Raw genomic sequence first — 57,017 nt, 5'->3', positions numbered from 1 at the left:
ATGGCTGCGCGGCGCCCTGCTCGTCGGTGGCGTGGTCGGCAACGGCCTCGCCGGCGCCATCTACATCGGTGCCCAGCTGGGTCCCGGTCCGCGTGACGGACTCTGGCTGGGCCTCGTGCGACGCACGGGACGCAGCGTGCGGTTCTGGCGGACCGTCATCGAGGTCAGCGTCCTGGCGATCGGCTTCGTCCTCGGCGGCACCGTGGGCGTCGGCACGGTGCTGTATGCCCTGACGATCGGCCCGATCGTGCAGTTCTTCCTCCCGCTCACGCAGGCCCGGCAGCCGTCAGACGGCTCCGGCCGGCCTCACTGGTCCGGGACGATGCGCAGTCGTGGAGCGCCCCGCACCGAAGGGTGCACGATCACGGGGTCGTCGGTCGGATCCGGCGACGCCGAGTAGAGGCCCTGCGCCGAGTCGCACTCGAGCAGCCGGAGGTCGATGAGCTGTCCGACGTCCTCGACGCCCTCGGCCACCACGAGCAGGCCGGAGCCGTGCGACGCGTTGACCAGCAGCGCCAGCAGGTCGCGAGCCCCGGGTTCCTCGGAGTTGATCAGCGTCGAGTGGATCTTGATGGCGTCAGCGGGCAGGTGCTGGATCTGACCGACCGGCGTCCGGCCGGTGCCGAAGTCGTCGATGCTGACGAACACCCCCGCATGGCGCAACGCGCTCAACGGCAGCATCGCGTTGGGCACGTCGACCAGAGCCATCTCGGTGATGCCGATCGTCAGGCGGTGTGGCGCGAGCCGTGAGGCGTTGAGCGCGTCCACGACGTCCTCGATGAGCGTGGGGGAGGCGAGCGTACGTCCGGAGATGCTGACCGAGATGGTGAGGTCGGCGAACCGCTCGGGATCGGCTGCCGTCAGCTCGGCGAGCTCGCGAGTGGCCTCGCGGATCGTCCAGCGGTCGAGCTCGCAGATCAGGTCCGACGTGGCAGCGATCGGCAGGAACGCCTCGGGGCCGAGCAGGCCGCGTTCGGGGTGGTCCCAACGCAGCTGCGCCTCGTATCCCTCGACGATCTCGGTGTGCACCGCGACAACGGGCTGGTAGTGCAGCGAGATCCGCCCGCCGGTGAGTGCGGCGCACAGGTCGGTCTCGATCGCGGTGCGCTCCTCCAGCTCCGAGCGCAGCCGGTTGTCGAACACCTCGATGCGCCCGCGGCCCGAGATCTTCGCCCGCCTGATCGCGACATTGGCCTCGTGCAGCAGCTGATCGGGCTCGGTGCCGCCGTCCATGCTCGTGGTGGCGCCGATGCTCGCGGTGACGGGGATCAACCGCCCCGCCACGTCCACCGGCTGGTTGATCGTCGGCAACAGGTGGGCCGCGAGGATCATCGCGTCGTGGTCGGAGGCGACCGAGTCGAGCAGGATGACGAACTGGTCACCGCCGAGACGCCCGACGACGTCGACGTCGCGGACGAGGCCGCGCAGCCGCTGGGCCACAGCCCGCAGCACGAGGTCGCCGATGCCGTGCCCGAAGCGGTCGTTGACCTGGTCGAACTCGTCCACGTCGACGACGAGCAGTCCGACCGAGCTGCCGTCGCGGCGGCCACGTCGCAGCGCAGCGCCGATCTGCTGGCGCATGTAGGGGCCGTTGGCCATCCCCGTGAGCGCGTCATGGGACGCCTCGTGGAACAGGTCGGCGCGCAGCTGGTCACGCTGCCGCGCGGTCGACCGGATCTCCTCGATGTTGAACGCCATGCGCGCCACGACGAGTATCGACAGGATGCTCGCGCCGAGCACGATGGTCCAGGTGTCGACGTGCAGGCCGTCCGTGAGCTGCGCGACCAGCAGCACCGGGGCGACGAGCACCGCGGCACCGAGTGCCACCAGCCGTTGGGCGGTGAACGGCGCCGTGCGCACGCCTGACGGCGTCGAGAGCTGCGCCATCGTCGGGTGGAGGGCCGCGGCACCCCACAGGAGGTAGGAGCTGAGCCACAGCACGTCGAGCATGGTGGCGTACGACGTCCCGGCCTCCATCGCGAACACCGTGTCGGCGACGATCAGCGGGATCAGCGCGGCGACCAGCAGCCTGAACGCGGGCGACCTCGATCCCGGGACGGACACCAGGCGCACGACGAGCGCGAGGAGCAGGATGTCGCCCGCCGGATAGGCCGCGGCGATGGCGCGGTCGAGCCACGAGATGCTCGTGTCGTCGACGATCGGGTCCGCGACGAGCACCCACGACAAGAGCCCGAGACCGAGCATGACGATCGCGCTGTCGATCAGGCCGGGGGTGTCGCGCGTGGGCCGCCGGCTGTGCACCAGGAGCGCCAGACCGATGATGAGCAACGGGTACGCGGTCAGGTAGGCCAGGTCGGAGGCCGGTGGGTCGGTGTGGATCAGGTCGGGCAGGTCGTAGAACAGGTCGCCGGCGACCCAAGCGGCCTGTCCGGCCGCCATGAGGTACCACGGCAGCGGCTTGGCCGGCCGGTTGAGCCGGATGCCGAGGAGGATCGCGACGACGCAGGAGGCGCCGATCGCGTCGTACATCGCGGTGGTCGGGCCGAGGAGATAGATCGCCGTCGCGATCGCGCCGGCGACGAGGTAGATCCTGGTCATGGCCCTCCTTCCGCTGTCGGTCGTGCCACGTCAACGGTGCCATGGACGTGGTGGTCCCCATCTTGTCCCAATCGGCGGCGGTTGGCTTGACGTCCGTGAGATCGGCTGCCGATGCGACTGGTTTCACGCCTGCAGACGCGTCGGTCGGCTGACATGTCACCCGTGCGCCGGTACGTTTCTCGCAGTGCGGTCGCCCGATCGGGTGGCCAGGAGGCCTGGGGGGTGTACGTGCATGGCCGATGCTCCGATCGGCAGGGCACGTCGGCTCCCGCCCGAGCTGGCGATGCTGCGGATCAGCAACGCCCGTCACCGGCTGCCCGCGGTGTTCGGCACGGGGCTGCTCATCGTCCTGGCACTGGGGGTGATGATCGGCGGCGGCATCTTCTCGCTCGCGGGCAAGCAGGCGGCGACGATGGCCGGCCCCGCCGTGATCGTGTCGTTCCTGATCGCTGCCGTGGTGTGCCTGCTGGCCGCCCTCTCGTACGCCGAGCTGTCCTCGATCCTGCCGACGGCCGGAAGCGTCTACACGTTCGCCTACGTCGCGTTCGGTGAGCTCTGGGCCTGGGTCGTCGGCTGGGCGCTGGTGCTCGAGCTCGTGGTGGCTGCCGCCGTCGTCTCGCGGGTCTGGGCGGCCTACTTCGACTCGACGCTGCAGGGCTTCGACGTCACGGTTCCGGCGTTCGTCTCGGAGCACTCGTCGGTGGACAAGGGCACCGGCTGGATCGCCGCGATCGTCGTGATCGTGCTGGCCTTGTTGGTGATGGTCGGCTCCAAGCTCTCCGGCCGGGTCCTGGCCACGATCGTGGCGGCCAAGCTCACGGCCGTCATCGTGGTCATCGTCGTCGGTGCCCGCCACGTCGACTCGGCGAACTACACGCCGTTCGTGCCGGCCGTGAAAGCCGGCGCCGACGACCGCGGCACCGTCCTGCAGAGCCTGCTCGGTGGATCCGGCGACGCGTTCGGCGTGACCGGCATCTTCACGGCCGCCGGCATCATCGTGTTCGCGTTCATCGGCTTCGACCTCATCGCCACCGCCGCAGAAGACGCCCGCAACCCCCGCCGATCGGTTCCTCGGGCGATGCTGGCGTCGATCGGCATCGTGACCGCCCTCTACGTCGCGATGGCTGCGGTGCTGGTCGGCGTACGCCCATACGGCGAGCTCAACACTGGCGCACCGGTGTCCGACGCGCTGCGCTCGGTGGGGTCCGGGTGGAGCGCCAACGTGATCAACGTCGGCGCCATGTTCGGGCTGACGACCGTCGTCCTGGTGGTGCTCATCGCCCAGAGCCGGGTGCTGTTCGCGATGGGCCGTGACGGGCTGCTGCCCCGCAGCCTGGCTCGTGTGGGTGTGGGGTCGTCGCCGTCCAGGGCCGCCGCTGTCGCGGGGATCGCCGCCGCAGCGCTCGCCCTCGCGCCCGCTGCGGCCAAGCTGGCCGACCTGCTGGTGCTCGGCACGATGTTCGCCTTCGCGTTCTGCGCCGTCGGAGTCATCAGGCTGCGCCGGTCACAGCCCGACCTCGAGCGTGGCTTCCGCGTGCCGTTCGTGCCGCTCGTGCCGATCCTGTCGCTTCTCGCCACCATCTGGCTGTCGCTCAACCTCACGTGGTCGACCTGGGGCTACTTCGCCGTCTGGATGGTCCTCGGTCTGCTGGTCTACCTGATGTACGGCATCCGGCACAGCGCGCTGGGCAACCGCGAGGAACCGCCACCGGCTCCACCGGAGCCCGAGCCGGCACCGTCCGGCGCACGCCCTCCCGGGGCGCACCGCGCGGGCTATCGGTAGCTAGCGCCGGGTCGCGATGATCAACGAGGCGTCGACGTCGATCAGCATCTCGACCGCGGCGAAGCGCTCGTCGGTGAGCCACTGCTCGCGCACGGTGTCGACGCGACCCTCGACGATCGGCGGCCAGAACGCCGACGGCACGAAGTCGTCGAGGACGGCGATGCCACCCGGCTCCAGCAGGTCGGCGATGACGTCGATGTCCTGCATGACCTCACGGACGTCGACGAACAGCAGGGAGAACGGGGCGTACTGCTCGAGGCTCGACCAGTCACCGGCGATGACGTCGACGTTGTCGATGTCGGCGAAGATCTTCTGCACGTCGCCGGCCAGAGCTGGATCGAGCTCGGCGCTGACGACGCGGGCATCCTTGGGCGCGCCGCTGGAGAGCCAGGCCGACCCGACGCCGCAGCCGGTGCCCAGCTCGGCGAGCGTCCCAGTGCGTGAGGCGGCCAGAGACGCCAGCAGGCGACCGGTCTCGTTGCGGATCGACGTGATGAACCCGCGCTGGCGGGACAGGTCGAGAGTGCTCGAGACGAGCGCGGGGACTTCAGCGGGGGCACTCACCTGGCCAGTCTGTCACGATCCGCTGACAGAGCACGCGCGTCTCGTCTCGGGCCCTGAGACGCGCCCCACGTTTGCCGGACAGGACGGCGTGCGCGTGTCTAGACTGGCTCCACCATGCGGAAGCAGCTCGTAGTAATCGCTTGCCGCGGCAGGGCCTCTTAGGGCTACACCCTGCCGCGGAGTTTCGGCGTTGGCCCGCCGTTCCGCCGCAGGGGTGCTTGATCACGATCTGATCGCACACTTTTCGTACTCTCCTCGGATGATCTCCGGACACGTGTCTGGTGGAACGGCGGACCCGCACCGGACCCGCACCACGTCCGACACCGAAGGAGATCGCCATGGAACCCCGACTGATGGAGTGGGGCCCCGCGCACCTGCGCGACGAGGCCTCGACCCCCGAGCTCGAGTCGTCCGAACGACCCGACGACAACTGACCACATACCAAGACGCAGGTTTCATATCCTGAGACTTGCCTGCCTAGAATGACGCTCATGACTCGCTCGTTTTCCCTCGCAGTGGTGCCCGGAGACGGCATCGGACCCGAAGTGACCGCACAGGCGCTCCAGGTCCTCAACCTCGTCGCCGCCGATCACGACGCCTCGTTCAGCAGCACCGAGTACGACCTCGGTGCCAAGCGCTGGCACGCCACGGGGGAGACCCTGCCCGACTCGGTCCTGGAGGAGATCCGGGGCCATGATGCGATCCTGCTCGGCGCCGTCGGTGACCCGAGCGTGCCCTCCGGCGTCCTCGAGCGCGGCCTGCTCCTCAAGCTGCGGTTCGCCCTCGACCACTACGTCAACCTGCGCCCGTCCAAGCTCTTCCCTGGCGTTGCCACACCGCTCGCCGATCCCGGTGCGATCGACTTCGTCGTCGTCCGCGAGGGCACCGAAGGCCCCTACGTCGGCAACGGCGGTGCGATCCGCGTCGGCACGCCCCATGAGCTCGCGACCGAGGTCAGCATCAACACCGCCTACGGCGTCGAGCGCGTCGTCCGCGACGCCTTCGCCCGCGCTCAGGCCCGTCCGCGCAAGAAGCTGACGCTCGTCCACAAGAACAACGTGCTCGTGCACGCCGGTCACCTCTGGACGCGCACGGTCGACGCCGTCGCGGCCGAGTTCCCGGACGTCGCGGTCGACTACCTCCATGTCGACGCCGCGACGATCTTCCTCGTCACGGATCCGGCGCGGTTCGACGTCATCGTCACCGACAACCTCTTCGGCGACATCCTCACGGACCTCGCCGCGGCGATCACCGGAGGCATCGGCCTGGCCGCCAGCGGCAACGTCAACCCCGACCGTACGGCCCCCAGCATGTTCGAGCCGGTCCACGGCTCGGCCCCCGACATCGCGGGTCAGCACAAGGCCGACCCGACGGCCGCGATCCTGTCCGGCGCCCTCCTGCTCGAGCACCTCGGCCTGCCGGAGGCGGCGGCCCGCATCAGCTCCGCGGTCGAGGCCGACATCGCCGAACGAGGCGCGGCACCGCGCAGCACGGAGGAGGTGGGAGGGGCCATAGCTTCACGTGTGGCCGAGGGCGTAGCGGTCGGTTAATGACCGCTTACCTTTGACCCGAAATAGGACTACCGTGATTACTATGACTTCCAACCATTTCGCGAGCAGGTTCGAGCCGAACCCCGCGGCGAAGACCGACGAGCAGCGCGAGGCCATCCTCGACAACCCCGGTTTCGGCAACCACTTCACCGACCACATGTTCCTGGCCGAGTGGACGCCCGACACCGGCTGGGCCGATGCCCGCGTCGTGCCCTACGGTCCGCTGATGCTCGATCCCGCGACAGCGGTGCTGCACTACGCCCAGGAGATCTTCGAGGGCCTCAAGGCCTACGTCCACGAGGACGGCTCGATCTGGTCGTTCCGGCCCGAGGCCAACGCGGAGCGCATGCAGCGCTCGGCACACCGCCTCGCGCTGCCGGAGTTGCCGACCGACTGGTTCCTCGGCTCGATCCGTGACCTGGTCACGGCCGATCGCGCCTGGGCTCCGTCCGGCGGCGAGAAGAGCCTCTACCTGCGACCGTTCATGTACGCCTCCGAGGTGTTCCTCGGCGTTCGTCCGAGCCAGCACGTGACCTACGCCGTCATCGCGTCACCCGCCGGGGCGTACTTCCCGGGCGGGGTCGAGGCGGTGTCGATCTGGCTGTCCTCGGAGTACTCGCGCGCCGGCACCGGCGGCACGGGCGCCGCCAAGTGCGGCGGCAACTACGCCGCGAGCCTGCTCCCGCAGCAGGAGGCGACGCAGCACGGTTGCGCCCAGGTGGCGTTCCTCGACTCGACCGAGCACAAGTGGGTCGAGGAGCTCGGTGGCATGAACCTGTTCTTCGTCCACTCCGACGGATCGATCGTCACGCCCGAGCTGTCCGGCTCGATCCTCGAGGGCGTCACCCGCGACTCGATCCTGCAGATCGCCCGTGACCTCGGCTATGACGTCGTCGAGCGGCGCGTGAGCATCGACGAGTGGCGCGACGGCACCGCCGACGGCACGATCACCGAGGTGTTCGCCTGTGGCACGGCGGCGGTCGTGACGCCGATCAGCTCGCTCAAGTGGGACGGCGGCGAGGCCGTCAGCGGCGACGGTGAGGCCGGCAAGATCACGACCGACATCCGCTCGGCACTGGTCGACATCCAGTACGGTCGCGCGACGGATCGCCACGGCTGGCTCCACCAGATAGTGCCTGCATAGCAGCGCGCACGAGAAGGGGATGACTGTACTGGCCAGTACAGTCATCCCCTTCCGCACGTGAGCGCCCGATTGCTCTATGGTCGCCATGTGGGGCTCAACGACGCGCCCCGTACTGGAGGCTGCACATGACCATTGCCACGCGTTCCGAACACGATCTGATCGGCGACCGTGACGTCCCCCTCGAGGCCTATTGGGGAGTGCACACACTCCGCGCCCTCGAGAACTTCCCCATCACCGGCATCCCGATCGGCACGAGCCCGTTCCTCGTCGAGGCGCTGGCTGCGGTCAAGGAGGCGGCCGCGGCGGCCAACCACGACCTCGGGCTGCTCGACGACGAGCGCTACGACGCGATCCGCCAGGCCTGCGAGGAGATCCGCAGCGGTGAGCTGCGCGACGAGTTCATCGTCGACGTCATCCAGGGCGGCGCCGGCACGTCGACCAACATGAACGCCAACGAGGTCATCGCCAACCGCGCGCTCGAGCTGATGGGGCACAAGAAGGGCGACTACCACGTCATCCACCCCAACGAGCACGTCAACCTGAGCCAGTCGACCAACGACGTCTACCCGACCGCGGTCAAGATCGCGATCATCCTGGCGACGCACGCGTTGCTCGACGCCATGGCGGTGCTGGAGGCCTCGTTCGCGGCCAAGGCCGACGAGTTCCACGACGTCCTCAAGATGGGCCGTACGCAGCTGCAGGACGCCGTGCCCATGACGTTGGGGCAGGAGTTCCGCACGTACTCCCTGATGATCTCCGAGGACCGGAGCCGGCTCTCCGAGGCGGTGCTGCTGCTGCACGAGATCAACCTCGGCGCGACGGCGATCGGCACTCAGCTCAACGCGCCGGCCGGCTACGTCCCGTCCGCGTGCGACCACCTCTCGCGGATCACCGGCCTGCCGCTCGAGAGCGCGGTGGACCTGATCGAGGCCACGCAGGACTGCGGTGCGTTCGTGCAGCTGTCCGGCACGCTCAAGCGGGTCGCGGTCAAGCTCTCCAAGATCTGCAACGACCTGCGCCTGCTGTCGTCGGGCCCGCGTGCCGGCTTCAACGAGATCAACCTGCCGGCGGTGCAGGCCGGGTCGAGCATCATGCCCGGCAAGGTCAACCCGGTCATCCCCGAGGTGGTCAACCAGGTCGCGTTCCAGGTCATCGGGCACGACGTGACGGTGACGATGGCGGCCGAGGGCGGCCAGCTGCAGCTCAACGCGTTCGAGCCGGTCATCTGCTACTCGCTGTCGGCCGGCATCTCCCGGCTGCGCGAGGCGATCCTGGTGCTGGCGTCGCGCTGCGTCGACGGCATCACCGCCAACGTCGAGCTGCTGCGCAGCGAGGTCGAGAACTCGATCGGCCTGGTCACCGCCCTCAACCCCTACATCGGCTACTCCGCGGCGACCGACGTCGCCCAGGAGGCGCTGGCGACAGGTCGTGGTGTGGCGGAGATCGTCCTCGAACGTGGCCTGCTGCCCCCGGAGAAGCTCGAGGCGATCCTGCGTCCTGAGACGCTGGCGCACCTCGCACCCAAGCGGTCGAAGCGGGACGAACCGGCCGGCTGAGGTCAGGGGGCGAACAGCGACTCGGCGGGGTCGCCGTCGAGCGTGACGAGAAGCAGGTGGTCGTCGGCGTCGTACGCGATGTCGACGTCGATCGACCGGCCCTTGGGCGTCGACGCCGCCTCCGCGTCGCCGAGCCCGTACGCGATGTCGCGCAGGGTCACCGTGGCGCGGCCGACCGGGTCGTTGGCCGGCCACTCCGCGAGGAGCCGGTGGACGAGCCCGGCGAGCACTGCGGTGTACATCGCGTGGGAGGACTCGTCGACGCCGTCGAGCACGATCTCGGGCAAGCCGAACGACGCGAGCCCGACGGTGCGGACCCGGCCCTCGCCGAGCGCCTCGTAGTCGACCGTGTACCACTGGGTGGCGTGTGCGAGGGAGACCTCGTCGGAGCGACCCTCGACGACGCGGGGGATGCCGAGGTCGATGACGACGCCGTCGTGCTCCTCGGCCAGCAGCAACGCGTCGATGCGCGCGTCGCGGATCGTGAAGGCGGCGTCCTCGAGGCTCGTCCGGCGCAGGATGAGCCGCTGGTGGTGGCGTGACCTCAGCCGGCGCATTGCCACCTCTGACGAGCCGTAGTGACGCAGCAGCTCGGGGGAGGGTGGCGGGATCAGGTCCTCGGACTCCAACGGGTCCGGAGTCATCACGGCGTACATGACGGTCGGCTCCACGTCGAGCGGGACGGGTCTGGCGGTCATAGGTCGATCAGTCTAGACTGAGCCGCATGCAGAGCATCTCGATCATTATCGACAGGCGCGCCGGGCACTGACACCAAGCCCCCGACGCGCTGCCTCCCATATCCTGGGGGGCTTTTTTGTTGTCGAGACGAGTGGCCGAGATGCCGACCGGACCGAAGGACAGAGCAGTGAACGCAGGACACCAGAGCGTGAGCGACTTCCACGTCTATGACACGACGATGCGAGACGGCGCCCAGCAGGAGGGCCTCAACCTCTCCGTGCAGGACAAGATGCACATCGCTCGTCACCTCGACGACCTCGGCGTGGGCTACATCGAGGGCGGCTGGCCCGGCTCCAACCCCAAGGACACCGAGTTCTTCGCCCTGGCGGCCAAGGAGCTCGACCTCAAGCACGCGACGCTCGCGGCGTTCGGCGCCACGCGGCGGGCCGGGGTCCAGGCATCGGAGGATCCGCTGATCCAGGCGCTCCGCGACTCGGGTGCGTCGGTCGTGACACTGGTCGCCAAGAGCCACGACCGCCACGTCACCGAGGCGCTGCGCACCACGCTCGAGGAGAACCTCGCGATGGTGCGCGACACCGTGACCTACCTCCGCGAGGAGGGGCAGCGGGTGTTCGTCGACCTCGAGCACTTCTTCGACGGCTACCGCGCCAACCGCGACTACGCACTCGAGGTCGTACGCGCCGCGGGTGACGCCGGCGCCGAGGTCGTCATCCTGTGCGACACCAACGGCGGCATGCTGCCGCACTGGGTCACCGAGATCGTCACGGACGTCGCCACCACGGGCGTACGCCTCGGCATCCACGCACACAACGACACCGGATGCGCCGTCGCCAACTCGATGGCCGCGGTCCAGGCCGGTGTGACGCACGTGCAGGGCTGCGTCAACGGCTACGGCGAACGCACGGGCAACGCCGACCTCATCACGTGCGTCGCCAACCTCGAGCTCAAGCTCGGCATGACCGTGCTGCCTGAGGGCGCCCTCGCCGACGCGTCGCGGATCTCGCACGCGATCGCGGAGATCACGAACTACCCGCCCTCGGCCCGCCAGCCCTACACGGGCGTCTCGGCGTTCGCCCACAAGGCGGGGCTGCACGCCAGCGCGATCCGCGTCGACCCCAACCTCTACCAGCACATCGACCCGGCACTGGTCGGCAACGACATGCGTCTCCTCGTGTCGGAGATGGCCGGTCGCGCCACGATCGAGCTCAAGGGCAAGGAGCTGGGCTTCGACCTGGCCGACGACCCGGCCCGACTCGCCCGGGTCACCGACCGGGTCAAGGCGATGGAGCAGTCCGGCTACACGTTCGAGGCCGCTGACGCGTCGTTCGAGCTACTGCTCGCCGAGGAGATGGACGGGGCGCGGCCTTCGTACTTCGACGTCGAGTCTTGGCGGGTCCTGGCCGAGTCCGCGCGCGGTGACGACGCCGTCGCCGAGGCGACGGTCAAGCTCGTCGCCGGGGGAGTGCGCCTCGCCGTGATCGGCGAGGGCAACGGTCCGGTCAACGCGCTCGACCATGCGCTGCGTCAGGCGATCGAGCAGGTCTATCCCGATGTCGCCCGCTTCCACCTGATCGACTTCCGCGTACGCATCCTCGACCAGGGCCACGGCACCGACGCGGTCACGAGGGTGCTGATCGAGACCTCGGACGGCAAGGACTCGTGGGTCACGGTCGGTGTCGGGGCCAACATCATCGAGGCGTCGTGGGAGGCCCTCGTCGACGCGCTGACGTACGGTCTGCGTCGCCACGGGGTGGCCTCGCGCATCAACGGCTGAGGCATTGACCGGCCGTTGCGGCGCTGGGACGGTGTGGGGGTGAACGCCCCCGCGCGCAGGGTCGTGGTCGCCCTGCCTGTCGTCCTGACGATCATGATCGCGGTCGTCATCGGCGGTCTGGTCATCGTGCAGGACCAGCGCCAGACCCGTCAGGTCGACGAGGCCGAGACGGTCGCGCAGAGCTACCTGCGAGAGGTCGAGGCGTTCCGCTCGTCGATCATCGAGAAGGTCGACCGGGCCGACGCGAGCGATCCCGGTGCGTTGAGCAGGGTGGTCGACCGGGCGATGGCGAAGCCACCGCGGCTGGGGGACGCTCCGGCGTACGGCCGTGAGCACTCCGCGTCGTACGCCGATGCGCTGCAGACGGAGGCCACGGTGCTCCGCCCGTTCCGGCGACTCAGCTCGACCCTGCGCAAGGCGGACACCGCTCTGACGTTCATCCAGGCGGCCCGCAAGGTGCTCGGGCTTCGCGCGACCGACTATGTCGGCTACGGATTCATCACCACCAGCACCCGGGTGCGCTCGGAGCTCATCCCGGCGTTCGTCCGGGCTCGCGACGAGTTCGACCGGGTCCGGGTGCCGAAGGGCCAGGAGGAGCTGGCCCGGAAGGTCCACGACGCCGCGCAGTACGTCGTCGACCAGGCGTCGGTGCTCGCTGCCCGCATCGACAGCCGGCGGAACTTCTCGTTCAGCTACAGCGACGAGTTCCAGGAGGTGGCCGACGCCGTCGACGACTACGCGACCCAGGTCAAGGGTGACGTGGCCGAGGCGGTCGCCGAGGTGACCGCCGCGTCGTAGACACACCGTCTTCGATAGCGTGGAGCCATGGTTACCAGGGGACAGCGCAACGCCATCATCGCCGCCAGCATCGCCTTCACGCTCGTGGTGGTGGCCGCGGTCGGCACCACCGCGTTCTTCCTGATCCGCAAGCAGCACCGCCAGGACGACGTCGCCGAGGCAGCGCGCGTCGCCACGGTCTACAACAAGAAGGTCTCGGCCTACCGGTCAGCGGTGCACACGGCACTGACGAGCGCCGACGCCGACGACGCCCGCAAGGTGAGGGCGGCGTTCAAGGCCGCGGTCGTCAAGACCCCCAAGCTCGGCGACGCGCCGGAGTGGGGCAAGACGCACTCCAAGACGTACATCAAGGCCAAGAAGAGCGTGAAGACGCTGACGAAGCCCTACGACGACGTGTCAGCCGTGCTCGACGAGGCCGTGGTCGGACAGCCGTTCATCAAGGCGGCGCTGAAGGCCCTCAAGACCGACATCGACGACTACGTCGGCAAGGGCAAGTACTTCTACAACGGGTCGGCGTTCCGCGACAAGCTCGTGCCCGGCTACACCAAGATCATGAAGAAGTTCGACAAGGTGCCGGTGCCCAAGGGACGCGAGTCCGTGGCGCGCAAGGTGCATGCCGCACTGGCCGACGTCATCAAGGACGGCAAGCATGCCGCGGCCGAGCTCGACGCCGGCCGCAACACGTCGATCAACGCCCGGGCGAAGTACGTGGAGGCCGCCACTGCGGTCTACGCCTACGAGCGCTCGTTGAAGTCGCGGCTCGCGTCGGCGATCGAGGGCGCCGACCGCGACGTCAGCGGCTCGACGGGTTCCTCGACATAGGCGTGTGCAGGATGCCGGCCTCGTAGTAGTCGTCGCCCGAACGGACGTAGCCGAACGACTCGTACCACCGCTCGAGGTAGGCCTGGGCGTTGAGCTGTAGCTCGCCGTCGCCCCACTGCCGCGTGACCTCGGTCATCAAGCGCCCTGACAGGCCCTGGCCGCGCTGGTCCTTGCGCGTGCAGACCCGGCCGATGTGGCGTACGCCGTCGTCGCCGACGTAGACCCGCAGGTAGCTGGTCGGCCCGTCGGCGTCCTCGAGCCACAGGTGCGTCGTCGTCGGTTGCAGGTCGCGGCCGTCCACGTCCTCCTCGTCGACGTGTTGCTCGACGGCGAACACGGCGTCCCGGATCTTCCAGATGTCGTAGACGTCCTGCGCGGTCAGCGCCTCGCCGGTCACGCAACGCACGGTCATGGGATCAGCCTAGGTGGGTAGTTGACGGGCATGGACACCGCCGAGGCCATGCGTCTGGTGGCGCGCGAGCGATTCCTGCCACGACGTCACCAGGGCGGGGCCGGCCTCGACCAGGCGCTCGAGATCGGCTACGGGCAGACGTGCTCGCAACCCTCGACCGTCGCGGCGATGCTGGAGCTGCTCGAGGTGCGGCCGGGACTGCGCGTGCTGGACATCGGCTCGGGCACGGGCTGGACGACGGCGCTGCTGGGCCGGCTGGTGGGTCCCTGCGGCGAGGTCGTCGGGTGCGAGATCGTCCCGCAGCTCGTCGAGCGCGGACGGGAGAACCTCGCCGCCGAGCAGATGCCCTGGACGCGCATCGAGACCGCCGTGCAGGGTCAGCTGGGTCGGCCCGACGAGCCGCCGTTCGACCGGATCCTGGTGTCGGCGATGAGCGACAGCCTCCCGCACGAGCTCGTCGACCAGCTGGCACCCGGCGGGATCCTGGTCATCCCGGCGGCCGGATCGATGACGAGGGTCGTGCTCGACGGGAAGCGTACGCCGAGTGTGAGCAGGCACGGGTTCTATCGGTTCGTGCCGTTGATCCGCTAGGCGTGCCCTAGGAGCGGGCGCTGGCGCAGCTGTTGCACGTGCCGAAGATCTCCAACGTGTGGGCCACGTCCTGGAAGCCGTTCTCCTCGGCGATCTTGTCGGCCCAACGCTCGACCGTCGGGCCCTCGACCTCGACCGTACGTCCACAGGACCGGCACACGAGGTGGTGATGGTGGCCGGCGCTGCATTGGCGGTAGAGCACCTCACCGTCGTCGTTGCGCAGGGCGTCGACCTCGGCGGCGTCGGCGAGCACCTGGAGACTGCGGTAGACCGTCGACAGGCCGACCGACTCGCCGCGCTTCTTGAGGATGTCGTGGATCTCCTGCGCGCTGGCGAAGCCGTCGAGATCCTCGAGGATCGCGACGACGGCGCGCCGCTGGCGGGTGTTGCGGGGGGCTTCGACCATCAGATGTCTCCTCGTGCGAAATCTACCGGGTGGCGGCGGCCGCGGAGCCGCCTCGTCGCTGCGCCGAACAGGGCTGCGACCGCGAACACCGCGAGGGCGAGCATCACGATCGTGGGTCCGGGCTGCGTGTCGATCTGGTAGCTCGAGACCACGCCCCCGAGAGCAGCGAACAAGCCGATCGCCATGGCGGCCATGTGGGTCGTGCGGAAGCTGCGGGTCAGCTGCTGCGACGCCGCGACGGGCACGACCATGAGCGCCGACACCAGCAACAGCCCGACCGTGCGCATCGCGACGGTGATCGTCACGGCAGCCAGCACCGCGATGAGGATGCTGTAGAGGCGTACGGGGACACCGCTGACCTGCGCGTGCTCCTCGTCCTGGCACACCGCGAACAGCTGGGGCGACAGCCCGACCGCCAGGACGATCACGATCACGGCGAGGATCGCGACGACGACCAGGTCGTGGTGGGAGACCGTGGTGATCGAGCCGAACAGGAAGGTGTTGAGCGTCGCGGCGCTCTCGCCGGCGAGGTTGATCAGGAGGACGCCTCCGGAGATGCCGCCGTAGAACAGCATCGCCAGGGCGACGTCGCCGCTGGTGCGGCCGAACATGCGGAGCAGCTCGATGACGATCGCGCCGATGATGGCGACGATGATCGCGGTCAGCACGGGCGCGACGTGGGTGAGCAGGCCGAGCGCGACACCGGTCAGAGCGACGTGGCCGATGCCGTCGCCGAGCAGGGCGAGGCGGCGCTGCACGAGGAAGGTGCCGATCGCGGGTGCCGCGAGGCCGGTGAACACCGCGGCGATCAGTGCCCGCTGCATGAACTCGTAGCTGAGCATCTCCGTCATGCCATCGCCTCGCAGAAAAGGGCACGGTGGCGCGGCGCCGGCATGACGTTCTGTCGGTTCGCTCCGCAAGCTGCGCTCATCGTCACCTCCAGACCCCTTCGCCGGTGAGTCCCTCGGGGACGGGTGGCTGTCCGGTGTGCATGTGGACGTGCGCGTGGTCCTCGCCGACGAGCCCCTCGCAGGGACCTTCGTACGCGACCTCGCCTGCGTGCAGGACGATCGCGCGGTCGATCAGCGGACGCAGCGGGCCGAGCTCGTGCGCCACGAGCAGGACCGAGGTGCCCTCGTGCACCAGGCCGCCGAGCAGCTCGGCGAGCGACTCCTGGTTGTCGTGGTCGACGCCGGCCGTGGGCTCGTCCATCACGAGCAGCTCAGCCTCGGAGGCGAGCGCCCGCGCGATGAGCACGCGCTGCTGCTGGCCGCCGGAGAGCTCGCTGAGCGACGAGCGCGTACGGTCGGGCAGGCCGACGCGCGAGATCGCAGCCGTCACGGCAGCTGCGTCGGCCTTGGTGCTCCAGCCGAAGAGCCGGCGGTGGGCGAGGCGGCCGCTCATGACGACCTCGTGCACCGTCGCGGGGACGCCGGCGACGGCGCGGGAGCGCTGCGGGACGTACCCGAGCCGGTGCCGGTCGCGGAACCGGTCGAGCGGCGTGCCGAACAGCTCGACCGTGCCGCCGCTCATCGGGATGAGCCCGGTGGCGGCGCGGACGAACGTCGACTTGCCGGAGCCGTTGGCGCCCAGAAGCGCCACGAACTCGCCCGCGGACACGTCGAGGTCGACCTGTCGCAGGACAGGCCGACCATCGAGTGCCACGCTCACGCCGCGTGCCTTCAACGGCTGCGTGGGATCAGTGCTCATGAGCAGGAGTTGGCCTTCCTCAGGGTCTCGAGGTTCTTGCGCATGAGCGTCAGGTACGTCTGGTCCTTGGTCGCGTCGGACAGACCCTCGATGGGATCGAGCGTAGCGGTCTTCACTCCGGCTTCCTTGGCGATCGTGTCGGCGATGGCCGGGCTCACGAGCTCCTCGGTGAAGATCGTGGTGATCTTCTCCTTGCGGACCAGGTCGGTGATGTCGGCGAGCTGCGACGGCGACGGCTCGTTGGCGGGGTCGATGCCGGCGATCGGCACCTGCATCAGGTCGTAGCGGTCGGCGAGGTACTGGAACGCGGCGTGGCTCGTGACGATGGTGCGGTTCTTGCACGTCTTGAGACCGGTCGCGAAGTCGGTGCCGAGGGTCTCCAGCTCACCTTCCAGCTTCGAGGCGTTCGCGGCGTAGTCGGAGGCGTGGTCGGGGTCGACGGCCGAGAGCTTGGCCTCCACGGCCTTGGTCACCGCGATCATGTTCTGGGGGTCGAGCCACGTGTGCGGATCCTCGTCACTGTGGTCGTGCCCCTCCTCGGCAGCCCCGGGCTGGAGCCGCTTGAGCTTGACGACCGTGGCGACGTCGACGGTGTCCTTGGTCGACCGGTCGGCCTGCTTGACGGCGTCGTCGACGGCGGCCTGGAAGTGCTTCTCGTAGATCACGAGATCGGCGTTCTGGACGTCCCCGACCTGCTTGGGCTTGAGCTCGAGGTCGTGCGGCTCGATGCCGGGCGCCGTCAGGTTGGAGACGTTGACATGAGTGCCCCCGACCTGCTCGGCGACGTACGCGAACGGGTAGAACGACGCGACCACGTCGGTCGTGTCGTCATTGCCCTTCGCGGAGCTGCCGCACGCGGCAAGGAGGAGGACGAGGGGCAGCGCGCCGAGCAGGGCGAGGGGCTTCTTCATGAGAACGATTCTCAAGTAGTTGGGAATCATTGTCAAATGACCGGAGCGCCAAGGAGCGTGACCTGGCTCACTGTAGGATGAGCGGGCACCACGTCATCACCCATCACTCGGATCGTCCGGCACGTACCTGCCGGTGAAGGGAAACATCAGCATGTCATCAGTCACGTTCGAGAAGGCCACCAGAGTCTTCCCAGGTCAGGACCGCCCGGCGGTCAACCAGCTCGACCTCCACGTCGAGGACGGTGAGTTCCTCGTTCTCGTCGGCCCCTCCGGCTGCGGCAAGTCCACCTCGCTGCGCATGTTGGCCGGACTCGAAGAGGTCGACGAAGGCCGGCTCCTCATCGGTGAGCAGGACGTCACCGACCTGCCGCCCAAGGCCCGCGACATCGCGATGGTCTTCCAGAACTACGCGCTCTACCCGCACATGACCGTCGCCGAGAACATGGGCTTCGCGCTCAAGATCGCCGGCAACAACAAGGCCGACATCGGCAAGCGGGTCGCCGAGGCCGCCGAGATGCTCGACATCACGGACTACCTCGATCGCAAGCCCAAGGCACTGTCCGGTGGCCAGCGCCAGCGCGTCGCGATGGGCCGGGCGATCGTCCGCTCACCGCGCGTGTTCCTGATGGACGAGCCGCTGTCCAACCTTGACGCCAAGCTGCGAGTGCAGACACGTACGCAGATCGCCCAGCTGCAGCGTCGCCTCGGCACGACCACGGTCTACGTCACGCACGACCAGGTCGAGGCCATGACGATGGGCGACCGCGTCGCGGTGCTCAAGGACGGCGTGCTGCAGCAGTGCGCCGCGCCGCGTGAGATGTACGACCGGCCCGCCAACCTGTTCGTCGCGGGCTTCCTCGGCTCGCCGAGCATGAACCTCATGGAGCTCCCGGTCACCGACGGCGGCGTACGCTTCGGCGACTCCGTCGTGCCCGTCGCCCGCGATGCCCTCGCTGACGCCGACGCCACGACGGTCACGCTGGGCATCCGTCCGGAGAACCTGGTGGTCAGCAGCACCGGCCTAAAGGTCGAGGTCGACGTCGTCGAGGAGCTCGGCGCCGACGCGTACGTCTACGGTCGCGCGGATGTCGACGGCACCGAGCAGACCATCGTGGCGCGCGCCGACTGGCGCAAGCCGCCGGCCAAGGGCGAGACGATCCACCTCGCGCCCGAGGACCCGTCAGGCCTGCACGTGTTCGCCACCGAGTCGGGCCGCCGCCTGAGCTGATGCCCTGTGGTCCTTGAGCTCGTCGAAAGGACGTCCTTTCGACAAGCTCAAGGACCGGGCAGGCTCAGAACCGCTGCCAGTCGGGCTTGTTGTCCCACGCCTCGCGGTAGTAGTCGGCGAGCTGCAGGGTGGCCGCCGCGGCTTCGTCGACCACGACGGTCGCACGCGGGTGCAGCTGCAGGATCGAGGCGGGGCAGAACGCCGAGACCGGTCCCTCGACGGCGCTGGTGACCGCCGCCGCCTTGCCCGCTCCGGTGGCGATCAGCACGAGGTGCCCGGCGTCGAGGATCGTGCCGAGACCCTGCGTGATGACGTGACGCGGGACGTCGTCGATCGAGTCGAAGAAGCGCGCGTTGTCGACGCGGGTCTGGTGTGTCAGGGTCTTGACGCGCGTACGGGACGCCAGTGACGAGCCGGGCTCGTTGAAGCCGAGGTGGCCGTCCGTCCCGATGCCGAGCAGCTGCACGTCGACGCCACCGGCAGCCGTGATCGCGGCCTCGTAGCGAGCCGCTTCGGCCGGGATGTCCCGGGCCTCGCCGTCAGGGCCGTCGACGCGGTCCAAACCGGCTTCGTCGGTGAACTCGCGCCGGATGACCGAGTGGTACGACTCGGGGTGCTGGCGCGGCAGGCCGACGTACTCGTCGAGCAGGAACGCCCGGCACTCCGCCAGGCTCAGCACGCCCTCAGCGCGGCGACGGATCAGCTCGCGATAGACGGGCAACGGCGACGAGCCCGTGGCCAGCCCGAGGACCGCGCCAGGGCGTACGTGGCTGGCCACGATGTCGGCCACGAGGGTTCCGGCGGCCTCCTGGTCGGCGACGATCACGACCTCCACGACCGAACCTCCTCGTCTCCGGCGCCGAGCAGTGCGGCGCCGAGTGCGCCGGCGGGATGCCCGGCCGGCAACCACCGTACGCGGTCGGCCATGCCCGCCAGGCGGCCCAGCGACGTGTTCTCGTCGGCGCGCAGGCGGGCCAGGATCGCGTCGCGCAGGGCGGGCGTCGCCGAGACGACTCCGCCGGTCACGAGCACGCAGCTCACGTCGACGCTGTAGGCCAGCAACGTGATGGCCTGGGCGATGCCGGACGTCAGCTCGTCCCGGATGCGGGTGGCCTCGGCGTCCCCGCCGGCCGCGGCATCGAACAGCTCCGCTGCGGTGCCGGCCCACTGCCGGCGTACGCCACTGCCCGAGGCGTAGAGCTCGAGGCAGCCGCGGCGCCCGCAGGGGCACAGCGGACCGGTGGGGTCGTGGACGAGGTGGCCGATCTCGCCGGCCATGCCCTTGGAGCCGTGGCGCAGGCGACCGTCGAGGAGCAGCCCGGCGGCGATTCCGGTGCCGACGTTGAGCAGCGCGAGGTCGTCGATGTCCGAGCCTTGCTCGCGAAGCCACTGCAGACCGCCCAACGTCGCGGCCTTGACGTCGTTCTCCACCGACGTCGGTATGCCGCCGGCGCCCGACGAGACCGCCGTGGCGAGGTCCAGCGGATCGCCGTCGAGCCCGAGGTTGACGGCGTGGGTCACGGCACCGGCGTTGACGACGCCTGGCACGCCCAGCCCGATGCTGACGATCTCCGCGTCCGCCGGCAGCGCCGAACGCAGCGTAGTCACCATGTCGAGGGCTCCGCTGACGACGCCGTCAGGGCCCTTGCGGGTCGGATGCGTCGCCTCCGTGACGATGTCGTGCGGTTCTCCGGCAGCGACCGCGATGCCGTGCACGGTCGTGCCACCGATGTCGAGGCCGAGCCTGATCTTCATCGCGGGCCTCGCAGCGTCTCGGCGAGTGCCTCGGTGAGGACGGTGGCGGAGCCGTACGTGCGGACGACCCGGTCGTAGGCGTCGAGCGCCGGGTCGGGCCAGCCGAGCTCGACCAGCACCGTACGCGGGTTGGCCGCGATCTGAGCCTGGATCCACGCCCAGACGGCGGGGACGGCCGTGGCACGTCGCACCACGACGGCGACCTCGCCGTCGACCGGCTCGGTCCGTTCGAGGTCGTCGGCGGTGAGGCCGAGCCACGCGCCGCCGAGGTCCAAGTCGCCCCATGCGGTGTCGCCGACGGCGAGATTGGTGCCGGTGTCGATGCGTACGACGGTGGCGGGGCCATCGAAGCGCGCTGCGGTGGCGGTCACGGCTGTCGCGACCTGCGCGGCAGCGTGCCGAGCAGCCGCGACGACGTCGTGGGCGTCGTCGTGGATCGTGATGCCGCTCCATGTCTCGCGGAGCACGTCGACCCGCTTGGCTGCCTCGGCGAGCCTCGCGAGGGGCAGCTCACCGCCCTCGACGGCGCGGCACACCGCGTCCACCGCCTCCTCGATCGCCCGGGGGGACGAGGTCTGCTCGGGGCCGAGGCACAGCAGGTCGGCACCGGCGGCGAGCGAGAGCACGGCGGCGCCGCCGATGCCGTGCCTGGCACTGGCGCCGGCCATGTCGAGGGCATCGGTGACGATGACGCCGGCGAATCCCAGCTCGTCGCGCAGCAGCCCGGTCAGCACGGCGCGGCTGAGCGTCGCGGGCTGGTCGTCGTCGAACGCCTCCAGCAGCACGTGCGACGTCATGATCGTGGCTGCCTCGTCAACGACGGCCGTGAACGGGACCAGCTCGCGGGCGCGGAGCACGTCGGCGGACGCAGTGACGCGGGGGAGACCCAGATGGGAGTCGGTGCTCGTGTCGCCATGGCCAGGGAAGTGCTTGACAGAGGCGGCGACGCCCTGCGAGGCCAGCCCTGAGACGTACGCGGCGGTGTGCCGCGCCACGAGGTCCGGATCGGCGCCGAAGCTCCGGGTCCCGATCACCGGGTTGCGGGGGTCGCTGTTGATGTCGGCGCTGGGCGCGAGGTCCAGCCAGACGCCGGCGCGGGCCAGCTCGGCGCCGATGCCGGCGGCGATCGTCCGGGTCGCGGCGACGTCGTCGTACGCACCGAGGGCGGCGTTGCCCGGGTAGGGGCTGCCCTCGCGAGCGTGCAACCGCGTGACATCGCCGCCCTCCTCGTCGAGCGCGAGGACCGCGGACGGGTCGAGGTCGCGCACGGCGCGGGCCAGGTCGGCGATGTCGGCGCCGGGTGCCATGTTGTTTCCGTAGAGGCACACGCCCGCGAGCCCCTCGTCGTACGCGCCGGGGAGCCAGTCCGGCACCGTCGGCCCGGCGAACGCGCCGAGCATCACGCCGTACGCCAGTCGTCGTGCGTCGGTCATCCCTTGACCGCCCCGCCGACCATGCCCGAGGTCATCCGGTTCTGCACGATCATGAACAAGATGATGACGGGCGCCGCGACGAGCGTCGCACCGGCCATCACGGCGGGCCAGTCGACCGCCTCGTTGGACACGTCCGTCAGGCCCTTGAGCCACAGCGGCAGGGTCCGGTTGGACGGGTCCATGACGACGACCGCGAGCGTGTACTCGTTCCACGCCTGCAGGAAGCCGTAGACGCTGCTGGCCACCAGCCCGGGCGCGAGCAGGGGGAACGTGATCGTGAAGAACGCCCGCGTGCGGCTGCATCCGTCGGTCATCGCGGCTTCCTCGAGGTCGATCGGGATGCCGTCGACGAACCCGCGCAGCATCCAGACCGTGAACGGCAGGATCAAGGCGGTGTAGAGCAGGCCCAGGCCCAGGACGCTGTTGAGCAGGCCCCAGTCGTTGAGCATCTTGTACTGGGAGATGAACAGCGCCTCGGGCGGAATCATCTGGATCGCCAGGACCGTGAAGATGAACGAACGCCGCCCGCGGAACCGGAACCGGGAGATCGCCACCGCCGCGACGAACCCGCAGAGCACCGCCGCGACGATCGCGAGGAGGGTGACGGTCAGGCTGAGCTTGAGCGAGTCGACGAACGAGTCGTCGAAGACCCGGCCGAAGCCGGACGCGCTGAAGTCGGGCAGGAACGACGGGTTGGGGGAGCGGAGCGCCTCGACGGGCTGGAACGCACTGTTGGCGATCCAGTAGACCGGGAACGCCCAGATCACGGCGAGGACGATCGCGACGGCGCCCCACAGGCGGGCTCGGGCGTTCATCGGGGTTCCTCCTTGAGCAGTGACCACACGTAGCGGAAGGTCAGGACCAGCGTCAGGACCAGGACGAACATGGCCATCGCGGACGCGGAGCCGTAGTCGTTCTGCCCGATGCCGAGCGAGTAGATGTAGGTGCCGAGCAGGTGCGTCTCGCTCGGGGTGCCGCCGACGTTCTGCAGGAAGTTGATCTGTGCGAACACCCGCAGGTCCCAGACGATCTGCAGCAGCGCGACGATCGTCAGCACGGGCTTGATCGTGGGATAGACGATGTGGCGGAACCGCTGGATCGCGGTGGCCCCGTCGAGATGGCTCGCCTCGAGCGTCTCCTCGGAGACCTGGGTCAGTGCCGCGTACGCCGTGAAGGCGACGAACGGCACGCTCATCCAGATGATGATGACGCTGGCGACGAAGAAGAACGAGAGCGGGTCGATCAGCCAGTTGTGGCCGTCGAAGCTGGCGAAGCCGAGCTTGCGGAGCGACCAGTTGACCAGGCCGTAGCGGGTGTCGAACAGCCACTGCCACGCGGTCATCGCGGCGATGACCGGCATGGCCCAGGCGAGCAGCATGCTGATCTGCAGGATCAGGCGCGGCGCGGTCGCGACGCGCTTCATGAGGACCGCGATCAAGGTGCCGACGACCATCGTGATCGCGGCGTTGACGAAGCAGAACGCCAGCGACCGGGCGATGACGGTCCACATCGTGCGGTCCGTGACGAGCTCGCGGTAGTTGTCGAGGCCGACCCACGGTGCCGGCTGGCCGAACTGCTGGGCGCGACCGAACTCGTGGAACGACAGCATGAGCTGACGGCCCAGCGGGTAGGCCATGCCGACGACGAGCACGAGGATCGCAGGGACGAGCAGGGCGTACGGTCCGGCCTTGCTCCTCAAGCGGGTGCTGCTCATGGTGCCCCCTCCCTTCCTGATCATCGTCGTGACGCACGCGCTGAGCCTGACGTTTCTGCTGTGGTTCCTCGGCGTGTTGCCGCAAAAACGTCAGGCTCAGCGGGTGGTGGGGCTACTTGTTGAGTGCTGCGTTGAGCTTGTCGTCGGTGGCCTTGGCCGCTGCTGCGACGTCGTCGCCACTGGCGATCTTGCCGAAGAACTCCTCCATGATGCTGGCGCTCTCGACCGAGGCCCACTCCGGCGACGCCGGCGTCAGCTTGGAGTTGCTCGCCGCCGCGACCGCCGCCTTGGCGAACTCGTCGTCACCCATGAGGCCGGTGAACTTGTCGTTGGCCGGGCCCAGGCCGTTCTTGGCCAGCTGCTGCTGGAACTCGTCGCTGTAGATCAGCTTGAGCAGGTCGAACGACAGGTCCTGGTTCTTGGACTTCGCCGAGATTCCGAGGTTCGAGCCACCGGCGAACACGGGTGCCGCGCCGCCGTCGGTGCCCGGGAGGGCGAAGCCGCCGAGGTCGGCCGCCTTCTTCTTGTCGACGCTCCAGCGGGCCCAGCTCGGCGCCATGAACATCGCGGCCTCGCCGTTGTTGAACGCGGTCCAGGGCTCGGCGTCCTTGCCGTCCTTGGGTGCCGTGGTCGCCTTCTCGTACAGGCCCTGCAGCTCGGTCAGGCCCTTGATGCTCTCGGGCGACGAGAGGGTGGCGACCCACTTGCCGTCCTCCTGCTTGGCGATGTCGCCACCGTTGGCGAAGATCCAGCTGATGCCGTTGCGCCAGTCCTGGCCCGGGAGCCAGAAGCCGGAGAACTTGTCGTTGCCCTCGGCCTTGAGCTTCGTGGCGGCGTCGTTGAACTCGGCCAGCGTCGTCGGCACCGCGATGCCGGCGTCCTTGAACGCCTTCTTGCTGTAGAAGATGTAGCGCGAGCCCCAGTAGTAGGGGACGGCCGAGACCTTGCCGTCGTACGTGCCGGCCTCGACGAAGCTCTTGGGCCCGATGTTGTCGCCGAGCTGGTCGAGCTTGTCGGTCAGGTCCGTGAACGCGCCGACGCTCGTGAACGTCGCGGCCTGCGTGTTGCCGACCTCGACGACGTCAGGCGTCTTGTCGCTCTGCAGGGCCGTGTTGAGGCGGGGGATGAGCTCACCCCAGTCGATGTGCTGGACCTTGAGGTTCTTGCCCTTGTGCTGTGCGGCGAACTCCTTGACGAGCCACGCCTCGACCTTCGGCGGCGTGTCGGCCTTGCCGGCGAGCCACAAGGTCACGGTGTCGGACCCGCCCTCGGCCTTGTCGCCGTCGCTGCTGCCACCGCAGGCGGCGAGTGCGGTCAGCGCGAGGGCGGATGCCGCCGCCGCTGCCGCGAACTTGGTGAGCTTCATGGTTGTCCTCTTTCGAATCGTTCCTGGTCGTACGTGATGGAGTTCGTCGATCAACCGGTCAAGGCAGGTCACACCACCCCTAGCTCGCGGTAGCGCACCAACGCTGCCGCGCCCGTGAGCACGAGCTCGTCGTCGAGCGGGGCCAGTCGGATCTGGACGCGCTGGGCGACGAAAGGAAGGGTCTGGTGGGCCAGCGCGCTGCGCACGGCGTCGAGGAGTGCGCCTTCGAGGAGCTCGGCCGGGCCGTAGAGCACGACGTCGGCGATCCCGAGCGTGGTCACGACGGGGGTCAGGACGGAGGCCAGCCGCGTGCCGACCTCGGCGCGCGCCGCGTCGTCGTCGAGCTGGCGAAGCGCGGGGGCGGCGAGGAACGTCTCGAGGCAGCCACGGTTGCCGCACGCGCACTGCCGGCCGTCCGGATCGACGACGACGTGGCCGATCTCGCCGGCGGACTGCAGGGGACCGGAGAGCGCCCGGCCGTCGATCATGACGCCGCCGCCGACACCTTGGCCGATCGTCAGCAGCAGGAGGCCGCCGTCGTCACCGGCACCGAACGCGCTCTCGGCGACGGCTGCGACGTTGGCGTCGTTGCCGGCGTGGACCGGAAGGCCGATCGCCGTCGACAGCTGGCCGGCGAGGTCGAGATCGGTCCAGCCGAGGTTGGGCGCGAGGACGACGGTGCCGTCGGCGTCGACGATGCCCGGCGTCCCGATGCCGACGCCGAGGATGCGGCGGCTCGTGGCGTCGCGCAGGCGGATCGCCAGGTCGGAGATGACCGAGAGGTCGTCACCGCGTACGAACGGCACCTGCTCGCGAGCCAGGATGTGCCCGTCGAGGTCGACGACGCCACCGGACAGCTGGCCGTCGGCCGAGAGGTCGAGCGCGATCGTGACCGGTGCGTCCTCCGAGATGCCGACCAGCGTCGCGGGCTTGCCCATGTGGGTGCCGGGGCGGGTGCCCAGCTCGCTGACGAAACCCTCCTCGATGAGCTCGGCCACGAGGTCGGAGATCGTGACGCGGGTCAGCGACGTCTCCCGAGCGAGGTCGGCACGGCTGCGGGCGCCCTCGTCGACGAGCTGCTGGAGGATCAGTGCGCGGTGGTGCCGCCGGGTGTCGGCGGGGCGTACCTTGCCGACGGGTCGGCGGCCTGCGGTGCTGCGCGTACGAGCCTCATTGATCTGGGTCACATAGTTAATAAAGCGTACTAACAAAGTCTGGGTCAAGGGATTCCGGTGACAAATGCGTAAATTGATCGATCGGCGCCCGGCGCCGGGCGTGAACGGGCACCCGACTAAAGTGGGTCGGACCCTCGGGCGTACGTCATCACGATGACGTGCACAGGCCCGCCGACACCCAGCCGGATTGGAAACACCTCCCATGGCATCGACCGTCGACAACGTCATCAGCCTCAGCAAGCGCCGCGGCTTCGTCTACCAGTGCGGGGAGATCTACGGCGGCACCAAGTCCGCCTGGGACTACGGCCCGCTCGGTGTCGAGCTCAAGGACAACATCAAGCGCCAGTGGTGGCGTTCGATGGTCCAGGGCCGCGACGACGTCGTGGGGCTCGACTCGTCGGTGATCCTGCCGACGCCGGTCTGGAACGCCTCCGGCCACCTCGCCGCGTTCGTCGACCCCCTCGTGGAGTGCCGGCACTGCCACAACCGCTTCCGTCAGGACCACCTGCAGGAGTCGTACGCCGAGAAGAAGGGCATCGACGACCCCGACACCGTCACGATGGACCTGATCGCGTGCCCCAACTGCGGCACCCGTGGCGAGTGGACCGAGCCGCGCATGTTCAACGGCCTGCTCAAGACCTTCCTCGGCCCGGTCGAGTCCGAGGAGAACCTGCACTACCTGCGCCCCGAGACTGCGCAGGGCATCTTCATCAACTTCGCGCAGGTCATGACCACGTCGCGCAAGAAGCCCCCGTTCGGCATCGGCCAGATCGGCAAGAGCTTCCGCAACGAGATCACGCCCGGCAACTTCATCTTCCGCACCCGCGAGTTCGAGCAGATGGAGATGGAGTTCTTCGTCGAACCGGGCACCGACGAGGAGTGGCACGAGACCTGGATCAAGACGCGCATGGACTGGTACACCGGGCTGGGCATCAACCCGGACAACTTGCGGCTCTACGAGCACGCGCAGGAGAAGCTCTCGCACTACTCCAAGCGCACCGTCGACATCGAGTACCGCTTCGAGTTCGCCGGCTCCACGTGGGGCGAGCTCGAGGGCATCGCCAACCGCACCGACTTCGACCTCAAGACGCACAGCGAGCACTCGGGCAAGGACCTGACCTACTTCGACCAGCCCAACAACGAGCGCTGGACGCCGTACGTCATCGAGCCTGCGGCAGGGGTCAACCGCTCGATGATGGCGTTCCTGATCGACGCGTACGTCGAGGAGCAGGTGCCCAACACCAAGGGCGGCACCGACACGCGCACGCTGCTGAAGCTCGATCCGCGGCTGGCACCGGTCAAGGCCGCCGTGCTGCCGCTGTCGCGCAACGAGGACCTGTCGCCCAAGGCGCGGGCCCTCGCAGCCGAGCTTCGGGGGTTCTGGAACGTCGACTTCGACGACGCGCAGGCGATCGGCAAGCGCTATCGCCGGCAGGACGAGATCGGCACGCCGTACTGCATCACGGTCGACTTCGACACGCTCGACGACCAGGCGGTGACGATCCGCGAGCGCGACTCCATGACGCAGGAGCGCATCGCGCTCGACCAGGTGACGTCGTGGCTCGCGGCGCGTCTGCCGGGCTGCTGATCCACTCGTGGGCGACAATCGGCGCGTGAAGCCATTCAGGATCGTGCCGGCTGTCGTGGCACTTGCGCTCGTCGCTGCGTGCGGAGGGTCGTCGGACGGCGGCAAGAAGTCCGACGAGGTGCCGGTGCCCAAGGGGTTCGAGGTGCCCAAGGGCGTCACGCTCACCAAGGGCGGCACGACGTTGACCGAGGACAAGCCCGCCAGCGTGGTCTACCAGGTGGGCGACAAGGCGGCCAGTGCCATCACCGTGACGATCGCGGCGGTGCGCAAGGGCTCGATCAAGCGGGACTTCGCGTTCTTCTCGCTCGATGCCGCGACCAAGGCCTCGTCGCCGTTCTACGTCGACGTGACGGTCAAGAACGAGGGACCGGCCGGCCTCGGTGGCGCCGCGTTGCCGATCTTCGCCCACGACTCCAGCAACACGAACCTGCCGGCCAACCAGATCGTCGGCAACTTCAAGCCCTGCAAGAACTCGACCCTGCCCAAGAGCTTCCTGCCCGGTGCGACCGCCAAGCTGTGCCTGGTCTACCTGGTGCCCAAGGGCAAGGCCCTCGTGTCGGTCGACCTGCAGACCGGTTCGACCAAGGACGCCATCACTTGGACGCCGTAGGTCCACACGTGACACCTGTCATGGTCACGTCGTGACCTAACGATCAGGGTGCGCCGCCGTCGGGGCAGCAGAGTGAGGGCATGAACTCTTCCACTCCTGCCGTCAGCATCGATGGCGTCGTCAAGAGGTTCGGGGCGGTCACCGCTGTTGACGGTCTGAGCCTGCAGATCCAGCCCGGCGAGGTGGTGGCCTTCCTCGGCCCCAACGGTGCCGGCAAGACCACGACCGTCGACATGATCCTCGGCCTGTCGCACCCGACGGAGGGCACGGTCGAGATCTTCGGCGGCGATGCCCGCAAGGCGGTCGCCTTGGGCCGGGTCGCCGCGGTCATGCAGACCGGCGGGCTGCTCAAGGACTTCACGGTCCGCGAGACCGTCGAGCTGACGGCGTCGCTCTTCAGGCCGTCCCGCCCGGTCGACGAGGTGCTCGACCGCGCAGGCATCCTCGACATCGGCGACCGCATGGTCGGCAAGGCGTCGGGAGGTCAGCAGCAGCGCCTGCGCTTCGCCCTGGCCCTGCTCTCGGACCCCGACCTGCTGATCCTCGACGAGCCGACGACCGGCATGGACGTGCAGGGCCGCCGTGACTTCTGGGCGGCGATCCGGTCCGACGCGGCCCGTGGACGTACGACGGTCTTCGCGACGCACTACCTCGAGGAGGCCGACGCGTACGCCGACCGCATCGTGCTCGTCCGCAAGGGCAGGATCGTTGCCGATGGCACGGCCGCCGAGATCAAGGCCCTGTCGGCCGGTCGTACGGTCAGGGCGACCTGGCACGCCCCCGACACCGACGCGGTCGCGAAGGTCGAGGGCGTCGAGTCGATCGACGTCCGCGGCGAGTCGGTGCTGATCCACGGCTCCGACAGCGACGCGATCGCGCGCTACCTGCTCAACCACACCACCGCGTGTGACCTCGAAATCACCTCTCGCAACCTCGAAGAGGCGTTCGTCGCGCTGACCGGCGACGACGCCCTCACTCCTGAAGGAGCCGTCGCATGAGCATCGCAGCCGAGACCCGACGCATCCCACCGTTCGGCGGCTTCTCGCCGCGCTTTTACACCCTCGAGCTCAAGCGCATGCTGCGCAACAAGCGCTCGATGATCTTCACGCTCATCGCGCCGAGCGCGTTCTTCCTGCTGTTCGGCTCGGACGCCTCCTACCGGAGCGAACGAGTCGGCCACGGCAACACCACGGCCTACATCATGGTCAGCATGGCCGTGTACGGCGCGATGATCGCGACGACCGCTGGCGGCGCGATGGTTGCCACGGAGCGGGCCCTCGGCTGGAGCCGGCAGCTGCGGCTGACGCCGCTGAAGCCCGTGGCGTACGTCGCCGTCAAGGTGCTTGTCGCCATGACGATGGGTGCGGCCGCGATCCTGGCCGTGTTCGTGGTCGGCAACCTGCGCGGCGCCGACCTGCCGCTCTGGCGCCTGGTGCTCTGCGGTCTGATCGGCTGGGGGTGCACCTTGGTGTTCGCCGCGTTCGGCCTCTTCATGGGCTACCTGGTCCCGAGCGAGAACGTCATGCAGCTGCTCGGCCCGTCGCTCGCGCTGCTCGCGCTGGCCGGTGGGCTGTTCACCCCGCTGGACAACTTCAGCCAGGGGTTCCAGGACTTCGCGAAGTTCACCCCGGCGTACGGAGTGGGCGTGCTGTCGAGGGCGCCGTTCGGCTCGGACGGCAACGTGGGGCTCGCGGTGCTCAACATCGCCGTCTGGACCGCGATCTTCGTGGGCGGCGCGGCGTGGCGGATGAGCAAGGACACGCAGCGAGTCTGATGACTAGCCTTGGCTCCGTGGCCACACACGACACCGACCCCCAGGACCGCGCCCGCTTCGGGCGGCTCCTGGGGGCCGGCATCTGGTTGTTCTTCCTCGGCAACCCCTTGGGTGCCCTGTTCAGGAACGACAACCAGCTCGAGCGCTACGGCGGTCTGATCGCGCTGGTCGTCTTCGTCCCGGTCTACCTCTACGGGCTGGGGCAGATCCCGCGGTTCCACATCGAGCAGCGGTACGTCGTTGCCTGGACCTACATCTCGGTCCTGCTGGCCTGCTTCGCCGTCACGGTTCCCGGAGCCGGCGACCAGTCGATGACGTGCCTGGTGTTCATCGCGGCACTGGCGGTCGCGATCCTGCCCAAGTGGCAGGCGTTGGCGGTCGTCGTCATCCTGTTCGGCGCGATCACTGCAGCTGGCTTCGCGGTCGAGGGCTGGTCCGCGCACGGCAACAACTTCGCCGTGCTCCTGGCTGCGGCAGCCGTGTGGTCGTTCCGGCTCGCGTGGCAGCGGCAGGCCAAGCTCATGGCGGCCGAGCAGGACCTGTCCGAGCTCGCGGTCCAGGAGGAGCGCGCTCGCATCGCCCGTGACCTGCACGACATCCTCGGTCACTCGCTGACCGTCATCTCGGTGAAGGCCGAGCTCGCGGAGCGCCTGTTCGACGACGATCCCGTGAGGGCACGCGCCGAGCTCGAGGACCTGCAACGGCTGTCCCGTGACGCGCTGGCAGACGTACGCTCGACCGCGCAGGGCATTCGCGGGATATCGCTCCCCGGCGAGATCGCTTCGGCACGCATGGCGCTGGAGTCGGCCGGCATCGAGCCGCTGCTGCCGACCGTCGCCGACGAGGTCCCGTCGCGGTGGCGCGAGCTGTTCGCCTGGACGCTGCGCGAGGGCGTCACCAACGTCATCCGGCACAGCCAGGCATCCCGGTGCGAGGTCGAGCTCGATGCGGAGCGCATACGCGTGACCGATGACGGCCGCGCGCCCTGCCCCGATGACGGCAGCGGCAACGGGCTCGAGGGTCTGCGCCAGCGCGCGAGACTTGCCGGCGCGACCGTGACGACGAGCACCGGCCCGGGCGAACGCGGCTTCTCGTTGACGGTCTCGGTGCCGGCATGATCCGCCTGCTGCTGGCCGACGACCAGGCGCTCGTCCGCGGCGCGTTGGCCGCGTTGCTCCAGCTCGAGGACGACCTCGAGGTCGTGGCTGAGGTCGCGCGTGGCGACGAGGTCGTCGAGGCCGCGCTGGAGAGCAAGCCCGATGTCGCCCTGCTCGACGTCGAGATGCCCGGCATCGACGGGTTGGCGGCCGCTCGCCTGTTGCGCGACGCCGTGCCGACGTGCCGCGTCCTGATGGTCACGACGTTCGGACGGCCCGGCTACCTCAAGCAGGCGATGTCGGCCGGCGCGAGCGGCTTCGTCGTCAAGGACACGCCTGCCCGGCAGCTCGCGGACGCCGTCCGACGAGTGCACAGCGGACTCCGCGTCGTCGATCCGACGCTTGCGGCCGAGTCGCTGACGCAGGGTGACTCGCCGCTGACGGATCGCGAGGCGGACGTCCTGCAAGCCGCCCGGAGCGGGGGCACGGTCGCCGCGATCGCCGCGACCCTGTTCCTGTCGGAGGGCACGGTGCGCAACCACCTCTCGAGTGCGATCGGCAAGACCGGCGCCCGTACGCGCGCCGAAGCCGTACGCGTCGCCGTCGACAACGGCTGGCTCCTGCCGCACTAGCCGCTTGGGGCGGTGACATAGTCGCCCATCACGTCACGGGTCGGTGCATCACTCGCCCATACATACGTCTGATGGGCGACCAGCTCACCGCTCCCGGGGCTGATGGGCGACCAGCTCACCGCTCCCGGGGCTGATGGGCGACCAGGTCACCGCCGCGAGCCTGAGACAATGGGGGACATGTCCACCGCCACGCTGCCGCGCACTCTTCGGCTCGGAGACCTCGAGGTCCCCAACCCCGTCGTGCTCGCCCCGATGGCCGGTGTCACGAACGCGGCGTTCCGCCAGCTCTGCGCCGAGCAGGGCGCCGGCCTGTACGTCTGCGAGATGATCACGTCGCGCGGCATCGTCGAGGGTGACAGGACGAGCCTGTCGATGCTGACCTTCGCCGCCAACGAGACGTTCCGATCCGTGCAGCTCTACGGCGTCGACCCCGACACGATCGGCCGGGCCGTCGAGATCCTGTGCGCCGACCACGGGGTCGACCACGTCGACCTCAACTTCGGCTGCCCGGTCCCCAAGGTCACCCGCAAGGGCGGGGGAGCGGCGCTGCCGTGGAAGGACACGCTCCTCGGCGAGATCCTGCAGGCCTCGGTCGCGGCGGCGAGCCCCTACGGCGTACCCGTCACGATGAAGACCCGCAAGGGCATCGACGACGACCACCTGACCTACCTCGACGCCGGCCGCATCGCGCAGGACACCGGGTGTGCCGCGATCGCGCTGCACGGTCGCACCGCGGTGCAGCACTACTCCGGCCGCGCCGACTGGGACTCGATCGCCGAGCTCAAGGCAGCGGTCGACATCCCCGTGCTCGGCAACGGCGACATCTGGGAGGCCGCCGACGCGATCCGCATGGTCGAGGAGACCGGCTGCGACGGCGTGGTCGTCGGCCGCGGCTGTCTCGGCCGGCCGTGGTTGTTCCGCGACCTCGCTGCGGCGTTCGCCGGCGAGCAGGTCGTCGAGCTGCCTCGCCTCGGTGAGGTCGCCGCGGTGATGCGCCGGCACGCCGAGCTGCTCGGCGACCTGATGGGTGAGGAGCGCGGCTGCATCGAGTTCCGCAAGCACATCGCCTGGTACCTCAAGGGCTTCGCCGCCGGCAAGGACGTACGCAGCCGGCTCGGCATGGTCTCGTCGTACGCCGACCTCGACGAGCTGCTCGGGCGCCTCGACCCGACCGAGCCCTACCCGCTCGACGAGCTCGGCACACCGCGAGGACGTCAGGGCACCCCCAAGAAGGTGTCGGTCCCTGACGGTTGGCTCGACTCTCGCGACATGGTCGCGCCGATCGACCCCGACGCCGAGGACGGCACCTCCGGTGGCTGAACAGCCCAGATGTGGCGGCAGAGCCCCGTGAAGCGGGCTGTGCCGCGTGGATCTGCGGCCAAATCTCGGCGGTTAGCTCCTGGCGGCGCGGGCACGGGCGAGCTGCGCCAGCACGACGGCCCGTGCGTCGGCGGCATCGAGGTTGCGACCATCGGCGTCGACGGGCCCCTGCGGGGTGTGCACCTCGACCGTCGCGAGTCGCCGCCGGCGCTGCAGCGGTCCCTGCCGCAGCTCGACGGACTGCGTCTTGTGGTGCGGCACGATGCTGGTCGTACGTTCGACCCAGCCCTCGCGCGCGACGAACGTACGCTCGTTGGCGCCGACCCAGCGGTAGCGCCAGCCGATCGGGGCGAAGGGGCGCGAGCGACGCGGCGCAGCAATGTGCGGCACGTCGGTGTCCGAGCCGGGAATCAGCTCGGCGATGACGGCGTCGGCAAGGGCGCGGTCGGCGATCGGCAGCAGGATCGACGACGAGTCGACCCCCTCGTCGTTCCCGTGCGCGGCATAGCCCGCGACGTCGACCTCGAGCCGCAGCCAGCCGAACCTGCGCCAGACGAACGGCTCCTTGATCGCGATGCCCTGCACCCGCGCGTACGGGATGGTCTGCGAGGTGCGCGACAACAGCCCGCGCTCGATCCGCAGACCACCGTCACCGCGGGAGAGCGTGAACTCCCACTGCTGCAGGATCCGCTTGGCGATGATCTGCGCGAGCCAGGTGCCGAGCGGGATGATGCCACCGAGTGCGACCACGAGCTGGCCGAACCAGATCGCGCCCGCGATCAGGGCGATCGACCCGACCGCGGCGAACAGGAAGTCCAGCGACAGCACCGTGCCGATCATGACGCGCTCGGGTGAGACGACCGTGATGACGCTGCGTTGCTCCTCGACCGGGGCGTCGTCCGGCGAGGTGCCGTGCGCCCGCGCGAGCAGCACCCGGCGCAGGTCGCGCGCATCGGTGAGCTTGAGGAATCGGAGCGAGGTCCGCGAGTCCTTGCCGCCGGCCATCTCGATCCGCAGCTCGGCGAGGCCGAAGACGCGGGCGACGAGAGGCTCCGCGATGTCGACCGACTGGATGCGCTCGTACGGGATGCGGCGCGACGCCTTGGTGATGATGCCGCTGTTGATCCGCAGCTCGGTGCCGTCGATGACGTAGCGGGTGAATCGCCAGCTCAGGAAGCCGAACACCATGCCCACGACGAGACCGCCGCCGAGAGAGATGAGCAGGCTGAGGAACGCATTCATGTCCCCCCAGCCGTCGCCGGTGAAGATCGAGCTGATCAGGCCGACCGACGCGGCGGCAGCCCAGAGGGCGCCCTGGACGACCGACGTCAGGGGGTGCGTGCGGACGCCGACCGTCTCTGGCCGGACGTCAGACCCCGGCGCCATGTGCCTCACCGAGCTCGGTCAGCCGGTTGCGCAGCCGCGTGGCCTCCGCGGCGGGCAGGCCCGGGATGTCTGCGGCGGTCTCTGCGCTCGCGGTGTGCAGCGTGACGGTGGCGACGCCGTACGCCCTCGCGAGCGGTCCGGCCTCGACGTCGACGAACTGCATGCGGCCGTAGGGAATCGCGACGAGTCGCTTGAACATGACGCCGCGGGTCACGAGCAGGTCGTCGGCGTTCTCGGCATAGCCCCAGCTGCGCTGGTTGCGCCCGGCCCACGCCCAGCCCCACGCCCCGCCGCCGACGGCGAGCACGACGAGCACGCCGCCGATCCACTGGAGGTCCGTGAGCACGAGCAGCAGCACAACGCCGATGACCACCAGCAAGCCCGCGGGGACCAGGATCAGGATGCGCCGGATCGTGGCGAGCCTGGGCGAGATGCGCTGCCAGTCGCCCGACGGGGGAGTGAAGAGATCGTCCACATCGCGACCCTACGCGGAGCGCCCGCCGTGCGCGTGCACGGCGGGCGCTCCGGTCGGTCAGGTTGTCGCCGGTGGTGCCGACGTGCTTGGCCCAGTGCTGGTGGCGGGGCGGTCCATCGGCTGGTCGATGAGACCCGCCATCGACGACGACTCCTCGCCCTCCTCCTCGCGACCGGGCGTCCGCAGGTTCCACCTGCGGATCACGAACCGGAACAGGAAGTAGTAGACGAGGGCGTAGCCGATCCCGATCACGATCAACAGACCCGGCTTGGTCGCGATGCCCCAGTTCAGGGCGAAGTCGAACAGGCCTGCCGAGAATCCGAAACCGTCGTGGATGTCCAAGGCGTTGGTGAGCGCGATCGACGTGCCGGTCAGCAGGGCGTGGATCACGTAGAGCGGCCAGGCGATGAACATGAACGAGAACTCGAGAGGCTCGGTCACGCCGGTCAGGAAGCTGGTCAGCGCGGCGCCGATCATGATGCCGCCGACGGCCTTCTTCTGGGCCGGCTTGGCCTCCTGCCAGATCGCCAGCGCAGCGGCCGGCAGGGCGAACATCATGATGGGGAAGAAGCCGGTCATGAACGATCCGGCGTCGGGATCCCCGTGCAGGAAGCGCTGGATGTCTCCGGCGTACGTCACGCCGCCGGTCTTGTACTCGCCGAACAGGAACCACGGGCCGGAGTTCAGGATGTGGTGCAGGCCCAGCGGGACCAGCAACCGGTTGAGCGTCCCGTAGACGAATCCGCCGATGACGTCGTTGTCGGCGGTCCAGTCGGAAACGTTCCGGAGCCCTTCGTTGAACCACGGGTAGACCAGGCTGAACAGCACCGAGAGGATGATCGCCGCGAGGGCCGTGATCATCGGGACGAAGCGTCGGCCGCCGAAGAAGGCGAGGTATTCAGGAAGCTTGATCCGGTAGTAGCGCTGCCAGAGCAGGCCCGCCGTGATGCCCATGACGATGCCGCCCAGGACGCCGTAGTTGACCAGCTCCTGCGGGGCTCCCTTGGCGGGTGGATCGAGGACGAGTGGTGAGAGGGCGTCGCCGACGCCCTTGAACACGAGGTAGCCGACGACGGCGGCCAGCGCGGTCGAGCCGTCGGCCTTCTTGGCCATGCCGATGGCAACGCCGACGGCGAACAGCAGTGGCAGGTTGGCGAACAGCGCGTTGCCGGCAGCGCCGAGCACCGTCGCGACCTTGACCCATCCCCAGCCGTCAGCGCCGAGGGTGTCGGCCTGGCCGAGGCGGAGCAACAAGGCCGCTGCTGGCAGGGCAGCGATCGGCAGCATCAGGCTGCGGCCGAACTTTTGTAGGGGAGCGAGGTTGAAGCCTCGCCGTCCCGCTGTCGTGCTGGTCATCTGAATTCCCCTCAGTGTTGGTGGTGCTTCGGACTCAACGTGCTGACGGGCCTCGTTGGAGGCTCATCGACAACTGGTAGCGATCGCCGCGATAGCGGCTGATGGTCTGCTCGACCGGTCCTTCGTTGGACGAGCCGACACGGTCGAAGACCATGACCGGTGCGGTCTCGGCGACCTCGAGCAGGTGCGCGTACGCGTGACCGGCCTGCTCGGCCCACGTGGTCTGGTGGGCGTCGGTGATCACGAGGCCGTACGTCGCCTCGAGGATCGCGTAGATCGAGCCGCTGAGGTCCTCGTCGCCGAGCGCGGGGAAGAGCGACTCCGGGTACCAGCTGACCTCGTGAGCCATCGGCTCGTCGTCGGCCAGTCTCAGGCGCTCGATCTCCCAGACGGACTCGCCCGGGCTGAGGCCGAGGGCTTTGGCGGTCGCCTCGACGGCTCCGACCACGGCAGCTGACAACACCTCGGTGCTCGGCCGGTGGCCGCGCTGCCGCATGTCCTGGGTGAACGAGGCGAGGTGCAGGTTGCTCTCGACGCGGGGGCGGGTCACGACGGTGCCACGGCCCGGCACGGTCGTCAGCCGGCCTTCGTTGACCAGGCTGCTGATCGCGGCCCGCACGGTGGCCCGGCTGACGTCGTAGCGGGTCGTGAGGTCACGCTCGGACGGGATCATCGCGCCGGGCTGCAGGTCCTCCTCGATCGTCTTGAGGAGCGCAGCGCGGAGCTGTACGTGCTTCGGCAGCAGGCCGTCGTTCAGCATCCACAACTCCCTCGACGAGCGTCCGAACCGCTGGTACGATCCGGTACGTACCAGTGAGGATGGATGGGTATCGCCCGGTATGTCAACCCCTACGCAGACGAATCGAGGCACCAACGGTGACGACGCTCGTACACGCTCAGCGACTCGTCGGGCTGCCCGATGACGAGTCCGGCGAGGGCTGGATCGAGATCGACGACGACCGCATCCTCGGCGCCGGCCGCGGTGCTCCGTCGCGTACGCCCGACCTCGTGCTCGACGGTGGGATCCTCGCCCCGGGCCTGATCGACGCGCAGATCAACGGGGCGTTCTCGGTCGACTTCGCCGACGCCGATGCCGACGAGGTCCGCGACGTGGCGGTGCGGATGCTGGCGACCGGCGTCACGGCCATGGTGCCGACGTTCATCACCGCGACGGTGGACCAGCTCGTGGAGCAGGTCAGCCGCTACGACGCGGCCCGCGCGACGAGCAACGACGCGGGCGGCGCGACCCGGCTGCTCGCCGCACACGTCGAGGGACCGTTCCTGTCGCCGCGGCGCCGTGGCGCCCACCGCGAGGCGCTGCTCGTCGATCCCACGCCTGAGCGCATCGCGCCGTTGATCGGGCTGCGCGACGCGATCTCGTACGTGACGCTGGCGCCGGAGCGCGAGGGCGCCCTCGAGGCGATCAAAACGTTCGTGGCTGCCGGCATCAGGGTCGCCGTGGGCCACAGCGACGCCACCGTCGACCAGGTCAGCGCCGCCGCCGATGCCGGTGCCACGCTCGTGACGCATCTCTACAACGCGCAGAGCCCGTTCCACCACCGTGCACCCGGCGTCGTCGGCGCGGCGCTCACCGATCCCCGGCTGACGGTCGGGATGATCGTCGACGCGCACCACGTCGAACCTGCAGCCGTACGCCTGGCGTTCGCGGCGGCCGCCGGTCGAGTCATGCTCGTGACCGACGCCGTGGCAGCCCTCGGCATGCCACCTGGGGTCTACGAGCTCGGCGGTGACCAGCTCGAGGTGACGGCGGGCCAGCCCGCCCTCCGCGCCGACGGCACGATCGCCGGCGCCGCCGAGCCGCTGGATGCCGACCTCGGCCACGCCACCGCGTTCGGCATCGGCCTGGTCGACGCGATTCGCGCCGCGACCCGCACTCCGGCGGACGCGCTCGGGGTCACCGATCTCGGGCGGATCGAGGCGGGAGCGCGGGCGGACCTCGTGCTCCTGGGCGACGACCTGCGAGCCCGTGCGACCTGGTTGGGCGGAACGCGCGTGTGGTTCGCCGATGACACGATCCACGAAGGACCGGACGCCACCGTGGCGTCCGGGCAGCTCTAGGAGGATTCCCATGGTCACAGCCGAAGAGATCGTCGCGGGACTCGGCGGTCGCGCCAACATCGTCGAGATCGAGCCGTGCATCACCCGCCTGCGCACCGAGGTCGAGGACGCGTCGCTCGTCGACCAGGCTGCACTCAAGGCGGCCGGGGCGTACGGCGTCGTCGTCTCGGGCAACGTCGTCCAGGTCGTCGTCGGTCCCGTGGCGGACACGCTCGCGAGCGACATCGAGGACCTCGATTGAGCGCGGTGCTGGCACCGGTCGCCGGCACCGTCGTCGCACTCGCCGACGTGCCCGATCCGGTCTTCGCCCAGCAGATCGTCGGCTCGGGCATCGCGATCGATCCCGAGCGGGCCGAGTCGACCGTCGTCGCGCCTGCTGACGGACGCCTGCTCAAGCTCCATCCGCATGCGTTCGTGCTCCTCACCGGCGAGGGCAAGGGCCTGCTCGTGCACCTCGGCATCGACACGGTGCAGCTCGAGGGTGCGGGGTTCGAGCTGCTGGCCGCCGAGGGCGACGAGGTGACGGCCGGCACGCCGATCGTGCGCTGGAATCCTGCGGAGATCGAGGCCGGTGGACGCTCACCGATCGTGCCGGTGGTAGTGATGGACTCGGCACCTGACAGCGTCCGGGCGAACGCCACCGGGACCGTACGCGTGGGCGATGAGATCTTCGCTGTCTGAGGGCTGTGAACGGGTGCCTCGAAGTTGACCCGAATGGGCTGCGGTGGGAGACTGGCAGACGCAGATCAGCCTCATCTGCCCCTTCCCCTCAGTTCCATTTCCGCGGAGATTCCTCATGGCCAAAGCACTCATCGGCTACATCGGAGGCCCCACCTCCGACCAGCTGCGCGAAACCGCCGCACTCCACCGTCGCATCGCCGACCTCGAGGCCGAGATCATGCGCCTCAAGGTCGAGAACGACGGCCTGCTCCGGACCATCCGTGAGCGTGTCGACAACGTGACCGCCGGCGACTTGATGGAGCCTGCCGCTCACTGAAGTCCCAGCGGTCTAGTCTGACCCCAACCGGTCGTCGTCGTAGGAGTCAGCGTTGTACCTCAAGAGCCTCACGTTGCGTGGGTTCAAGTCCTTTGCGTCCTCGACGACTCTCCAGCTGGAGCCCGGCATCACGTGTGTCGTCGGGCCCAACGGATCAGGCAAGTCCAACGTCGTCGACGCCCTGTCGTGGGTCATGGGCGAGCAGGGCGCCAAGTCGCTGCGCGGCGGCAAGATGGAGGACGTCATCTTCGCCGGCACGTCCGGCCGTCCGCCCCTGGGTCGCGCTGAGGTCGTCCTCACGATCGACAACACCGACGGTGCGCTCCCGATCGAGTACACCGAGGTCACGATCTCGCGGACGATGTTCCGCAACGGCGGCTCCGAGTACGCCATCAACGGCAACACCTGCCGGCTCCTCGACGTCCAGGAGCTGTTGAGCGACTCCGGCATCGGCCGCGAGATGCACGTGATCGTCGGTCAGGGCCAGCTCGACGGTGTCCTGCGCGCGACCCCCGAGGAGCGCCGCGGCTTCATCGAAGAGGCTGCGGGCGTCCTCAAGCACCGCAAGCGCAAGGAGAAGGCGCTCCGCAAGCTCGACGCGACCCAGGGCAACCTGACCCGGCTCAACGACGTGCTGACCGAGCTGCGCCGTCAGCTCAAGCCCTTGGGCCGGCAGGCCGAAGTCGCCCGTCGCGCTGCCGTGATCCAGGCCGAGGTCCGTGACGCGCGGGCGCGCATCCTCGCCGACGACATCGTCAGCGCCCGCTCGGTGATCGCCGAGGAGCTCGCCGACGAGACCGCGCTCAAGGAGCGCCGCCAGGCCGTCGAGCAGGCGATTGCCGCCGCCCGCGAGCAGGAGACCGAGCTCGAGGACCAGCTCCGCGAGGACTCGCCGCGCCTGTCCGCGGCCCAGGAGACCTGGTACAGCCTCTCCGGCCTGCGTGAACGCATCCGCGGCACGGCTGGCCTGGCCAACGAGCGCGTACGCCTTGCCGCCGTCGAGGCGGAGGACCGTCGGGTCGGCCGGGAGCCCGAGGAGCTCGAGGCAGACGCTCGCCGGGCCCAGGAGCAGCTCGAGCAGCTCAGCGCCGGCGTGACCCAGGCGACCGAGGCGCTCGAGGCCGTCATCGCCGAGCGCAACGAGGCCGAGGCCGCCTACACCGCCGAGGAGCGCCGGGTCGCCGGCCTCCTGCGCGCCGCGGCCGACCAGCGCGAGGGTCTCGCCCGCCTGCACGGCCAGGTCAACGCGCTCAAGAGCCGCGCGACGGCCGCCGGCGAGGAGATCGGCCGGCTCACCGCCGCGCGTGAAGAGGCCGAGAACCGCGCCGTCGAGGCGCACCGCGAGTTCACCAACCTCGAGAACCAGATCGCCGGGCTCAACGCAGGGGAGTCCGGGCTCGACGAGGAGCTCGAGGCAGCCGAGGACGGGCTCGCCGAGATCACCGAGCACCTCGCCTCGTTGTCGACCCAGACCCAGGAGGCCGAGCGCCAGCAAGCCGCGTTCGCTGCCCGCAAGGAGGCCCTCGAGCTCGGCCTGGCCCGCAAGGACGGCGCCGGCGCTCTGCTCGCGGCGACCGACGAGATCAGCGGCTTGCTGGGCTCGGTCGCCGCACTGTTGACCGTACGCGCGGGGTTCGAGACCGCGATCGCCTCGGCACTGGGATCGGCCGCCGACGCGGTCGCCGTCGACCACCTCGACACCGCCGTCTCGGCGATGGAGAAGCTCAAGTCCGAGGACCTCGGCCGCGCCGGCATGCTGCTCGGCGGCGGCGAGGTCGACGACTCGACGTGGCCCGGGCTGCCCGACTACGCGACCTACGCGATCGACACCGTCGACGGACCCGCACCGCTTCAGGGTGCGCTGCGCCGTCTGCTCTTCAAGGTCGCCGTCGTGGACAGCCTCGAGCAGGCCCAGGAGCTGATCCGGCACGCACCTGACGTCACGGCCGTGACCCGCGACGGCGACGTCCTCGGCGCGCACTTCGCCGCAGGCGGATCGACGTCCAAGCAGAGCCTGATCGAGGTCCAGGCTGCGATCACGCAGGCCGAGAACGACCTCGAGCGCGCCCAGCACACGCTCGAACGACTGAGGTTCGAGCACGAGGCCGCCGACGCCAAGCGCGTCGTCGCCCAGGAGCGCGTCGACGCCGCCCTCGGCCGGCTGCACGAGTCCGATGCCACGATGGCCGCCGTCGCCGAGAACCTCGGCCACCTCGGCGCCACCGCTCGTGCCGCACGCGGTGAGGCAGACCGGCTGGCCGCCGCGATCGCCAAGGCCGAGGAGTCGCAGGCCGGTGACCTGTCCGGACTCGCCGAGCTCGAGGACCGGCTCGCCCAGGCCGAGGCCGCGCCAGAGGAGGAGCCCGACACGGCGCTGCTCGAGGAGTTGGCCGACAAGGCATCGGGCGCCCGCCGGGCCGAGACCGACGCCCGACTCGCCCTGCGTACGAACGAAGAGCGCGCCAGGGCGCTCGAGGGTCAGGTCACCGCGTTGTTCGAGGCCGCCGAGGCCGAGCGCGAGGCGAGAGTCAAGGCCAAGGAACGGCGTGAACGGCAGCTCCGTGAGGCCGAGACCGCCAAGGCGGTGATCCTCGCGAGCGACCAGGTGCTGGCGCGTCTGGAGCAGTCGATCGCACAGGCCGCCGCACTGCGCGCCGAGATCGAGGCCTCCCGCACCGGTCGTGAGGAAACCCTCCGCACCGTTCGTGTGCAGCTGCGCGAGCAGATCGCCGAGCTCGACGGCCTCACCGACTCGGTGCACAAGGACGAGATGGCACGCGCCGAGATGCGATTGCGACTCGAAGGGCTCGAAGGCCGCGCGCTCGAGGAGCTCGGCCTCGAGGTCGAGACCCTGGTCGCCGACTACGGGCCGGACCAGCTCGTGCCGCCCATCACCGTGGAGGGCGAGGACGACTCGTTGCCCGCGGAGCCGATCCCGTACGAGCGCGAGGCCCAGGTCAAGCGCCTGCGCAACGCGGAGCGGTCGATGGCGATGCTCGGCAAGGTCAACCCGCTGGCTCTCGAGGAGTTCACCGCGCTCGAGGAGCGCCACCAGTTCCTGTCCGAGCAGCTCGACGACCTGCGCAAGACCCGGCAGGACCTGCTCGAGATCGTCGAGGAGGTCGACGCCAAGGTCGAGCAGGTCTTCACAGAGGCCTGGTACGACGTGGAGCGCGAGTTCCAGGACGTGTTCTCCCGGCTCTTCCCTGGCGGCGAGGGCTCGCTGATCCTCACCGATCCGCAGAACATGCTGACGACCGGCATCGACGTCGAGGCCCGCCCGCCCGGCAAGAAGGTCAAGCGGCTGTCGCTGCTGTCCGGCGGCGAGCGGTCCCTGGTCGCGGTCGCGTTCCTCGTCGCGCTGTTCAAGGCGCGCCCCAGCCCGTTCTACATCCTCGACGAGGTCGAGGCCGCGCTCGACGACGCCAACCTCGGCCGGTTGCTCGACCTCTACGAGGAGCTGCGCGCCAACTCCCAGCTCATCGTCATCACGCACCAGAAGCGCACGATGGAGGTCGCGGACGCGCTCTACGGCGTCTCGATGCGGGGCGACGGCGTCTCGGCGGTCATCAGCCAGCGCCTGCGCGAGGAAGAGACCGCCTCTTGAGCGAGGTGCGGCTGCGTACGGACTTCAGCGTCCTGCGCACCATCACGACGCGGTGGGCCGACGAGGACGTCTATGGTCACGTCAACAACGTCGTCTACTACTCGTTCTTCGACACGGCGGTCAACGGCTTCCTGATCGACGCGACCGGCACCGACATCCGCAGGCTCGACGCGGTCGGCCTGGTCGCCGAGACTCAGTGTGAGTTCCTGCGCGAGCTGGGCTTCCCCGGCGACGTCCAGGCCGGCCTCGCCGTGACGAAGCTCGGCACGTCGAGCATCGTCTACCGCATCGGCCTGTTCCAGGGCGACAGCGACGAGCCCGCGGCGATCGGCCGCTTCGTCCACGTCTACGTCGACGCGACGACCCGCAAGGTCACGCCGATCCCCGAGTCGATCCGCGCCGCGGTCACGCCACTGGTCATCGCCGGCGACTCCTGAGGCGTAGGGTCCGAGCATGAGCGACCGCACCACGTACGTCCTCGTCGACGGCGAGAACATCGACGCGACCCTGGGGCAGTCGATCCTCGGCCGCCGGCCCAACCCGCACGAACGCCCGCGCTGGGACCGGCTCCTGCAGTTCGCCGAGGACACGTGGGCGCAGCCGGCGACCGGCCTGTTCTTCCTCGCTGCCAACGGCGAGCTCCCGATGCCGTTCGTGCAGGCGCTCACCGCGATCGGGTTCCGCCCGATCGCGCTGTCGGGCGAGGCTGACGACAAGGTCGTCGACATCGCGATCCAGCGCACCCTCGCCGAGCTGTCGCGCCGCGACGCCGACGTCATGCTGGCCAGCAACGACGGCGACTTCATCGAGCAGCTCGAGCCGCTGGTCGGCACCGACCGGCGTACGGCGCTGCTCGCGTTCCGCGAGTTCCGCAACGCCGGCTTCGTCCCGCTGTTCGAGCGCGGCCTGGAGTTCCACGACCTCGAGTACGACGTCAAGGCGTTCAACGACCGGCTGCCACGCATCCGCATCATCCCGATCGACGAGTTCGACCCCAACGAGTTCCTCTGACGTCGCAGCGGTCACTGCACTGGCGCGAGCGGGTGCATAGGATCAGGGCGTGACCCTGACTGTGCTGCTCCTGATCATCCTTGGCGTCGTCGTCGTGCTCGGCGCCGGCATCGCGCTCGTCGTCGGCCGTGGCCGCAAGGAGCTGCCGCCTCCGTCGGAGCTCGACCGCGTCACCGAAGAGGTCATCCAGCACCCGGAGCATCCCGAGCCGCACCTCGACGACGAGGAGCCGGCCGCGACGGTCTCGACGATCGAGCGCCCCGAGGCGCCGCAGGGCCGTCTCGTACGCCTGCGCGCCCGGCTCGCCCGCTCGCAGGGCTCGCTCGGCAAGGGGCTGCTGGCCGTGCTCAGCCGGTCGACGCTCGACGACGACGCGTGGGAGGAGCTCGAGGACACGTTGCTCGCCGCTGACGTCGGTGTCACCGCGACCGACGAGCTCGTCGCCAACCTCAAGACGCGCGTACGGGTCGAGGGCATCGACGATCCTGCTGCCGCCAAGGCCGCGTTGCGTGAGGAGCTGGTCGGTCTGATCAACCCGACGTTCGACCGTACGCTCGTGACCACCGGCGCGGACGGCAAGCCCGGCGTCGTGCTGGTCGTGGGCGTCAACGGCACCGGCAAGACGACGACCGTCGGCCGGCTGGCCCGCGTCCTGGTCGCCGAGGACAAGACCGTCGTGCTCGGTGCCGCTGACACGTTCCGCGCCGCCGCCGCAGACCAGCTGCAGACCTGGGGCGAGCGGGTCGGCGTGCCCACCGTGCGCGGCCCTGAGGGTGGCGACCCGGCGAGCGTCGGGTTCGAGGCCGTGCAGCGTGGCATCAACGACGGCCTCGACGTCGTGCTGGTCGACACCGCCGGGCGGCTGCACACCAAGACCGGGCTCATGGACGAGCTCGGCAAGGTCAAGCGCGTCATCGAGAAGCAGGCGCCCGTGACCGAGGTGCTGCTCGTCATCGACGCCACCACAGGGCAGAACGGCCTGACACAGGCGCGCGTCTTCGGCGAGGTCGTCGACGTCACCGGCATCGTGCTGACCAAGCTCGACGGCACCGCCAAGGGCGGCATCGTGATCGCGGTGCAGCGCGAGCTCGGCGTGCCGGTCAAGTTCGTCGGGCTCGGCGAGGGAGCGGACGACCTGGCGCCCTTCGACGCCGAAGAGTTCGTCGACGCACTGCTGTCGTAGCGCGCACGCGTCTTTTCGGGCGGCTGTGCGCTCGCCGTTACCTGTTCTTAACAAACGGGATGCACATGTCATCTCCGCGCAACGTTGAGGCTCTTGCGCTGAAACCGTTCACCTCCACAGTGGTGCCCTAATGGCGCCCACTCGTGTGCCGAAAACTACCGAAATTCGGAGGCCTAATGGACGGCTATTACGCCTGGATGATCGTGGCAACAGCACTCGTGCTGATGATGACCACGCCAGCGCTCGCCCTCTTCTACGGCGGCATGTCCCGCTCGAAGTCCGTGCTCAACATGATGATGATGTCCTACATCTCGATGGCCGTTGTCGGCATCGTGTACGTCTTGTGGGGCTGGTCCGAGTCGTTCGCCAAGACCGGTGACGGCAAGCTGTTCGCCAACCCCTTCACGCTCTGGGGACTCGACGGCGTCGGGTGGGAGTCCTACATCGCCGTGATGTTCCAGCTGACCTTCGCTGTCATCACTGCCGCGCTGATCTCGGGTGCCATTGCCGACCGCGTCAAGCTCTCCTCGTGGATCGTCTTCCTGCCGATCTGGGTCACGCTCTGCTACTTCCCGATCGCCCACATGGTCTGGGGCGGCGGCTGGATCTCCGAGCACCTGAAGGCGCAGGACTACGCAGGCGGCACCGTCGTGCACATCAACGCCGGTGTTGCAGGCGGCATCCTGGCCCTGGTCATCGGCCGACGCGTCGGCTGGCCCAAGGAGCAGATGAAGCCGCACAACCTGACGCTCACGATGATCGGTGCAGGCCTCCTGTGGTTCGGCTGGTACGGCTTCAACGTCGGCTCGATCGTGTTCGTCGCCGGTGACGGTGGCAAGAAGGACATCGCCCAGTTCATGTCCGAGACCGGGGTCACCTTCGCCAACACGACCGTGGCCACGATGGCGGCGCTGCTCGCATGGCTCGTGGTGGAGCGCATCCTCCACGGCAAGGCCACGTCGCTCGGCGCTGCATCCGGCATCGTCGCCGGTCTGGTCGCGATCACGCCGTCGTGTGGTGCGGTCAGCATCACGGGTGCCATCCTCATCGGCGTGGTCGCTGGTGGGGCGTGCGCATACGCGGTCGGCCTCAAGTTCAAGTTCGGCCTCGATGATTCGCTCGACGTCGTGGGCGTCCACCTCGTCGGCGGCATCGTCGGCACCGTGCTGATCGGCTTCCTGTCGACCTCGTCGGCGCCTGGTGGAATCGACGGTCTGTTCTACGGCGGAGGCTGGAGCTCGCTCGGTCACCAGGCCGGAGCGGCAGGCTTCACGATCGTGTGGACCGGTATTCTCACCACGATCATTGCGTTGGCCATCAAGTACACGATCGGGTGGAGGGTCAACGAAGAGGACGAAGTTGAAGGCATCGACTTCGCTCAGCACGGCGAGACCGCCTACGACCTCGCCGGAACCTCCGGCAGCGGCCACCTCTGAGAACGGGAGACTGACGAATGAAGCTCGTAACTGCAGTCATCAAGCCGCACAAGTGGGAAGAGGTCCGCGAGGCCCTCGCCGCAGCGGGCGTCGCCGGCATGACGGTGACCGAGGCAAGCGGCTACGGCCAGCAGAAGGGACACACCGAGGTCTACCGCGGTGCTGAGTACGACGTCTCGCTGGTCCCCAAGATCCGCCTCGAGGTCGTCGTCGACGACGCCGATGTCGAGAGCGTGGTCAGCACGATCACCGGCTCGGCGCAGACCGGCAAGATCGGTGACGGCAAGGTCTGGGTCATCCCGGTCGACTCGGTCGTGCGGGTCCGCACGGGTGAGACGGACGAGGCAGCTCTCTAAGGGCTGACGACCATCAACGGAGCCGCCGCAACGCCTCAACGGGTGTTGCGGCGGCTCTGTGCTGTGTGTCCGGCGCCGCCGGTGCGCGGCACGCTGCGTACGATCACCACCGTGACCCACGAGTTCGACAAGGCCGCGCTCGCCCAGCAGCGGAGCGACCGGGCGCTCGAGGCCGATCGCCGGCTCCGGCAGCTGTTCGCGGCGGCAGTGCCGGCGGACGGCAGCGATCCTCGCGAGGGCCCGGGCCTGGCGCTCGTCGCGGTCGGCGGCTACGGCCGCTCCGAGCTCTCGCCGTTCAGCGACCTCGACGTGGTGCTGCTCCACGACCCGTCGGTCGATGAGTCGGTCGTACGCGAGGTCGCCGAGGCGATCTGGTACCCGCTCTGGAACGACGGCGTCGCGCTCGACCACTCGGTGCGCGACACGGTGCAGATGCGCGAGGCGGCGGCGACCGATCACCGGGCTGCGATGGGCATGCTCGACGCGCGTACGGTGGCCGGCGACTCCGGGCTGGTCATGACGTTGCGCTCGCAGGTGCTGGCGGACTGGCGACGCGACGCGCGCACGCGTGTCGAGGAGGTCCGCGAGGCCCGCAACGCGCGCATCGAACGTGCAGGCTGGCTCGCCCACGCGGCCGTACCCGACCTCAAGGAATCCGGGGGAGGGTTGCGCGACAGCGTGATCCTGCGGGCCCTGGTCGCGACGTGGCTGATCGACGTGCCGCACGGCGAGTCCGAGTCGCTGCGGTCCGACCTGCTCGACGTACGGGATGCGCTCCACCAGACCGTCGGTCGCCGCGTCGAGCGCCTCGACGCCGAGGTCATCCCGGACGTCGCTCGTTTCCTCGGCATGGGCGCCGAGGAGCTCGACCTGCACGCGCGCCAGCTCGGCCGGCGCATCGCGCACCTGGCGTCACTCTCGTGGCACAAGATCGACGAGGCCCTGGCGCCGCCGGCCAAGCGCAGCATCACGCCGACCGGTCCTGCCGTGACGCCGCTGGCCGAGGGCGTGGGCGTCCTCGACGGCGAGGTCATCGTGACCGGCAAGGCGGACCCGACGACCGACCCCGAGGTCGCGCTCAGGGCCGCAGCCGCAGCCGCGCGGGCTGGGCTGCCGCTGAGCCCGGGCTCAGCGGTGCGGCTCGCCGCATCGATGGGTGAGCTGCCCGACCCGTGGTCGCCGTCGTCGTCGCGCCTCATGGTCGACCTGTTGAGCGCCGGGCAGGGCCTCGTACGCGTGTGGGACGAGCTCGACTTCGCCGGTGTCGTCGACCTGCTCCTGCCCGAGTGGGTCGCGATCCGGCTGCGCGGCTCGTCGTCGCCGGTCCACCGGTTCACCGTCGACCGGCACAGCCTCGAGACATGCGTGTACGCCGCCAAGGTCAAGCGCGACGTCGCCCGCCCCGACCTGCTGGCCGTGGCGGCGTTGCTGCACGACATCGGCAAGGGTGCCGAGGGCGATCACTCCGAGGTCGGCGAGCCCATGGCCGTACGCATCGCGCGTCGCTGGGGCTTCAGCGACGACGACGCGGCGGTGGTCGGCAAGCTCGTGCGCTGGCACCTGCTGCTGCCGACCATCGCGACCCGCCGGGACATCGAGGACCCGTCGACGGCGGCCAACGTCGCGGAGATCGTCGAGACCGAGGACTTCCTCGACCTGCTGGCCGCGCTCACGGCGTCGGACGCCCAGGCGACGAGCCCCGCCGCGTGGTCCCCGTGGCGGCAGGGGCTGACCGAAGGGCTGGTCGAGAAGGTCCGTGGTGTGCTCGACGAGACCGTCACCTCGCCGACGGCCGAGGACTACGAGGGCTGGCCCGCAGACGTACCGATCCCCGACCACGGCGCCATGGGACCGGCCGACTTCACACTCACGGTCGAGCCCCACCAGGGCGGTTCGTTGCTGACGATCGTGACCTCCGACCGCCAGGGCGTCATGGCCGACCTCGCTGGAGGCCTGGCACTTGCCGGTCTGGCCATCCGGTCGGCGCGCACCGTCACGCTGGGCGATGCCGCTGTCTCGCTGTGGGAGGTGTCGCGGGCCGATGTCGACGCGGCACGACTGACCGACCGCCTGCGTCCCGCGATGGCCGGCGAGCTCGACCTTTCCGGCCGGCTCGAGCTGACCTCGATCCCTGACGCCCCTGACGCGCGCGTGCGCCTGCTCGACCGGTTGTCGGAGACCGCGACGCTGGTGGAGGTGCGCGCGCAGGACCGACGCGGCCTGGTCTGGACCGTGTGCGACCAGATCGCCTCGTTGGGACTCTCGATCCGCTCGGCGCACATGTCGACGTACGGCGACGAGGTGCGCGACGTGTTCTACGTCGTCGACGGCGCGGGGCAGCCCCTCGACGCCACGATCGCCACGACCCTGCGCGACAACCTCGCCACCGCCCTCGCCTGACCCTGCGCTCTGCGAGGGCGGTGGCTGAGGTCGAACGCGGGCGGTGCAGGTTCGACCAGGGTCACCGCCGACGCAGGAGTCACGGCGGCTGCGCCCTTGAGCGGTGGCTGAGGTCGAACGCGGGCGGTGCAGGTTCGACCAGGGTCACCGCCGACGCTGGACGGTTCGACCAGAGTCACCGCCCACTGAGGGGAGCGGCCACGGGGACTCGGTTAGAGTTGACCGAACCCCTTTCTTCCATTCGAGGATGACGACCGACGTATGTTCGACACCCTGCAAGATCGCCTGCAGTCAGCGTTCAAGAGCCTGCGCGGCAAGGGTCGGCTCTCCGAAGCGGACATCGACGCCGTAGCGCGTGAGATCCGCGTCGCGCTGCTGGACGCCGACGTCGCCGTGCCCGTCGTGCGCGACTTCATCGCCAACGTCAAGGAGCGGGCCCGCGGCTCCGAGGTGAGCCAGGCGCTCAACCCCGCCCAGCAGGTCATCAAGATCGTCAACGACGAGCTGGTCGGGATCCTCGGCGGCGAGACCCGGCGCATCCGCTACGCCAAGAACCCGCCGACCGTCATCATGCTGGCCGGCCTGCAGGGTGCCGGCAAGACGACCCTTGCCGGCAAGCTCGGCCTGTGGCTCAAGGGCCAGGGCAAGTCGCCGATGCTCGTCGCGGCCGACCTCCAGCGGCCCAACGCCGTCAAACAGCTGCAGGTCGTCGGTGAGCAGGCCGGCGTCACGGTGTTCGCCCCCGAGCCCGGCAACGGCGTCGGCGACCCGGTCAAGGTCGCCACCGATGGCCTCGCCGAGGCCCGCCGCACGTTGCACGACGTCGTCATCGTCGACACCGCCGGTCGCCTCGGCATCGACGCCGAGCTGATGCAGCAGGCCGCCGACATCCGCGCTGCCGTGGATCCCGACGAGGTGCTGTTCGTCATCGACGCGATGATCGGCCAGGACGCCGTCGTCACGGCCGAGGCGTTCCTCGAGGGCGTCGACTTCACCGGTGTCGTGCTGACCAAGCTCGACGGCGACGCGCGTGGTGGTGCTGCGCTGTCGGTGCGTTCGATCACTGGCCGGCCGATCATGTTCGCGTCCACGGGTGAGAAGCTCACCGACTTCGACGCGTTCCACCCCGACCGCATGGCGTCGCGCATCCTCGACATGGGCGACATGCTCACGCTCATCGAGCAGGCCGAGAAGGCGCTCGACACCGAGCAGGCCGCCAAGGACGCCGAGCGCATGCTGGGCGGCACGTTCACGATGGACGACCTCCTGACCCAGCTCGAAGGCATCGCCAAGCTCGGCTCGATGTCCAAGATCATGGGCATGATCCCCGGCATGGGGCAGTACAAGGAGCAGATCAACAACTTCGACGAGCGCGAGTTCGACCGCATCAAGGCCATCATCAAGTCGATGACGCCGGCCGAGCGCGACAACCCCAAGCTCATCGACGGCTCGCGCCGCACCCGCATCTCCAAGGGTTCGGGCACGCAGGTCAAGGACGTCAACAACGTCGTCGACCAGTTCTTCGCGATGCGCAAGATGATGCAGCAGATGTCCAAGGGCGGCGGAGTCCCGGGTATGCCCGGCATTCCCGGTATGCCCGGAGTGGGCAAGCGCGCAGGTGCCAAGCAGAAGCCCCAGCAGAAGAAGAAGGGCAAGCGCGTCTCCGGCAACCCCGCCAAGCGCGCCGCGGAGGCCGCCGGCGCGACCAAGAAGGACGGCGCGAGCGCGTTCGGCTTCCCGGCCGGCGGCAACGACGAGTTCGAGCTGCCCAAGGAGCTCAAGGACCTGCTCTAGCGGTCCGTCCCGTGGCGGACAGACGCTGCGGGGCATACGGTCGGGGCATGGGGGAATCACCGCTCGTCGTCGTCATGGGCATCTCTGGTGTCGGCAAGTCTGCGATCGGGCATGAGCTCGCCGACCGCTTCTCGCTCGACTACGCCGACGGCGACGACTTCCACTCCGCGGCCAACATCGCCAAGATGTCCGCCGGCACGCCGCTGACCGACGAGGATCGCTGGCCGTGGCTCAAGGACATCGGCGTGTGGTTGCACGAGCACGACGCCGCGGGTGGGGTCATCAGCTGCTCGGCCCTCAAGCGTGCCTATCGTGACGTGCTCGTCGAGGCCGCGCCGCGTACGTGCTTCCTGCACCTCACCGGCGACCACGAGCTCATCAAGTCACGCATGGAGCACCGCGACCACTTCATGCCGACCTCGTTGCTGGAGTCGCAGGAGAAGACGCTCGAGCCGCTGCAGGACGACGAGAACGGCTGGGCCTTCGACATCACCCCGTCACCTGCCGAGATCGTGGACGCCTTCGTCGCCCGCGCCGGCCTCTCCCAGGAGGACACCGCATGATGCTCGCCGCACTGGCTACCGCAGACGCGCCCGAACCGGTCAAGGCTGTCGCCGGCACCGGACAGCTCATCACCGCCGCACTGGTCGGCGTCGCCGTCCTCGTCGTGCTGATCACGTTCTTCAAGCTGCATCCATTCCTGGCACTCATCCTCGGCTCGCTGACGGTCGGCGCGATCGCCGGCCGCAACATGCTCGATGTCGTCGCCAGCTTCAGCACCGGCGTCGGCGACACGGTCAAGGGCGTCGGCGTGCTGATCGCTCTGGGGGCGATGTTCGGCAAGCTGCTGGCCGATTCCGGTGGTGCCGACCAGATCGTCGACACGATCGTCGGGAAGTCGAGCCCACGGATGTTGCCGTGGTCGATGGCGGCGATCGGCGCGATCATCGGCCTGCCGATGTTCTTCGAGATCGGCCTGGTCCTGCTCATGCCGGTGATCTTCCTCGTCGCCAAGCGCGCCGAGCGTTCGATCATCGCCCTGGGCATCCCCGCCCTCGCGGGTCTTTCGGCGATGCACGGGTTCGTCCCGCCCCACCCGGGCCCGCTGGCCGCGATCGGCCAGGTGCATGCCGACCTCGGCCGTACGTTGGCGCTCGGCATCCTGGTCGCGATCCCCACGATCGTCGTCGCCGGTCCGCTCTTCGCACGGTTCGCCGAGCGTTGGGTGCCCGTGCCCGCCGGCGACCTTTACGACGCGACCACCGAGAAGCGCGAGGTCCGCCCCAGCTTCGGCATCACGTTGGCCACGGTCCTGCTCCCGGTCGTGCTGATGATGGGCAAGGCGTACTCCGACATCGCCCTCGACAAGGGCACCGGTGCCCGCAAGACGCTCGACTTCATCGGTGAGCCGTTCATCGCCCTGCTCATCTCCGTCGTGGTGGCGATCTTCACGCTGGGTCGCGCATCGGGCATGGACAGGGACGACATCAGCGACGTCCTCAACAAGTCGTTGCCGCCGATCGCCGGCATCCTGCTGATCGTCGGTGCTGGCGGCGGGTTCAAGCAGACGTTGGTCGACACCGGCATCGCGCAGGTCGTCGCCGACTTCGTCGAGGACTCCGGATTCTCGGTGTTGCTGCTGGCCTGGCTGGTGGCGGTGCTGATCCGTGTGGCCACGGGCTCGGCCACCGTCGCGACGGTCACGGCGGCAGGCATCATGTCCCCGATCGCCCAGGACCTCGGCAGCACCGAGGTCTCGCTCCTGGTGCTGGCGATCGGCGCGGGTTCGCTGTTCTTCTCACACGTCAACGATGCCGGGTTCTGGCTGGTCAAGGAGTTCTTCGGGCTCACGGTCGTCCAGACGATCAAGAGCTGGTCGATCATGGAGACCGTCCTGTCGGTGACGGGCCTGATCGTCGTGCTCGGCCTGAACGCGGTGGTGTAGGGCCGGCCCGGCCCTCGATGGTTGAGGTGCGGACGCCGCCTGCGGCCGTAGCCTCGAAACCACCTCGGGCTGAGCTGGGTGGTGATCTCACCGGGTTTCGTCATCGGGCGGCTTCGCCGCGATCGCTCAACCTGCCCTTGGCGTTCGCTCGCAGAGCTCGCTCAACCAAGGGCATGACATCTGTCGTGAGTTTGTGACAGGTCGGCGAGATAGCCTGAGGCAATGCTCATTCCGCTCCTACGGACGTATCTTGCGCCCTACAAGCGGCCCATCGCTGTCGTCCTGTTCTTCCAGCTGATCCAGACGCTGGCCAACCTCTGGCTGCCCGGACTCAACGCCGACATCATCGACAAGGGTGTCGTCGCCGGCGACACCGGCTACATCATCCGCACCGGCGGCATGATGCTGATGGTCACGGTCATCCAGGTCGTCTGCACGATCGTCGCGGTCTACTACGGCGCGCGCACGGCCATGGCGCTGGGCCGCGACCTGCGCGCCGGCGTGTTCGGCAAGGTCGAGACGTTCGCGGCCCGCGAGATGGCCCAGCTCGGAGCGCCCACCCTCATCACCCGCACGACCAACGACGTGCAGCAGGTGCAGCTCATCGTGTTCCTGGCCCTGACGCTGCTCGTGGCGGCGCCGATCATGTGCTTCGGCGGCATCTTCATGGCGCTGCGCCAGGACGTCGAGCTGTCGGGGTTGCTGCTGCTCGTGATGCCAGCCCTGATCATCAGCATCGGGCTGGTGATCCGCCAGATGCGCCCGCTGTTCCGGGTCATGCAGGTCAAGATCGACGGCATCAACGGCATCATGCGCGAGCAGATCATGGGCATCCGGGTGATCCGGGCGTTCGTCAAGGAGCGCTACGAGACCGAGCGGTTCGGTGATGCCAACCGCGAGACGATGGAGGTCGCGATCGCCGTCGGCCGGCTGACGTCGATGATGTTCCCGATCGTCATGCTGATCATGAACGTCTCGGTGGTCCTGGCGACCTGGTTCGGCGGCTACCGCATCGGCAGCGGCGACCTCGAGGTCGGCACCCTGACGGCGTTCCAGAACTATCTCGTCCAGATCCTCATGTCGGTCATGATGGCCACGTTCATGTTGATGCTGTGGCCGCGTGCGGAGGTCTCCGCCGAGCGCATCACCGAGGTGCTCGACACCGAGCCCAGCGTGCTCGCCCCTGACGACGCCGTCCAGGTCGCGCTGACCGGTGGCGAGATCGACATCACCGGAGCGTCGTTCGCGTTCCCCGGTGCCGAGCAGGACGTCCTGCACGAGATCGACATGGTGGCCCGGCCCGGGGAGACCACCGCGATCATCGGGTCGACGGGCAGCGGCAAGTCGACCCTGCTGGGCCTGATCCCGCGTTTGTTCGACGCGACGGCGGGCACGGTCCGCATCGACGGCCATGACGTACGTGCGCTGCACCCCGAGGACGTGTGGGCGTCGATCGGGCTGGTGCCGCAGCGACCGTTCCTCTTCAGCGGCACCGTGGCCTCCAACCTGCGCTACGGCCGGCCGGATGCCACCGACGAGGAGCTCTGGGAGGCCCTCGACATCGCCCAGGCGCGTGACTTCGTCGAGCGCATGCCCGAGCGGCTCGACGCCCCGATCTCGCAGGGCGGCACCAACGTCTCGGGCGGGCAGCGTCAGCGCCTCGCGATCGCCCGGGCGATCGTCAAGCGACCACCGATCTACTTGTTCGACGACTCGTTCTCGGCTCTCGACTACGCGACGGATGCCGCGTTGCGGGCTGCCATGCGTACGGCCACGGCCCAGGCGACCGTCGTGATCGTGGCGCAGCGGGTCTCGACGATCCGCAACGCCGATCGCATCGTCGTGCTCGACGAGGGACGCGTGGTCGGCACCGGCACGCACACCGACCTGATGCAGACCTGCGACGTCTACCGCGAGATCGTCCTCTCGCAGCTCACCGAGGAGGAGGCCGCATGACCGGGGGGCCGGGACGAGGGCCGGCGCTGGCGGGCATGGGGATGCCGCCGGCGCGGGCCAAGGACTTCAAGGGTTCCCTCCGCCGCCTGGTCGACCGGCTGCTGCGGCAGCGCGCGATGGTCTGGGGCGTCGTCGGGTTCGGCGTCATCGCCACGTCGATGGCCGTCATCGGGCCCAAGGTGCTGGGCCACGCGACCGACATCGTGTTCACCGGGTTCCTCAACGGCCAGTTCCCCGAAGGCCAGAGCAAGGCCGAGATCGTCGCCCAGCTGCGCAACGAGGGCAACGACAAGCTCGCGTCGCTCGTCTCCTCCGTCGACCTGCAGCCGGGCGCCGGCATCGACTTCCACAGCCTCGGCTGGGTGCTCACCGGCGTGCTGTGCCTGTACGTCCTGGCGTCCCTGCTGCAGTGGTTCCAGGGCGTGCTCACGACGACGGTCGTGCAGAAGACGGTCGCCGGGCTGCGCGACGACGTCGAGGCCAAGATCAACAGGCTGCCGTTGTCCTACTTCGACCGCACGGACCGCGGCGAGGTGCTCTCACGCACGACCAACGACATCGACAACATCGCGCAGTCGTTCCAGCAGACCATGAGCCAGCTGCTGACCTCGATCCTCATGGTCATCGGCACGCTCGTCATGATGCTCGTCATCTCGCCGTTGCTGTCGCTCGTCGCGCTACTGACCCTCCCGTTGGCGTTCGCGATCACCAAGGCGGTCACCAAGCGGTCGCAGCCGGAGTTCATGAAGCAGTGGGCGAGCACGGGTCGCCTCAACGGCCACATCGAGGAGGTCTTCACGGGCCACGAGGTCGTCAAGGTGTTCGGCCGCCAGCAGGAGGCGCGTCAGGAGTTCGACACCCGCAACGAGGCGGTCTTCACGTCCTCGTTCAAGGCACAGTTCATCTCGGGCGTCATCCAGCCCGTCATGATGTTCGTCTCCAACATCAACTACGTCCTCGTCGCCGTGATCGGCGGCCTGCGGGTCGCGTCCGGCACGTTGAGCATCGGCGACGTGCAGGCGTTCATCCAGTACTCCCGCCAGTTCACGCAGCCGCTGACGCAGGTCGCGTCGATGATCAACCTGCTGCAGTCAGGCGTCGCCTCGGCGGAGCGGGTCTTCGCCCTGCTCGACGAGCCGGAGGAGCGACCCGACGAGGCCGACGCGCCGTTCCCCGATCCCGTACGCGGCCGGGTCGTCTTCGAGGACGTCTCGTTCTCCTACAAGCTCGATGAGCCCCTGATCGAGCACCTCGACCTGGTCGCCGAGCCGGGCCAGACCGTCGCCATCGTCGGCCCGACCGGTGCCGGCAAGACGACGTTGACCAACCTGGTGCTGCGCTTCTACGACATCCAGGGCGGACGCATCACGCTCGACGGCGTCGACATCGCGCGCATGGACCGCGGACCGCTGCGCGAGAACTTCGGCGTCGTCCTGCAGGACACGTGGCTGTTCAAGGGCACGATCCGCGACAACATCGCCTACGGTGCCCATCGCGCGTCGGAGGAGCAGATCATCGCGGCGGCCGAGGCGGCGTACGTCGACCACTTCGTCCGCACCCTGCCCGACGGCTACGACACCGTGATCGAGGACGAGGGCACCAACGTCAGCGCCGGTCAGCGACAGCTGCTGACGATCGCGCGTGCGTTCCTCGCCGATCCGGCGATCCTGGTGCTCGACGAGGCCACCAGCTCGGTCGACACCCGCACCGAGTCGCTCGTGCAGGGTGCCATGGAGCAGCTGCGCTCGGGGCGTACCTCGTTCGTCATCGCGCATCGCCTGTCGACGATCCGCGACGCCGACCACATCGTGGTGATGGAGGACGGCCAGATCGTCGAGCAGGGCGACCACGACTCGCTGCGTGCCGCGGGAGGAGCGTATGAGCGGCTCTACTCCGCCCAGTTCGCCGCTCCCGTGGGCGACTCAGCGCTTGGCGCCCTTGAATGACCCGGTGGTCGCGGTCCCGTCGGAGACCATGCAGGTGACGCCCTTGTCGACGCTCCAGGAGTCCTTGGAGGGCCGCAGGAAGAAGATGCGCAGCTCCGACTCGTCCTGTCGCACCCCGA

53 protein-coding genes (2 of these 53 cut by a window edge) are annotated in these 57,017 nt (G+C 69.1%); 33 read left to right on the top strand and 20 right to left on the bottom strand.

What is annotated here, in order from left to right; genetic code table 11:
• Positions 1 to 400, top strand: the 3' portion of a protein-coding gene (locus ASE12_RS05405; protein ID WP_235508845.1) for a YitT family protein. It extends 290 nt beyond the left edge of the window; the window shows 400 of its 690 coding nt (coding positions 291–690); its start codon lies off the left edge, out of view; it ends in the stop codon at positions 398 to 400.
• Here ASE12_RS05405 and ASE12_RS05400 read toward each other — a convergent pair.
• Positions 307 to 2,559 (bottom strand): bifunctional diguanylate cyclase/phosphodiesterase, encoded by a 2,253-nt coding sequence (locus ASE12_RS05400; RefSeq protein ID WP_056397916.1) that lies wholly within the window; start codon positions 2,557 to 2,559, stop codon positions 307 to 309. The two genes, ASE12_RS05405 and ASE12_RS05400, sit on opposite strands and share 94 nt — an antisense overlap.
• A gap of 232 nt (positions 2,560 to 2,791) precedes the next feature.
• On the opposite strand from ASE12_RS05400, the gene ASE12_RS05395 reads away from it, so the two are divergent.
• Positions 2,792 to 4,342, top strand: a complete 1,551-nt coding sequence (locus tag ASE12_RS05395) for an amino acid permease (protein WP_056397911.1) — start codon at positions 2,792 to 2,794, stop codon at positions 4,340 to 4,342.
• On the opposite strand, the gene ASE12_RS05390 is transcribed toward ASE12_RS05395, so the two are convergent.
• Positions 4,343 to 4,906 (bottom strand): O-methyltransferase, encoded by a 564-nt coding sequence (locus ASE12_RS05390; RefSeq protein WP_056397910.1) that lies wholly within the window; start codon positions 4,904 to 4,906, stop codon positions 4,343 to 4,345.
• A 491-nt stretch (positions 4,907 to 5,397) separates the two neighbouring features.
• Between ASE12_RS05390 and ASE12_RS05385 the strand changes: the two genes are divergently transcribed.
• From ASE12_RS05385 to ASE12_RS05375, 3 genes are all read left to right on the top strand, one after another.
• Positions 5,398 to 6,456, top strand: coding sequence for a 3-isopropylmalate dehydrogenase (locus ASE12_RS05385; RefSeq protein WP_056397907.1), 1,059 nt, complete (start codon positions 5,398 to 5,400; stop codon positions 6,454 to 6,456).
• Between the two features lie 43 nt (positions 6,457 to 6,499).
• Positions 6,500 to 7,600 (top strand): branched-chain amino acid aminotransferase, encoded by a 1,101-nt coding sequence (locus tag ASE12_RS05380; RefSeq protein WP_056397905.1) that lies wholly within the window; start codon positions 6,500 to 6,502, stop codon positions 7,598 to 7,600.
• 125 nt (positions 7,601 to 7,725) lie between these two features.
• Positions 7,726 to 9,156 (top strand): aspartate ammonia-lyase, encoded by a 1,431-nt coding sequence (locus ASE12_RS05375; RefSeq protein ID WP_056397903.1) that lies wholly within the window; start codon positions 7,726 to 7,728, stop codon positions 9,154 to 9,156.
• 2 nt (positions 9,157 to 9,158) lie between these two features.
• On the opposite strand, the gene ASE12_RS05370 is transcribed toward ASE12_RS05375, so the two are convergent.
• The gene (locus tag ASE12_RS05370) at positions 9,159 to 9,854 is read right to left on the bottom strand and encodes a hypothetical protein (protein WP_056397902.1); all 696 of its coding nucleotides are present in this window, start codon (positions 9,852 to 9,854) and stop codon (positions 9,159 to 9,161) included.
• A gap of 188 nt (positions 9,855 to 10,042) precedes the next feature.
• Between ASE12_RS05370 and cimA the strand changes: the two genes are divergently transcribed.
• From cimA to ASE12_RS05355, 3 genes are read left to right on the top strand one after another with little or no spacing between them, the layout of a single operon-like run.
• Complete coding sequence (cimA, locus tag ASE12_RS05365) at positions 10,043 to 11,629, top strand: citramalate synthase (RefSeq protein WP_255355459.1); 1,587 nt, start codon at positions 10,043 to 10,045, stop codon at positions 11,627 to 11,629.
• A gap of 39 nt (positions 11,630 to 11,668) precedes the next feature.
• Positions 11,669 to 12,427, top strand: coding sequence for a hypothetical protein (locus ASE12_RS05360; protein ID WP_056397897.1), 759 nt, complete (start codon positions 11,669 to 11,671; stop codon positions 12,425 to 12,427).
• A 27-nt stretch (positions 12,428 to 12,454) separates the two neighbouring features.
• Entirely contained in the window at positions 12,455 to 13,249 is a 795-nt protein-coding gene (locus ASE12_RS05355) for a hypothetical protein (protein ID WP_056397895.1), read from the top strand.
• Here the strand turns inward: ASE12_RS05355 and ASE12_RS05350 are convergent.
• Positions 13,221 to 13,661, bottom strand: coding sequence for a GNAT family N-acetyltransferase (locus ASE12_RS05350; RefSeq protein ID WP_056397893.1), 441 nt, complete (start codon positions 13,659 to 13,661; stop codon positions 13,221 to 13,223). The genes ASE12_RS05355 and ASE12_RS05350 overlap by 29 nt on opposite strands.
• Before the next feature lie 30 nt (positions 13,662 to 13,691).
• Here ASE12_RS05350 and ASE12_RS05345 point away from each other — a divergent pair, with 30 nt between their 5' ends.
• A complete protein-coding gene (locus tag ASE12_RS05345) occupies positions 13,692 to 14,252 on the top strand; it encodes a protein-L-isoaspartate O-methyltransferase (RefSeq protein ID WP_056397891.1) in 561 nt (186 codons plus the stop codon).
• A gap of 7 nt (positions 14,253 to 14,259) precedes the next feature.
• Here ASE12_RS05345 and ASE12_RS05340 read toward each other — a convergent pair whose 3' ends face one another.
• From ASE12_RS05340 to ASE12_RS05325, 4 genes are all read right to left on the bottom strand, one after another.
• The gene (locus tag ASE12_RS05340) at positions 14,260 to 14,658 is read right to left on the bottom strand and encodes a Fur family transcriptional regulator (RefSeq protein WP_056207665.1); all 399 of its coding nucleotides are present in this window, start codon (positions 14,656 to 14,658) and stop codon (positions 14,260 to 14,262) included.
• Entirely contained in the window at positions 14,658 to 15,509 is an 852-nt protein-coding gene (locus ASE12_RS05335; protein ID WP_056397888.1) for a metal ABC transporter permease, read from the bottom strand. The genes ASE12_RS05340 and ASE12_RS05335 overlap by 1 nt, the downstream gene beginning before the upstream one ends.
• An 82-nt stretch (positions 15,510 to 15,591) precedes the next feature.
• The gene (locus tag ASE12_RS05330) at positions 15,592 to 16,368 is read right to left on the bottom strand and encodes a metal ABC transporter ATP-binding protein (RefSeq protein WP_056397886.1); all 777 of its coding nucleotides are present in this window, start codon (positions 16,366 to 16,368) and stop codon (positions 15,592 to 15,594) included.
• Complete coding sequence (locus ASE12_RS05325) at positions 16,365 to 17,279, bottom strand: metal ABC transporter substrate-binding protein (RefSeq protein WP_082582096.1); 915 nt, start codon at positions 17,277 to 17,279, stop codon at positions 16,365 to 16,367. Before ASE12_RS05325 ends, ASE12_RS05330 begins: the two co-directional genes overlap by 4 nt.
• 151 nt (positions 17,280 to 17,430) lie before the next feature.
• Between ASE12_RS05325 and ASE12_RS05320 the strand changes: the two genes are divergently transcribed.
• Complete coding sequence (locus tag ASE12_RS05320) at positions 17,431 to 18,507, top strand: ABC transporter ATP-binding protein (RefSeq protein WP_056397881.1); 1,077 nt, start codon at positions 17,431 to 17,433, stop codon at positions 18,505 to 18,507.
• 64 nt (positions 18,508 to 18,571) lie between these two features.
• Here the strand turns inward: ASE12_RS05320 and nagB are convergent, their stop codons facing one another.
• From nagB to ASE12_RS05285, 7 genes are all read right to left on the bottom strand, one after another.
• Positions 18,572 to 19,342: a glucosamine-6-phosphate deaminase gene (gene nagB / locus ASE12_RS05315; RefSeq protein WP_056397877.1), complete on the bottom strand. Its 771-nt coding sequence runs from the start codon at positions 19,340 to 19,342 to the stop codon at positions 18,572 to 18,574.
• Positions 19,330 to 20,262: an ROK family protein gene (locus ASE12_RS05310; protein ID WP_056397874.1), complete on the bottom strand. Its 933-nt coding sequence runs from the start codon at positions 20,260 to 20,262 to the stop codon at positions 19,330 to 19,332. The genes nagB and ASE12_RS05310 overlap by 13 nt, the downstream gene beginning before the upstream one ends.
• Complete coding sequence (locus ASE12_RS05305) at positions 20,259 to 21,695, bottom strand: glycoside hydrolase family 3 protein (protein WP_056397871.1); 1,437 nt, start codon at positions 21,693 to 21,695, stop codon at positions 20,259 to 20,261. Before ASE12_RS05305 ends, ASE12_RS05310 begins: the two co-directional genes overlap by 4 nt.
• Entirely contained in the window at positions 21,692 to 22,510 is an 819-nt protein-coding gene (locus ASE12_RS05300; RefSeq protein ID WP_056397867.1) for a carbohydrate ABC transporter permease, read from the bottom strand. The genes ASE12_RS05305 and ASE12_RS05300 overlap by 4 nt, the downstream gene beginning before the upstream one ends.
• Positions 22,507 to 23,409 (bottom strand): carbohydrate ABC transporter permease, encoded by a 903-nt coding sequence (locus tag ASE12_RS05295; RefSeq protein WP_056397864.1) that lies wholly within the window; start codon positions 23,407 to 23,409, stop codon positions 22,507 to 22,509. Before ASE12_RS05295 ends, ASE12_RS05300 begins: the two co-directional genes overlap by 4 nt.
• Positions 23,410 to 23,521: 112 nt before the next feature.
• On the bottom strand, positions 23,522 to 24,775 hold the full coding sequence (locus tag ASE12_RS05290; RefSeq protein ID WP_056397861.1) for an extracellular solute-binding protein: 1,254 nt from the start codon (positions 24,773 to 24,775) through the stop codon (positions 23,522 to 23,524).
• A gap of 68 nt (positions 24,776 to 24,843) precedes the next feature.
• Entirely contained in the window at positions 24,844 to 25,962 is a 1,119-nt protein-coding gene (locus ASE12_RS05285; RefSeq protein WP_235508844.1) for an ROK family transcriptional regulator, read from the bottom strand.
• A 190-nt stretch (positions 25,963 to 26,152) separates the two neighbouring features.
• Here ASE12_RS05285 and ASE12_RS05280 point away from each other — a divergent pair, with 190 nt between their 5' ends.
• The 7 genes from ASE12_RS05280 (at position 26,153) to dusB (ending at position 32,971) form a co-directional block, all read left to right on the top strand.
• Positions 26,153 to 27,538 (top strand): glycine--tRNA ligase, encoded by a 1,386-nt coding sequence (locus ASE12_RS05280; protein ID WP_056397858.1) that lies wholly within the window; start codon positions 26,153 to 26,155, stop codon positions 27,536 to 27,538.
• Positions 27,539 to 27,563: 25 nt separating this feature from the next.
• On the top strand, positions 27,564 to 28,148 hold the full coding sequence (locus ASE12_RS05275) for a hypothetical protein (RefSeq protein ID WP_157412818.1): 585 nt from the start codon (positions 27,564 to 27,566) through the stop codon (positions 28,146 to 28,148).
• An 80-nt stretch (positions 28,149 to 28,228) separates the two neighbouring features.
• Complete coding sequence (locus ASE12_RS05270; protein ID WP_056397847.1) at positions 28,229 to 29,146, top strand: ABC transporter ATP-binding protein; 918 nt, start codon at positions 28,229 to 28,231, stop codon at positions 29,144 to 29,146.
• Positions 29,143 to 29,922: an ABC transporter permease gene (locus ASE12_RS05265; RefSeq protein ID WP_056397845.1), complete on the top strand. Its 780-nt coding sequence runs from the start codon at positions 29,143 to 29,145 to the stop codon at positions 29,920 to 29,922. Before ASE12_RS05270 ends, ASE12_RS05265 begins: the two co-directional genes overlap by 4 nt.
• Before the next feature lie 17 nt (positions 29,923 to 29,939).
• Entirely contained in the window at positions 29,940 to 31,040 is a 1,101-nt protein-coding gene (locus tag ASE12_RS05260; RefSeq protein ID WP_200954966.1) for a sensor histidine kinase, read from the top strand.
• A complete protein-coding gene (locus tag ASE12_RS05255) occupies positions 31,037 to 31,651 on the top strand; it encodes a response regulator transcription factor (RefSeq protein WP_056397840.1) in 615 nt (204 codons plus the stop codon). Before ASE12_RS05260 ends, ASE12_RS05255 begins: the two co-directional genes overlap by 4 nt.
• Before the next feature lie 168 nt (positions 31,652 to 31,819).
• A complete protein-coding gene (gene dusB, locus ASE12_RS05250) occupies positions 31,820 to 32,971 on the top strand; it encodes a tRNA dihydrouridine synthase DusB (RefSeq protein ID WP_056397837.1) in 1,152 nt (383 codons plus the stop codon).
• Positions 32,972 to 33,043: 72 nt separating this feature from the next.
• On the opposite strand, the gene ASE12_RS05245 is transcribed toward dusB, so the two are convergent.
• The 4 genes from ASE12_RS05245 to ASE12_RS05230 are packed head-to-tail and all read right to left on the bottom strand — an operon-like array spanning position 33,044 to position 36,948.
• A complete protein-coding gene (locus ASE12_RS05245) occupies positions 33,044 to 34,357 on the bottom strand; it encodes a PH domain-containing protein (protein ID WP_056397835.1) in 1,314 nt (437 codons plus the stop codon).
• Positions 34,341 to 34,832, bottom strand: coding sequence for a PH domain-containing protein (locus ASE12_RS05240; protein WP_056397832.1), 492 nt, complete (start codon positions 34,830 to 34,832; stop codon positions 34,341 to 34,343). The genes ASE12_RS05245 and ASE12_RS05240 overlap by 17 nt, the downstream gene beginning before the upstream one ends.
• Before the next feature lie 57 nt (positions 34,833 to 34,889).
• Entirely contained in the window at positions 34,890 to 36,188 is a 1,299-nt protein-coding gene (locus tag ASE12_RS05235) for a PTS transporter subunit EIIC (protein WP_082582094.1), read from the bottom strand.
• A 34-nt stretch (positions 36,189 to 36,222) separates the two neighbouring features.
• Positions 36,223 to 36,948, bottom strand: a complete 726-nt coding sequence (locus tag ASE12_RS05230) for a GntR family transcriptional regulator (protein WP_056397827.1) — start codon at positions 36,946 to 36,948, stop codon at positions 36,223 to 36,225.
• Between the two features lie 116 nt (positions 36,949 to 37,064).
• Between ASE12_RS05230 and nagA the strand changes: the two genes are divergently transcribed.
• The 16 genes from nagA to ASE12_RS05150 all read left to right on the top strand — a co-directional run bounded on the left by nagA (position 37,065) and on the right by ASE12_RS05150 (position 56,898).
• Positions 37,065 to 38,267, top strand: a complete 1,203-nt coding sequence (gene nagA, locus ASE12_RS05225; protein ID WP_056397824.1) for an N-acetylglucosamine-6-phosphate deacetylase — start codon at positions 37,065 to 37,067, stop codon at positions 38,265 to 38,267.
• A gap of 10 nt (positions 38,268 to 38,277) precedes the next feature.
• Complete coding sequence (locus ASE12_RS05220) at positions 38,278 to 38,508, top strand: glucose PTS transporter subunit EIIB (RefSeq protein ID WP_056397821.1); 231 nt, start codon at positions 38,278 to 38,280, stop codon at positions 38,506 to 38,508.
• The gene (locus ASE12_RS05215) at positions 38,505 to 38,948 is read left to right on the top strand and encodes a PTS glucose transporter subunit IIA (protein ID WP_056397819.1); all 444 of its coding nucleotides are present in this window, start codon (positions 38,505 to 38,507) and stop codon (positions 38,946 to 38,948) included. Before ASE12_RS05220 ends, ASE12_RS05215 begins: the two co-directional genes overlap by 4 nt.
• Positions 38,949 to 39,063: 115 nt before the next feature.
• Positions 39,064 to 39,264 carry a hypothetical protein gene (locus tag ASE12_RS05210; RefSeq protein ID WP_056207586.1) on the top strand — a complete coding sequence of 67 codons (201 nt, stop codon included), beginning with the start codon at positions 39,064 to 39,066 and terminating at the stop codon, positions 39,262 to 39,264.
• A gap of 52 nt (positions 39,265 to 39,316) precedes the next feature.
• On the top strand, positions 39,317 to 42,871 hold the full coding sequence (gene smc, locus ASE12_RS05205; protein ID WP_056397817.1) for a chromosome segregation protein SMC: 3,555 nt from the start codon (positions 39,317 to 39,319) through the stop codon (positions 42,869 to 42,871).
• A gap of 5 nt (positions 42,872 to 42,876) precedes the next feature.
• Positions 42,877 to 43,308 (top strand): acyl-CoA thioesterase, encoded by a 432-nt coding sequence (locus ASE12_RS05200; protein WP_369797240.1) that lies wholly within the window; start codon positions 42,877 to 42,879, stop codon positions 43,306 to 43,308.
• Between the two features lie 16 nt (positions 43,309 to 43,324).
• On the top strand, positions 43,325 to 43,882 hold the full coding sequence (locus tag ASE12_RS05195; protein ID WP_056397812.1) for an NYN domain-containing protein: 558 nt from the start codon (positions 43,325 to 43,327) through the stop codon (positions 43,880 to 43,882).
• A gap of 55 nt (positions 43,883 to 43,937) precedes the next feature.
• Positions 43,938 to 45,065: a signal recognition particle-docking protein FtsY gene (gene ftsY, locus ASE12_RS05190; RefSeq protein ID WP_056404552.1), complete on the top strand. Its 1,128-nt coding sequence runs from the start codon at positions 43,938 to 43,940 to the stop codon at positions 45,063 to 45,065.
• A gap of 176 nt (positions 45,066 to 45,241) precedes the next feature.
• Positions 45,242 to 46,501, top strand: a complete 1,260-nt coding sequence (locus tag ASE12_RS05185) for an ammonium transporter (protein ID WP_082582092.1) — start codon at positions 45,242 to 45,244, stop codon at positions 46,499 to 46,501.
• Between the two features lie 17 nt (positions 46,502 to 46,518).
• Positions 46,519 to 46,857 (top strand): P-II family nitrogen regulator, encoded by a 339-nt coding sequence (locus tag ASE12_RS05180; RefSeq protein WP_056397808.1) that lies wholly within the window; start codon positions 46,519 to 46,521, stop codon positions 46,855 to 46,857.
• Positions 46,858 to 46,968: 111 nt separating this feature from the next.
• Entirely contained in the window at positions 46,969 to 49,257 is a 2,289-nt protein-coding gene (locus tag ASE12_RS05175) for a [protein-PII] uridylyltransferase (protein WP_082582435.1), read from the top strand.
• Positions 49,258 to 49,518: 261 nt separating this feature from the next.
• Positions 49,519 to 51,051 carry a signal recognition particle protein gene (ffh, locus tag ASE12_RS05170; protein WP_056397802.1) on the top strand — a complete coding sequence of 511 codons (1,533 nt, stop codon included), beginning with the start codon at positions 49,519 to 49,521 and terminating at the stop codon, positions 51,049 to 51,051.
• A gap of 47 nt (positions 51,052 to 51,098) precedes the next feature.
• Entirely contained in the window at positions 51,099 to 51,614 is a 516-nt protein-coding gene (locus tag ASE12_RS05165; RefSeq protein WP_056397799.1) for a gluconokinase, read from the top strand.
• Positions 51,611 to 52,996 (top strand): gluconate:H+ symporter, encoded by a 1,386-nt coding sequence (locus ASE12_RS05160; protein WP_082582091.1) that lies wholly within the window; start codon positions 51,611 to 51,613, stop codon positions 52,994 to 52,996. The genes ASE12_RS05165 and ASE12_RS05160 overlap by 4 nt, the downstream gene beginning before the upstream one ends.
• A gap of 222 nt (positions 52,997 to 53,218) precedes the next feature.
• Positions 53,219 to 54,952, top strand: a complete 1,734-nt coding sequence (locus tag ASE12_RS05155) for an ABC transporter ATP-binding protein (RefSeq protein ID WP_056397796.1) — start codon at positions 53,219 to 53,221, stop codon at positions 54,950 to 54,952.
• Positions 54,949 to 56,898, top strand: coding sequence for an ABC transporter ATP-binding protein (locus ASE12_RS05150; protein ID WP_056397793.1), 1,950 nt, complete (start codon positions 54,949 to 54,951; stop codon positions 56,896 to 56,898). The genes ASE12_RS05155 and ASE12_RS05150 overlap by 4 nt, the downstream gene beginning before the upstream one ends.
• Here ASE12_RS05150 and ASE12_RS05145 read toward each other — a convergent pair.
• On the bottom strand, positions 56,875 to 57,017 hold the 3' end of the coding sequence (locus tag ASE12_RS05145; protein WP_162255467.1) for a septum formation family protein. Its footprint extends 592 nt past the window's final position; the window shows 143 of its 735 coding nt (coding positions 593–735); its start codon lies beyond the right edge, outside the window; its stop codon occupies positions 56,875 to 56,877. The genes ASE12_RS05150 and ASE12_RS05145 overlap by 24 nt on opposite strands.

The sequence above is a fragment of the Aeromicrobium sp. Root236 genome (genome assembly GCF_001428805.1).
Taxonomy (GTDB): Bacteria; Actinomycetota; Actinomycetes; order Propionibacteriales; family Nocardioidaceae; genus Aeromicrobium.
Note: the sequence above shows the minus strand (reverse complement) of the source record. Positions and strands in the feature narration are given on the sequence as shown.

Coding starts and splice junctions, on each gene's coding strand:
- ASE12_RS05400 (WP_056397916.1), bottom strand. CDS start 2,559: ATGACCAGGATCTACCTCGTCGCCGGCGCGATCGCGACGGCGATCTAT.
- ASE12_RS05395 (WP_056397911.1), top strand. CDS start 2,792: ATGGCCGATGCTCCGATCGGCAGGGCACGTCGGCTCCCGCCCGAGCTG.
- ASE12_RS05385 (WP_056397907.1), top strand. CDS start 5,398: ATGACTCGCTCGTTTTCCCTCGCAGTGGTGCCCGGAGACGGCATCGGA.
- ASE12_RS05380 (WP_056397905.1), top strand. CDS start 6,500: ATGACTTCCAACCATTTCGCGAGCAGGTTCGAGCCGAACCCCGCGGCG.
- ASE12_RS05375 (WP_056397903.1), top strand. CDS start 7,726: ATGACCATTGCCACGCGTTCCGAACACGATCTGATCGGCGACCGTGAC.
- ASE12_RS05370 (WP_056397902.1), bottom strand. CDS start 9,854: ATGACCGCCAGACCCGTCCCGCTCGACGTGGAGCCGACCGTCATGTAC.
- ASE12_RS05355 (WP_056397895.1), top strand. CDS start 12,455: ATGGTTACCAGGGGACAGCGCAACGCCATCATCGCCGCCAGCATCGCC.
- ASE12_RS05350 (WP_056397893.1), bottom strand. CDS start 13,661: ATGACCGTGCGTTGCGTGACCGGCGAGGCGCTGACCGCGCAGGACGTC.
- ASE12_RS05345 (WP_056397891.1), top strand. CDS start 13,692: ATGGACACCGCCGAGGCCATGCGTCTGGTGGCGCGCGAGCGATTCCTG.
- ASE12_RS05340 (WP_056207665.1), bottom strand. CDS start 14,658: ATGGTCGAAGCCCCCCGCAACACCCGCCAGCGGCGCGCCGTCGTCGCG.
- ASE12_RS05335 (WP_056397888.1), bottom strand. CDS start 15,509: ATGACGGAGATGCTCAGCTACGAGTTCATGCAGCGGGCACTGATCGCC.
- ASE12_RS05330 (WP_056397886.1), bottom strand. CDS start 16,368: ATGAGCACTGATCCCACGCAGCCGTTGAAGGCACGCGGCGTGAGCGTG.
- ASE12_RS05325 (WP_082582096.1), bottom strand. CDS start 17,279: ATGAAGAAGCCCCTCGCCCTGCTCGGCGCGCTGCCCCTCGTCCTCCTC.
- ASE12_RS05320 (WP_056397881.1), top strand. CDS start 17,431: ATGTCATCAGTCACGTTCGAGAAGGCCACCAGAGTCTTCCCAGGTCAG.
- ASE12_RS05310 (WP_056397874.1), bottom strand. CDS start 20,262: ATGAAGATCAGGCTCGGCCTCGACATCGGTGGCACGACCGTGCACGGC.
- ASE12_RS05305 (WP_056397871.1), bottom strand. CDS start 21,695: ATGACCGACGCACGACGACTGGCGTACGGCGTGATGCTCGGCGCGTTC.
- ASE12_RS05300 (WP_056397867.1), bottom strand. CDS start 22,510: ATGAACGCCCGAGCCCGCCTGTGGGGCGCCGTCGCGATCGTCCTCGCC.
- ASE12_RS05295 (WP_056397864.1), bottom strand. CDS start 23,409: ATGAGCAGCACCCGCTTGAGGAGCAAGGCCGGACCGTACGCCCTGCTC.
- ASE12_RS05290 (WP_056397861.1), bottom strand. CDS start 24,775: ATGAAGCTCACCAAGTTCGCGGCAGCGGCGGCGGCATCCGCCCTCGCG.
- ASE12_RS05280 (WP_056397858.1), top strand. CDS start 26,153: ATGGCATCGACCGTCGACAACGTCATCAGCCTCAGCAAGCGCCGCGGC.
- ASE12_RS05270 (WP_056397847.1), top strand. CDS start 28,229: ATGAACTCTTCCACTCCTGCCGTCAGCATCGATGGCGTCGTCAAGAGG.
- ASE12_RS05265 (WP_056397845.1), top strand. CDS start 29,143: ATGAGCATCGCAGCCGAGACCCGACGCATCCCACCGTTCGGCGGCTTC.
- ASE12_RS05255 (WP_056397840.1), top strand. CDS start 31,037: ATGATCCGCCTGCTGCTGGCCGACGACCAGGCGCTCGTCCGCGGCGCG.
- dusB (WP_056397837.1), top strand. CDS start 31,820: ATGGGGGACATGTCCACCGCCACGCTGCCGCGCACTCTTCGGCTCGGA.
- ASE12_RS05245 (WP_056397835.1), bottom strand. CDS start 34,357: ATGGCGCCGGGGTCTGACGTCCGGCCAGAGACGGTCGGCGTCCGCACG.
- ASE12_RS05235 (WP_082582094.1), bottom strand. CDS start 36,188: ATGACCAGCACGACAGCGGGACGGCGAGGCTTCAACCTCGCTCCCCTA.
- ASE12_RS05230 (WP_056397827.1), bottom strand. CDS start 36,948: ATGCTGAACGACGGCCTGCTGCCGAAGCACGTACAGCTCCGCGCTGCG.
- ASE12_RS05220 (WP_056397821.1), top strand. CDS start 38,278: ATGGTCACAGCCGAAGAGATCGTCGCGGGACTCGGCGGTCGCGCCAAC.
- ASE12_RS05210 (WP_056207586.1), top strand. CDS start 39,064: ATGGCCAAAGCACTCATCGGCTACATCGGAGGCCCCACCTCCGACCAG.
- ASE12_RS05195 (WP_056397812.1), top strand. CDS start 43,325: ATGAGCGACCGCACCACGTACGTCCTCGTCGACGGCGAGAACATCGAC.
- ASE12_RS05185 (WP_082582092.1), top strand. CDS start 45,242: ATGGACGGCTATTACGCCTGGATGATCGTGGCAACAGCACTCGTGCTG.
- ASE12_RS05180 (WP_056397808.1), top strand. CDS start 46,519: ATGAAGCTCGTAACTGCAGTCATCAAGCCGCACAAGTGGGAAGAGGTC.
- ffh (WP_056397802.1), top strand. CDS start 49,519: ATGTTCGACACCCTGCAAGATCGCCTGCAGTCAGCGTTCAAGAGCCTG.
- ASE12_RS05165 (WP_056397799.1), top strand. CDS start 51,099: ATGGGGGAATCACCGCTCGTCGTCGTCATGGGCATCTCTGGTGTCGGC.
- ASE12_RS05160 (WP_082582091.1), top strand. CDS start 51,611: ATGATGCTCGCCGCACTGGCTACCGCAGACGCGCCCGAACCGGTCAAG.
- ASE12_RS05155 (WP_056397796.1), top strand. CDS start 53,219: ATGCTCATTCCGCTCCTACGGACGTATCTTGCGCCCTACAAGCGGCCC.
- ASE12_RS05150 (WP_056397793.1), top strand. CDS start 54,949: ATGACCGGGGGGCCGGGACGAGGGCCGGCGCTGGCGGGCATGGGGATG.